Below are 57671 nucleotides of genomic sequence, written 5' to 3' on the forward strand. Positions count from 1 at the left end.
CGCCCGTCCGAACGGCACCTGCCGGTGGACCGCTGGGTCAAGCCCCAGGAGTTCGTGGACCTGCAGAACGAGGCCGACGAGCTCGGCTTCCTCGGCGTCATGAGCGGCCCGCTGGTCCGGTCCTCCTACCGTGCCGGCCGGCTTTGGGCCACCGCGATGCGTAAGAAGGGCTGGGAAATCCCCGCCGAACTCGCCCACATCGAGTCCTCCGGCAGCACCCGCCAGGAAGCCAGCTCGCTGCTGGCCGCCCACGCCAGCTGACCCGCGCCGATATCCAGAAAAGGACCAAAGATGTTCCCTACGAGAATCGAAATCATCCCGTCAACCGGGATTGCCGAGCAGGTCCAGGCCAATGTCCCTCTGACCACCACGCTGACCATGACATGCCTGCCCCACCACGGCATCGAACGGACCATGCACGCCTCAGTGGAACTGGCCACGCTGGGCTACAACGTCATCCCGCACCTGGCCGCCCGCAGCCTGCAGAGCCGGTCGGAGCTGACCGGCGTCCTGCGGGACTGCGACGTCGCCGGCATCCGCGAGGTGTTTGTGATCGGCGGTGACCGGAAGAATGCGGCCGGCCCGTACGAGTCAGCCCTGCCGCTGCTCGAAGATATCGCCCAGTACACCGGCGGCCTCATGCGCGCAGGCGTGGCAGGCTACCCGGAAGGCCACCCGTCGGTGGCCGCCCTTGACCTGGTGGACGCGCTCGTGGCCAAGCAGCACCTGGCCACCCATGTTGTCACCCAGATGTGTTTTTCCGCCCCGAAAATCCTGGACTTCGCGGCGATCCTGCGCCGCGAAGGCGTGGACCTGCCCGTCTGGGCTGGCGTGGCGGGGTCCGTCCCGCGGACCAAGCTGGTCAACCTGGCCACGCAGATCGGGGTCGGAAGTTCCCTGAAGTTCCTTAGCCGCAAAGGCCCGCTGGCGCGCAAGCTCCTCAGCGGTGACCGCTACTCACCCAACACCCTGGTGGCCGCGCTGGAGTCCCAGCCCGGCATCGCAGGGATCCATCGTTACAGTTTCAACAACCTGGACACGGTCCCCAACGAAGTGGCCGCGTCTTCCACCGAAGCACTCCAGCCAGCATTTATTCGAGGAGCAGCACGTGAGCATTAAAACCATCACCACCCCGGGCACCCCGCCCCACCTGGAGCGGCAGCTCAGCAACAGGCACATCCAGCTGATCGCCATTGGCGGCGCCATCGGCACCGGTCTGTTCATGGGCTCCGGCAAAACCATCTCGGCCGCCGGCCCGTCCGTCATCTTCGTCTACATGATCATCGGCTTCATGCTGTTCTTCGTCATGCGGGCCATGGGCGAACTCCTGCTGTCCAACCTGAACTACAAGTCCTTCAGCGATTTCGCCGCTGACCTGCTGGGCCCCTGGGCCGGCTTCTTCACCGGCTGGACCTACTGGTTCTGCTGGGTGATCACCGGCATCGCGGACGTGATCGCCATCGCCGCCTACTCGGAGGAACTCTGGCCGGGGGTGCCGCTGTGGATCCCGGGCATTGCCACCGTGATCATCCTGCTGGTCCTGAACCTCGCAACGGTGCGGGCATTCGGTGAGACCGAGTTCTGGTTCGCGCTGATCAAGATCATCGCCATTACGGCGCTGATCATTGTGGGCCTGTTCATGATCTTCAGCGGTTTCCAGTCCGACGCCGGCCCTGCCACCTTCACCAACCTGTGGAGCCACGGCGGCATGTTCCCGAACGAATTCATGGGCTTCGTGGCTGGCTTCCAGATCGCCGTCTTCGCGTTTGTGGGCATCGAACTCGTGGGCACCACCGCCGCCGAGGCCAAGGACCCGGAGAAGAACCTGCCCAAGGCCATCAACTCCATCCCCATCCGCGTCCTGCTCTTCTACGTAGGCGCCCTCATTATCCTCATGTCCGTGACGCCCTGGACCCAGTTCCAGGCCGGCCACAGCCCGTTCATCGCCATGTTCTCCCTGGCCGGCCTCGGCGCCGCGGCCACCATCGTGAACCTGGTGGTGCTCAGCTCGGCCATGTCCTCGGCCAACTCCGGCATCTACTCCACCTCCCGCATGGTTTACGGCCTGGCCCAGGAGGGCGACGCCCCCAACGTGTTCAGCAAGCTGTCCCGCCGCAAGGTCCCGCAGAACGCGCTGTTCCTCTCCTGCGTCCTGCTGCTCTCCGGCGTCATCCTGATGTACGCGGGCAAGGACATCGGCAAGGCCTTCGACATGGTCACCACCGTGTCCGCCGTCTGCTTCGTGTTCGTCTGGTCCATCATCCTGGCCAGCTACCTGAAGTTCCGGTCACGCCGCCCGCACCTGCACGATGCCTCCAAGTACAAGATGCCCGGCGGCGTCCCCATGGTCTGGGTGGTCTTCGCGTTCTTCGCCTTCGTCCTGTGGGCACTGACCACGCAGCCGGACACCCTCGTGGCACTGCTGGTCACGCCCCTCTGGTTCATCATCCTCGGCGTTGCGTGGTTCATCCTGCGCAAGCGCCCCACCCACCTTGCCCGCTACGCGGAGTTCCAGAAGGACTTGGCCGGCGAGAAGGTCGTGGCCGACAAGAAGGCGCAGGCGGCCGAGAAGGCTGCACGGGGGCGCTAAGTGGAAACCGAACATGTACTGACCGTCAACTGCGCCGAGTCCCCGGGCATCGTGCACGCGATCACCGGGTTCCTACTGCACCACGACTGCGACATCATCGACACCAAGCACTTCGGTGACCGCCAGGCGCAGCAGTTCTTCATGCGGGTGCACTTCGCGGCCGGGAAGAAGTCCTTCAGCACCGAGCAATTGCGCCGGGACTTCGAGCCGCTGGCCGGCGAGTGGGCCATGAACTGGCAGCTGGAACCGCACGGCCGCAAGCGCCGCGTCCTGGTGATGGTGTCCAGGTTCGGGCACTGCCTCAACGACCTGCTGTTCCGGGCCCGCACAGGTGACCTCCCGGTGGAAATCGTGGCCGTGGTCTCCAACCACACGGACCACGAGGAACTGGTCAAGTGGCACAACATCCCGTTCTTCCACCTGCCGGTCACCAGGGAGACCAAGCCGGCGCAGGAAGCGCGGCTGCTGGAGCTCGTGGATGAGTTCGACGTGGAACTGGTGGTCCTGGCCCGCTACATGCAGGTCCTCAGCGATGAGCTGTCGGCCAAGCTGACCGGAAAAACCATCAACATCCACCACTCGTTCCTGCCCAGTTTCAAGGGGGCCAAGCCCTACCACCAGGCCTACGACCGCGGCGTGAAGACCGTGGGTGCCACCGCGCATTACGTCAACGCCGAACTGGATGAGGGGCCCATCATCGCCCAGCAGGTCATCGAGGTGGACCACACCCACACCGCCGAGGATCTGGTGCGGGTGGGCCGCGACGCGGAGTGCAGGGCGCTCAGCAACGCGGTGCGGTGGCACTGTGAGGGCCGGGTCATGCTCGACGGCGGGCGGACAGTCATTCTGCGCTGACCGTCCTGCGCGTCCCCACCCAACTAGGTCGCAGTACATGCTGTTATGAACGCTAATAACGACATGTGCTGCGACCTACATTTTGGGGGAGTGGGGTGGGGTGCGCAGCTTCAGGCGCGGGGTTTGAAGTGGGTGGCCGGGATTCCGCCGGGCATGTCCAGCAGGAGGCTTTCGGCGACGTCGCGGATCCTGAGGTTTCGTTGCGTCGAAGCCTGCGTCAGCATCTGGAGCGCTTCCTCGTGGGAGCGCCGGTCCCGTCCCATGATGACCCCGCAGGCGATATCGACCGCCGTGCTGCTGGTCATCGCCGCCCGGTTCGCCGCGGACACGGCCAGGTCTGCCCGGTACTTCAGCGCCAGGCGGAGGCTCCTGGCCGCGACGTCGGCGAAGACCAGCACGTTGGCTGCGACGCCGGGAGTGAACACGTTCGCTGTGGCGGAATAGAGCGTCAGCGCGGCGCTGTAACCGCGCTCCAGCCGCAGCGGCATTGCTGCGGCGGAGTGGAAACCGGCCGCTGTGAGGCTGCCTGGGTATTCGGGCCAGCGCGTGTCCGGGCAGTGGCCGTTGAGGACGATGGACAATCGGCCCCGCAGTGCGCGCGCCGTGGGCCCCTGCCCGGTGCGTTGATCCCAGCGGGAAAGCTCGACGCCGGTGCCTTCCGTGTTTGCCACCGTGCACGGTGTGCCCTCCGGCCGCACCAGCGTCACGGTGCCCTCCACCGGCGTCCCGGCAAGATCGCTGACGGCCGCGGCCGCGATCCGGGCAAGGTCCGCCGCCAGGGCGGCTTCCGAGTGCCCGTGGATATCGAGCAGGGCTCCGGAGCCGGAGCCAGGCCAGGTCTTATGTTGTTCAATTAGCACGCGCCAAACCCCCAAAGTCGGTACTCGCCCATCGTAGGCAGGCGCCGCGGGGGAGCGCACGAGTAGCGTGTACTCGCTTTTTTCGCGGGCTCTTCCCAGCCCGCCTTTATACGTTTCGAATAGTTGGTAAGTTTCGTGCGAAACGTTAGATTCCGGCTGAGCTTCAGGCTGAATTCTGGGCGTGGCAAGCTATACGGTTGACTTCACCGGTGGAGCAGCCAAAGGGATCCGTGAGCAGTCCCGCTAAGCGGAAGCGCGCTTGGCGGGGATCTCCTGGATGACCCAGCGGTTGCCGTCCGGGTCGCTGAAGTAGGCGAAGGCGAACCCGCCCATGTCCTGGGCTTCGCTGACGGGCGCGCCGCGGCGGACCAGTTCAGTGCGGGCCTCGGCCATGTCCGGCACCACCAGCTGCAGGCCTTCGAGGCTGCCGGGAACCATGCCGGTCATGCCGGTGCCGATCACAATGGATGCGGCCGAGCCTGGCGGGGTGAGCTGGACAACCCGCATCCCGGGAATGTGTTCCACGTCGTGGTCGAGCGCAAAGCCGAGCTGGTCAGTGTAGAAGGCTTTGGCCCGGTCCACGTCGGAGACGGGCACCTGCACAACCTCGAGTCGGAGTTCCATGTCCGCCACCCTACGGCAAAGCTACTTTTCGAAGTAGGTGGCGGGTTCCTCGCCCGAGATTTTCCGGACGATCTCCTCGGCAACGTCCCGGAGCTTCTGGTTCCGGTGGCTGGAGACGTTGATCAGGATGTCCATGGCTTCGGTCTGGCTGCAGCGGTTTTGGCCCATGACGATGCCGCAGGCCAGATTGATGGCGGTGCGGCTCACCATCGCGGCCGCGAGGTCGTCGGCGGTACCTTCGGCGGTGGCCACCCTGATGGCGAGGCCGACGGCGGCGCGCGCCATCCGCGCGAACCTGGACGCTTCGGCGATGGCGGCTTCGGTGAAGACGCCCGTGGTGGGTGCGAAGAAGTTAAGGGCGGCGGTGGCACCTTCGCTGAGGTCCAGCGGTATGCCGAGGGCGCTCAGGCAGCCCTCTTCGATGAGGCGCGCCTGGTAAGTGGGCCACCGGGGATCCGTGTGGACATCGGCCAGGAGGACGGGTGCGTTGATCTTCAGCGCCTCGATGCAGGGGCCCTCGCCCACTTGCTGTTCGATCCGGTCCAGGTGGATGGCCCTTTCGGTGCTGCCGCCCACCGTGGAGGTCTTCTTGTTGTGTTTGAGGGTGACGCCGCATTCGAGCGCAGTGCCGGTCACACGGCTGATCGAGGACGCGGCGATGATGGAGAGCCCGCCCAGGAAATCGGCCACTGACCGCGTGCCGATGATCAGGTCCTGCAGCTCAAGGAGCATTTCGTGTTCGGGGGAAATGGTCATGCCCAAATCTAGGCCGATCAGGAAGTGCCCACAAGTTGCAAGGGACGTACGACGCCGGTAACCGGTTCGGGTGCCTCAACCCGCCTTTCAGGGGAGGGAACTGAATTTTTCGGCTTGGGTTTTGCTGCCCTGGACGATGATCTGGTCGTCGTCGTAGAGGACGGTCTGCGCCGTGGTGTGGCCCCAGGTGCCGCCCAGGCGTTTGTAGGCAACGATAGTGACCCCGTACCTGTCCCGGAGTCCCAGGACTCCGAGGGGCCGGTCCCTGGCCTCGCTGGGCGGGCTGGTGCGGACCATCACGAAGTCGTCTTCAAACTCGACGTAGTCCAGGATGCCGCCGCGGACCAGGTGCGCCACCCGTCTGCCCATGTCGTGCTCCGGGCGGATGACGTGCTCCACGCCGAGCTGGTCGAGGATTTCCGCGTGGGGTTCGGAAATGGCCTTGGCCCAAATCTGCGGATGGTTAAATTTCAGCAGCCGCGACGTGGTCAGGATGCTGGCCTCGATGTCCGTGCCAATGCCCACAACGGCCCGGTCAAACTCGTGCACGGACAACTGGCGCAGGACTTCCTCCCGGGTCGAGTCGGCGCGGACCACGTGTGTGAGGAGGCCATTGAACGACTGAACGATGTCCTCGTTCGCGTCGATGCCCAGCACTTCGGTGCCCTGGGCTTCCAGTTCCAGGGCGAGTGAGCCGCCGAAGCGGCCCAGCCCGATGACTGCCACGGACCCCGCCTCGGCGAGGCGTCCCGGGGCACGGGAGAACATTTTCCTAGCCAATGAGGGGCCTTTCTTTCGGGTATTCGTAAAGCACGGGTCGTGGGCGGACCGCCAGGGCAACGCCGAGCGTCACCGGGCCCAGCCGTCCAATGAACATCAGCAGGATGAGGACGACCTGCCCTGCCGGGGGCATCGCGGCGGTGATGCCGGTGGAGAGTCCTACGGTGGCGAAAGCCGAGATCACTTCAAACAGAATTTTCTCCTGCCCGAAGTCGGTGATCAGCATCAGGAACATGGTGGCGCCCACCACCAGGGCAAGGGCCAGCAGCACCACTGTGATGGCCTGGCGGTGGACTGCGCGGGAGAGCCGCTTTCCGAAGACGTTCACGGCGGTGTCGCCGCGCAGTTCCGTGGTGAGGATGAACAGCAGGACGGCAAAGGTGGTGATTTTCAGGCCACCGGCTGTGCCGGCGGGCCCGCCGCCGATAAGCATAAGGATGTCCATGCCGAGCCAGGACACGGGGTGCATCTGCCCGATGTCGATGCTGTTGAAACCGGCGGTGCGGGTAACGACGGATTGGAAGAACCCGGCCAGGACGCGTCCCCCGGGCTGAAAGGCGCCCAAGGTAGCCGGGTTGGCCCATTCCACGGCTGTCAGGAACACGGTGCCGGTGGTGAGCAGGACCACGGTGCCGGCCAGGACCAGTTTCGTGTTCATGCTCCAGTGGACCGGGGTGCGGTACCTGCGCCGCAGTTCGAAAAGCACGGGGAAGCCGAGGCCTCCGATGATGACGGCGAACGCGATGGGCAGGCACACCCAGGGGTCTGCGGCGAAGCCCATGAGGTTGTCCGAGTACAACGCGAAACCGGCATTGTTAAAGGAGGACACCGAGTGGAAGATGCCGTGCCACAGCGCCTCAGCCAGGGGATAGCCGTACCCGGCCATGAAGCGGACCGTGAGGATCCCGGCAAGCAGGAGTTCCGTAACCGCGGTAATAATCAGGACGCCCAGCAGCACGTGCCGCACATCGCCAAAGCCGGTGCTTTTGGTTTCCGCCGCTGTGGTCATGCGGGACCGCAGCCCCAGCCGGCGGGCCATCAGCACTCCCAGCAGCGTGCCGAAGGACATCACGCCGAAGCCGCCCACCTGGATGAGCCCGAGGATCACCGCGTGCCCGAAACCGGTCCAGAACACGGGCGTGTCCACGGTGATCAGACCGGTGACGCAGACCGAGGACGTCGCAGTGAACAGGGCTTCCAGGAAGCTGGCGCCGCCAGGGCCCTGTTTGGCAGCCGGCAGCATCAACAACCCCGTACCGACGGCGATCGCGGCCGCGAAGCCCAGGACAATCACCTGGGCCGGGTGTCTGGGGGCCAGCGCTTCAGTGGCTTTGGCTGTCCGGGACAAGGAGGCGCTCAGGGCCGTCCATGTGCGCCCGCTCAGCACAGAGGGACTATTCGCCGCAGAGCGGGCAGGGCATGCATAGCGGTCAGGCTATCAGGGGTGCAGCAAAATACCGGACCGGGCCCGGTCTGGGGCAGAATGCGTTTATGACCAATGACGCTATTCGGCCTGTCTATTTCCTTTCGGACAGCACCGGCATCACGGCGGAAACGCTCGGCAATACCTTGTTGACGCAGTTCCCCGAGAACAACTTTGACCGCATCACGGTGCCTTTCATCACCACCGTCGAACAGGCCATGACCGTGGTGGACAGCATCGACAAACTGGTGGGCACAGGCCTGCGGCCGATCGTGTTTTCCACCGCCGTCAGCAGCGACATCAGACAGGCCATTGCCACCTGCCAGGGGATCATTGTGGATCTCATCGGGACGCATGTGGGTCAGCTGGAGCTGGGCCTCGGTGCCGCGGCCAGTGCTGTGCCGGGCAGGGCCCACGGCCTGGGCAACGCGGAGCGGTACCAGTCCAGGATGGCCGCCGTCGAGTACGCCATGGAACACGACGACGGGCAGAGCCTGCGGGCGCTGGAAAAGGCGCAGGTGATCCTGGTGGCGCCGTCCCGCTGCGGCAAGACACCCACCACTATGTATCTGGCACTCCAGCACGGCATCTTCGCCGCGAACTTCCCGCTGGTGGACGAGGATTTCGAGCGTGAAGGGCTGCCCAAGCCGCTCCGGCCGTTTGTTGAGAAATGTTTTGGGCTGTCCTCCAACCCCCTGCGTCTGAGCCAGATCCGCACCGAACGACGCCGGGGCTCGCCCTATGCGTCGTTGCGGCAGTGTGGCTTCGAGCTGCGCAGCGCCGAGGAGTTGTACGTTTCCCACCGGATTCCGTATTTGAATTCGGCGTCGGTGTCCGTGGAGGAAATGGCAGCCACCATTCTCCAGCGCATGAACCTCAAGCATTAGAGAAATTTTTCACAAATCCACTGTGGCGCATATCATGTGGAATGAGCGCCCGCAAAATGTCACTGTAGACAGGATTCGCGCCCACCTGCCGGCCACAGCCGCGGGCGGGGCGGCGCCCCCGCATGCCACCCTCTGCAAAGGAGCAGTAATTATGACAACAGATATCCTGTGGTTCTCAGAACTTGGGCTCAAAGACCTGGACCGGGTGGGCGGCAAGAACGCCTCCCTCGGGGAAATGGTGCAGAACCTGACCTCCGCCGGCGTCCAGGTCCCGGACGGCTTCGCCACCACTGCCGATGCCTACCGCACCTTCCTGGCGGACTCCGGCCTGGACCAGAGGATCGCTGACCGGCTGGTTGGCCTGGACACCGACGACGTGACCGCCCTCGCCGCTGCCGGCCAGGAAATCCGCACCCTCATGCGCGAGACGCCCTTCCTGCCGGACTTCGAACAGCAGATCCGGGACGCCTACCAGCAGCTGGTGGAGAAGCACGGCGGCTCCGCGGACCTGTCCTGGGCCGTCCGTTCCAGCGCGACGGCGGAAGACCTCCCGGATGCCTCCTTCGCCGGCCAGCAGGAAACCTTCCTGAACGTCCGGGGCATCGAGAACATCCTGCTCGCCATCCGGGACGTGTTCGCGTCCCTGTACAACGACAGGGCCATCGCCTACCGCGTGCACCACAAGTTCGAGCACGCCGAGGTTGCCCTCTCCGCCGGCATCCAGCGCATGGTGCGCTCCGACGTCGGGGCTTCCGGCGTCATGTTCACCATGGACACGGAGTCCGGGTTCCAGGACGCCGTGTTTGTCACGTCCTCCTACGGCCTCGGCGAGGCCGTGGTCCAGGGTGCGGTGAACCCCGATGAGTTCTACGTGTACAAGCCTTCACTTGAGGCCGGCCGTCCCGCCATCCTCAAGCGCGGACTGGGCGAGAAGGCCCTCCAGATGACCTACACGAACAGCCAGGAGATCGGCCGCACCATCGACTTCGTGCCGGTGGAGGCCTCGCTGCGGAACCGCTTCAGCCTCAGCGACGCCGACGTCGAGCAGCTCGCCCGGCACGCGGTCGCCATTGAAAACCACTACGGCCGCCCCATGGACATTGAATGGGGCAAGGACGGGATCGACGGCGGCCTGTACATCCTGCAGGCCCGCCCGGAAACCGTGCAGTCGCGCAAGTCCGCTGGCAGCCTGAGCCGTTTCCGCCTCAACGGCGCCAGTCGGGTATTGGCCGAAGGCCGCGCCATCGGCCAGCGTATCGGTGCTGGCAGCGTCCGCATCCTGACTGCGATCGACCAGATGGCTGCCTTCAAGACCGGCGATGTCCTCGTGGCCGATATGACGGACCCGGACTGGGAACCGATCATGAAGCGTGCCTCCGCCATCGTCACCAACCGCGGCGGACGCACGTGCCACGCGGCCATCATCGCGCGCGAACTGGGGATTCCCGCCGTCGTCGGTACCGGGGATGCCACTTTTGTCCTCTCCGACGGCGTGGACGTGACCGTGTCCTGCGCCGACGGCGAGACCGGCACCATCTACGAAGGCCTCCTGGACTTCAGCGTTGATGAAACCGAGATCACCTCGCTGCCTGAGGCCCCGGTCAAGGTCATGATGAACGTGGGGACCCCGGAGCAGGCGTTCACGTTCGCGCAGCTGCCCAACCATGGCGTGGGCCTGGCGCGGCTGGAATTCATCATCAACCGCCAGATCGGCATCCACCCCAAGGCGCTCCTGGACCTGGACGCCCAGCCGGCGGATGTGGCCGCGGAAATCCGGGAACGGATTGCCGCGTACAGCAGCCCGCGCGACTTCTACATCAAGCGCCTGGCGGAGGGTGTGTCCACCATCGCGGCGGCGTTCGCGCCGAATCCGGTGATTGTGCGCATGTCCGACTTCAAGTCCAACGAGTACGCCAACCTCATCGGCGGACCGGCCTACGAGCCGCACGAGGAGAACCCGATGCTCGGTTTCCGCGGCGCCTCACGGTACCTGGATCCGTCCTTCCGCGACTGCTTCGACCTCGAGTGCGAGGCACTGTCCTTCGTCCGCAACGAGATGGGCCTGACCAACGTCAAGCTGATGATCCCGTTCGTGCGGACCCTGGACGAGGCCCGCGGCGTTATCGAGCTGCTGGCGGAGAACGGACTGGTCCGGGGCGAGAACGGCCTTGAGGTGATCATGATGTGCGAGATCCCGTCCAACGCGCTGCTGGCGGACGAGTTCCTGGACCACTTCGACGGCTTCTCCATCGGCTCGAACGACATGACCCAGCTGGCCCTGGGCCTGGACCGGGATTCCGCGACTGTCGCGGCCGGGTTCGATGAACGCGATCCTGCCGTCAAGAAGCTCCTGAGCATGGCCATCAAGGCCTGTAAGGCGCGCGGCAAGTACGTGGGCATCTGTGGACAGGGTCCCAGCGACCACGCCGACTTCGCCGAGTGGCTGGTGGGGGAAGGCATCGATTCCGTCTCCCTGAACCCGGACACCGTGGTGGACACCTGGCTCCGGCTCGCCGGCGCCCCGGTGGTTGCGCCTGCCTAAGTCCGGTGATGGAGCCATCCGGTGAGTGAGCTTGTCGAAATCCAGGGATTACGACAAGCTCACTCGTCCTCAGCCCGCCCGGTGGTTGAGCGTAGGCGTCCGGTGGTTGAGCCTGTCAAAAGCTCATAGCCCAACCACCGTTCGCTAGCTCATGCCTGGTTGATGCGGATCATGTTGCCGGAGGGGTCGCGGAAGGCGCAGTCGCGCGGACCCCAGGGCTGGTCGATCGGTTCCTGCAGGACCTCGGCGCCGGACGCGCGGAGCTTTTCGAAGGTGGCGTCGAGATCGTCCGTGGTGAACACGAGCATGGGCATGACGCCCTTCGTGAGCAGTTCCTGGATGGCGTCACCGTCCGCCTGGGAGCGGCCGGCATGCGGAGGGGAAAGGACCAGTTCGAGGTCGGGCTGGGCCGCACTGCCCAGGGTGACCCAGCGCTGTCCGTCGGAGCCGACGTCGTTCCGGACGTCGAAGCCGAGGGCGTCGCGGTAGAAGGCGAGGGACTCATTGAGATCGTTGACGGTGACCTGTGCGTATTTCAGTGAAATGTTCATGTCTTCCACGCTATTTCAGCGAGGCCGCGGGCGCTTCTTCAATCCTGCTCGGTTTGCGCGAGGGCCGGGTCTGCTGCCGGGCGATGCAGGACGGCATGGCCTTCACCGCGTGGTGTTCGCGGGCCCGGTAGGCGCTGGGGGTCATGCCGACGATCTCGGTGAACCGGGAGCTGAAGGAACCCAGCGACGTGGAGCCCACCTCCATGCAAGCATCGGTGACGCTGGCACCGGCGCGGAGCAGCGCCATGGCGCGTTCGATCCGCCGGGTCATCAGGTAGTTGTAGGGCGTCTCACCGTAGGCGGCCTTGAACTGGCGGGAGAAATGCGCCGCGGACATCAGCGCGCCGGCGGCCATGGTGGGCACGTCCAGCGGCTTGGCGTACTCGCGGTCGATCAGGTCACGGGCCCGGCGCAGATGTGCCAGGTTGGCCAGTTCCTGTGGGGTCATGACGCCATTCTAGTGGTGGCCCGGCCCCGGTGGTTGAGCAGGCCGCGCGGGGATTACACCAGAGGCTGGAAAAATAGGACACGTTTTACTTTCTTAATTGCTCACAGGCTGGTGTACTCTACCAAGGTTAGGCTTCCCTAAATCTCTCCGAAGGCATCTCAGGACCACATGTGATGAGCACCGACCTTGACCTCCAGCGCCTGCCGTTTGCTGCAAACCTCGCGGACAACGGTGACAGGGTTGCCGTAGCCCACAGCGGCGGGGTCCTGACGTACCAAGAACTGGCCGACCGTGTTGAGGAGGTGGGCCGCCGACTGGGTAGCGAACGTCGCCTGGTGGCCCTGACGGCCGGTAACGATGTTGAATCCTTGGTGGGTTACCTGGCCGCCATGGCTGCCGGTCATCCGCTGATCCTCCTGCCCGCGGACAAGCCCGCCGCCCTGGAATCCCTCGTCGCAGCCTATGACCCGGACGTTGTCCTTCATTCCGGAAATGGCCGCATGGTGCTGGAGGAACGACGGCCCGGCACCGGACACACGCTGCACCCGGACCTTGCCCTTCTGTTGAGCACTTCAGGTTCCACCGGTTCACCCAAGCTGGTTCGGCTGTCCTATGACAACCTCCAAGCGAACGCAGAGTCCATCGCGGAGTACCTCGGCATCACGGAGTATGACCGGGCCATGACCACACTGCCCATGTCCTACTGCTATGGACTGTCCGTGATCAACAGCCACCTGCTCCGCGGGGCCTGCCTGGTCCTGACGGACCTGTCCGTGGTTGACCCCTGCTTCTGGGAACTGTTCCGCGGACAGGGTGCCACGTCCTTCGCCGCCGTTCCCTATACGTTCGAGCTGCTCGAGCGGGTGGGCTTCGCCGCAATGGACCTGCCCACACTCAGATACATCACGCAGGCCGGCGGCAGGCTGGCCCCGGACCTGGTCAGGCAGTACGCCGGACTGGGCGCAAGGAGCGGGTGGGAGCTCTTTGTGATGTACGGCCAAACGGAGGCCACCGCACGCATGGCCTACCTTCCCCCGGGGCTCGCAGGTACGTCGCCGGGCGCTATTGGCATCCCCGTCCCCGGCGGCGCCTTCCGGATAGAGCCGGTCCCCGGACTGGAGCATGGCGAGCTGGTCTATTCCGGGCCCAACGTGATGCTGGGATACGCCCGGACCCCTGAGGACTTGGCCCTCGGCCGGACCGTGGAGGAACTCCGCACCGGAGACCTGGCACGCCGGAACGCAAACGGACTGTACGAGGTGGTGGGAAGGCGCAGCCGGTTCGTCAAGATAGTCGGCCTCCGCGTCGACCTCGGACAAGTGGAACGGATCCTGGCCGATCTTGGCATCCGGGCCACGAGCGCGGGCTCAGACCAGGGGCTCGTGGTGGCCATCGAGGGTGAACATGACCCGGCGCTGGTGGGCAAGCTTCTCGCCCAAGCCATCGGCCTGCCCCGGGCTGCGTTGGAAGTCCATGCGGTTCGGGAACTACCGCGCCTGGCAACCGGCAAGCCGGACTACCAGGGCGTGCTGGCGCTCGCCCGGAAGGGTGGTCCCACGGTGGGGGATCCGCCGTCGTCTGCTAAAACAGCCGGGGACAGCGTGGTGCGGATATTTGCAGACACGCTGGAGCTGGCAGTCATTTCCGACGGCGACACGTTCGTTTCGCTCGGCGGGGATTCGCTCTCGTATGTGGCGGCGTCGGTGCGGCTCGAGCAGGCGCTGGGGCACTTGCCCCCGGACTGGCACGTCACTCCGGTGGGCGTGCTGGGGGCGGCTCTCAAAAAGCAGGGAAAGCGGAAGCGCCGCCGGCTGTTTGCCCGGCTGGAAACCAGCATCGTGCTGCGGGCGGTCTCGATCTTCCTGATTGTCAGCACCCATATCGGATTCCTGCACTGGCAGGGCACTGCCCACGTGCTCATGGCGGTGGCGGGGTTCAACTTCGCCCGCTTCCAGCTGTCCGGGGAACGTGTGCCGCGGCTGCGAAGGCAAGTGGCCAGCGTGGCCAGGGTCATCATCCCCAGCATGGCCTTTATCGGCTTTGCCTACCTCATCACCGACAAGTACAGCCTCGCCAACATCTTCCTGCTCAACGCCGTCATCGGCCCTGAGGAGGTGACCACGCAGTGGCATTTCTGGTTCATTGAGGTGCTCGTCTACCTGCTGGCCTGCATGACGGCGTTGCTCGCATTTCCCTGGGTCAGTGGGGCCGAAAAGCGGTTCCCCTTCCTGTTTCCGCTGGTATTGCTCGGAGCCGGGCTACTCACCCGGTTCGAGCTCTTTGAGCCGGGCATTCCCCACACGACGCCCACGCTCTGGCTCTTCGCGCTGGGATGGGCCGTAGCCCGTGCCCGGCACATCCTCCAACGCTGCGTCCTGAGCCTCATGGCCGCTGTGACCGTCCCGGGGTTCTTCGACGACCCATCCCGTGAACTGACCGTCATTACAGGGATCCTGCTGCTTCTGTGGCTGCCCAGCCTCCCCGTTCCGGCCGGGCTCCGGCGGGTCACCCTTCTGCTGGCCGGCGCGTCGCTGCACATCTACCTGGTGCACTGGCTGGTCTACCCCCTGCTGGTCGGGTTCAGCCCGGCCCTCGCCGTGGCAGCTTCACTGGCTGCAGGCGCTGCCTACTGGGCACTGTGCAACTGCTCGGCAACGGTCCTCGGACGCGCAAAAGGCCGGCGAGCGGGCCCGTCCGGCGGCTGAGCCGGCTTATGGCGATGATCCGCAGAATCCCTATGCGCGGGGCCCCGCAACGCGGACGATCTCCAGCGCTTCCGGATCCAGCAGCTTCCGGACGCCGGTCTCCGCGTCCAGGATCCGGGTCAGTTCCAGTGAACGGACGACGTCGGTCACGCGCCCCTGGTGGAAGATCTTGCGGTTGTGCCACGCCTGGATGTAGTCGTCCACCTGAAGTTGCGCCGTCTCTGTCTGTTGCGTTGTCATGGTGTGCCTCCTGCTGGTTGTCCCCGTAGGCCCAAGCATGCCGCGGCGAGGTTGCCGGGGCGTTTCCGGCCGGTGATTTTCCTCTGTCGGTGGGGGAATGTCAGGCAATGGTCCGGCTCCAACCTGCGCCGACGTAACCTCACGCCCCAGGGAAATTAGTCGAGCAAAACCCGGATATATTCGATGAGCCCCGTGGTTGAACGCGGCGGCGGGGTCGGGTCGTCACTATGTGCACCACGATTCCATAAACATCGGGTTCTTATTAGGAGTGGGGGAGCCTCATGGCTGGCGAAGACGCAAGCTACGAGATCAAGTCCGTGCAGACGGTGCGCGGAATGGAAGCCAGGACGATGGCGAAGTGGGAGAAGGAAGGCTGGGAATTCGTCACCCAGAGCCAAGTGCCGCTGTTGCGGACGAAGTTGACATTCCGCCGCCTGAAGCCGAAGCGGCCCCGGTACCTCTTGCCAGCGGCGGCAGGGGCGCTCCTGCTTATCGGCATTATCGTGGCCGTCGGCGCTGCCCGGGAGGGGGCTGACACCCCGGAGGCGAACGCGTCCCCGACAAACGCCGCGGTGGTGCAAAGCGAACAGCCCTCAAATGGGCCGTCTGATACGCCAAGCCAGAAAGCGGAGCCCAGTGAACCGGCCAAGGCTACACCGGTGGTGTCAGCGGCTGAGCAGACGCTGACTGTGCAGAACAATTCGGAACTTGCAGCTCTTCTTGCCGGGTCAGATTCGGACTACGACAGTATCCAAGGCTTTGCAACTAAATATAGAGATAGAACCATTGAGTTCGATGGAAATATCTCCTACATGAACAATCATGGTGACTACAAGACGAGGTACGACATCTTGATTGGCGCGGGGAACTACAGCGCTACGTCAATGACTGGACCTAACTTCCAGTTCAAGGATGTGAACATCGTTAGCGATCTGCATCTGACGGGTTCGAACATTCCCGAGGGCATTGGCAAAGGAGATAACCTTCACATCATTGCTCGCGTTGAAGGTTTCAACCGCGTTCAAGGCCTGTTCTTTCTGAAGCCGGTTTCCACCTCAGTACGTTGAGTATGTCGGCCTGACTCTTGCCCGTTGCGGGTCCTCAGGAGGCGGGAACAGAAAACGAGCCGGTCCCCGCCTCCCCAAAAAAGGAGGCCGGGACCGGCTCGTTCCGCTACCTCAATGCACGCATCGGTGACGCTTACGCGTGTATCCCATGCCCTACACGGAACAAAGGACTCGGCGGAGCCGTTCCAGCGCAACGATGTCGCGGGCAAAGGAGAACACCAGCAGCGGAAGGGCCAGGGCGGTCGCGGCGACTCCAACAGCCGGCGGGATGTCCGGAGTCAAGGCAAGGAGCAGTGCGAACGGCTGGAAGGCCCCGATCGCTTTGCTGCCGGCGCGGGGCGGGAGCGGGCTGCGAAGGTGGGGCCAGACGCGGCCGGCGGCCACGAAAACGTAGTAGAGACCCCCGATGCAGAGGGTCCACCGCCCCACGGTGACCGCCGTTGCGCAGGAGAGAACCAGCACCAGGGCGGCGTCCGTAGCAGTATCAAACCGTGCCCCTGCCGCCGATGCGGTGCCAGTGCGCCGGGCGACAGGACCGTCCAAGGCGTCCAGGAGGAAGGCAACGGCACCAATAATGACCAGGAGCGGGCCGGGGCGGGCTCCCGTCAACAGGACCGGAACAGCCACCACGGCGCACAGTGCAACCAGGACGGCCCGGAGCAAAGTGACACGGTCTGCGGGCGTTGAGAAGCTCGGGGTGCGGCGAAGGACAGATGCGGCGGCATTCCCGATGACCACAGCGCCCGCGCCCAAACCCAAAGCCTGAAGTCCAAGGTCCGGCCAGGACACGGCCGAGAGCCAGGTGCCCGCGACGACGTAGACGGCAACTGCGGTCATCGCGTCGGACGAGGCACGCAAGGCCGTCCTGTTCTCGGTGGTTTTCAGGGAGCTGTCACCCGCCGTCCCCTGGGAGCGGAACGGATGAGGCCTATGACAGCGAGGATTGTTCCGGCTCCTTCCGCGACGGCGCTGAGTGACTTCTCGAAAAACCATACGGGATCATACATGGCCGGGAACGGTCCGATCGCGGGAATGTCGACGTACCGGTACAGCACCACGGCAACGAAGCCGCTGAAAGCCACTGCCAGGGCGAGGGCGTAGGCGGCTCTGCTGCCCCGGACCAGAACGTAGAGCGCGGACAGGACGGCTGCGGCGCCTTCGAGCAGGAACAGGGTGCCTTGCCCGATCCCGCCAGGTGTGGCGGCCTGGTAACCCGGGGCGAGATGGAGATGAACGCCGGCATCGATGAACAGCATGAGGGCTGTCAGGATCCGCAGGGCCAGGCTCATTTGACCGTCAGCGTCCCGTGCATGTCGGGGTGGTAGGTGCAGTGGTACGGGTAGGTGCCCGGGGCCGACGGGGCCGTGAAGGTGGCCGTCCCGCCGTGTCCCGCCACCTTCGCGTCAAAGGCTGAGCCCTTGTCCGCAGTCACGGTGTGGGCCGCGGCGTCCATGTTGGTGACCGTCACCGTGGCGCCCGGTGGCACCGTGATGGGCGCTCCGTATTTGAAGTCCTGGATGGTGATGGTGGCTGCCGCCGTCGCAGCGCTCGCCGTTCCCGTGTCAGGCGCCTTCCCCGGGACGGTGGTGACGCCGGAACCGCCGCCGCCGGAGGCGCAGCCGCCTAAGAGGAGCGCTGCGATCAGCAGTGCTGCGGACCGGACCTGAATCGCTTTCATGGTGCACCGTCCTCGACGCCGGAACTCAGGCCGTGTGGTCCTGCCTGTCCCTACATTGTGCTCTTCTGGGGCCGCGCGTACAGGGCCTTTTGAATCAATCCACGACGGCGGTCCTTCGGCTGGGGGTGCAAGAGATTGCGGATGTGCCTCGTCTGTCAGTCCACAGCGTTCAATTTTGCAGCGACGCCCACTGTGCCAGCGCATCGCCGCAGGTCAAGAGCGTCTTGAAGGAAAAAACAGCAGAACTTGACCGAATCTTGCAATGTGGTTGACCCAACCTTTAGGCGCGTTGGGAAGAGTGTTCAGGGCCGGGAAAACGCGGCCAGAGCAGCCAGAGTCCAAGGCTGCAGCGGAAAACTACACGGGAGCGCAATTGTCTGAGGTTCTGAACGACGAGGTCAGGAGCAGCGAAGAGGCAGGGTTCAGCCGCCGCAGGGTGGTCAAGGGTGTGGCCTGGTCAGTTCCGGTTATTGTGGCCGCCGTCGGGGCTCCGCCCGCGTCGGCGTCACCGGGGCCGGTAACGCAGCCGTCAGTCACCTTCTCAGTTCCTGATGCCGTCACGGTAACCGGTGCGACGTCAGCTTCCGGTCCGACGGGTTTCGATATACAGACCGGAAGTGCCTTTGTTGGTACAACGGTGTCCTACACAATCTCGATTGACGCTGTGGCATCAAAACAGAAGGCGCTCCTCTCTGTAACATCAGTCGATCCGGTCACCTCTACCCCGAAGAGCGGTGTTTCCGGTAGCGGCAGCAAGGAAGTCACAACATTTTCCGACATTTTGACTACGACTTCCGGAAATCACAAACTTCATGTCGCGTTCAAGCGGTTTGCCTTCAACATAAGTCCAGGAAAGGGAACCCACGCGTACCAGGTCACCCTTACGGCGACCCTGGACAAGTCCACAACAGTGACTGCTGTTCCAGCAAACCTCACGGTAGTCTTCCCGTGAGGCCAGTCGGGTATAGCGGAAGCGCCATGACTTGGCACCGCTCGCGTTGTGTTGCCGAAGTCCGCACGCATTCGGCTAACCGGGTCGCCCTCCTCCACCTCGACGCAACCCAACCAGTGGTCCTGGAAGGCACGGCTGCAACCATCTGGGACCTGATCGACGGTACTCGAAATGAGCAGGCCATCCTCGCCGAACTCGAGTTCAGCTTCGAGGACACGAGTGATCAGATGCATGCCCAGGTCGCGAGCTTTTTGGCAAACCTTCAGGACCAGCGGCTGATCGAATCTGCCGGGCCGAGCCAATAACAACAACAGCTTCAGATTCGGGGGGAATCATGAGCGATGGCAACGTACAGGTGGCGTGGGCGCCCCTGCAGAGTGAGGAAAATCTGGGCCGAAAAGACCCGCTGTGCCTGAACATATTGGGCGTGGAGTTCACTGTTCGCTGGGGCCGGGGCGTCACGGGGGAGCAGCGGAAGAGGATGCGCTCAGCGTGGGTGCGGTGTGCCAGGGAAAGCGCACCTCACCTTCCGTCACTGCCCAGGGAACCCAACGGCTCCCAGCCTTTCTCAGCGTCCGTCACCTATCAGTCACTGAGGAACGACGTCGGCACGTTCGCCTTGCAGGCCGTCTCCTTTGACGAGCTGGCTGAGAACCTCACTTCCCGGCTCACCGTCGCCGCCATCCTGGCCAACGCAGGGGAGCTCACCATGCTGCACGCCTGCGGGGTGGCTGACCAGGTCACGGGAGCGGTCGTTGCTCTGGTTGCCAAGTCGGGAACCGGCAAAACCACCGCGGCCTCCGTGCTGGCGGGAACATATGGGTACGTCACTGACGAGACGGTCGCTATCAGGCCCGACGGCTCCGTGGTTCCGTATCCTAAGCCGCTGTCCCTGAAGCAGGAGTACGTTGTTCCAAAGCGTCAGGTGGGCCCGGACGAGCTCGGACTTCAGTCGGCTCCCGCCAAGCCCTTCATCCAGTCCATCGTGCTGCTGGACCGGGTTGAGGGCGCTCAGCGGGTCCTCCCAACCCTGAGCAAGGTCCCGCTCGCCGACGCCCTTCTCGCCCTGATCCCCGATTCTTCCTCGCAGGGCGAAATCGACCTGCCGCTGCAGTCGCTGTGCCGCCTGATCGACAGCGTCGGGGGAGTGTGGCGGGTGACTTATTCGGAAGCCGCCGATCTGCCAGCAGCCTTGGCACCGCTGTTCCGGGAGCAGCGTCCCTCGAAGCCCGAGTGGGAAGCGCCCGGACTCGAAACCGGATTCACGCCCATCCCAGCCGGCCACGTCCGCCGGACGGCGGCAAAGGATGCCGTGGCCATCGCCGGCGACCTCCTGGTGATGCTGGACAAGGAGATTGCGCGCCTGAGCGGGATCGGGCCGGCCATCTGGGAAGCAACCGCGAACGCCGTAGCGGAAGACCAACTGGCCGACGAAGTCGGCAAAGTGCACGGCCACCCGGAAGGCTACCGGAAAGCCGTCTCCGAGGCCGTCCAGCAGCTCATCGCGATATCAGTCTTGGAAAAGGCCAGCAACTAGCCGCCAAACCGCGTGGGGACCACCAGAAGCCGTAACCCGGCAACGAAGACCGGCCAACGCACACGAACTTGAACGAGAAGGAACCACCATGAGCGTCACAACAGCCACCCCGGGGGAAGCGCCGGCAGGCCTGGACCTGGCTGACTACCTGCGTGTAGTCCGCACGTACTGGAAAGCGATCGTCGCGTTCACCCTGCTGGCCACGCTGGCGGCGTTCGGCTGGACGGTCCTGCAGCCCAAGATCTACTCCTCTGACTCCAGCGGCATTGTGGTGACTCCGGGGTCGGACAACGTCAGCCTCTCCCTCGCCGGCGACAGCTTGGCCAAGGCGAAGGTCAAGAACTACGAGTCCGTGGCGAAGTCGCGTCTCGTGGCGGACCGCGTCATCGCAGACCTGCAACTCAAGACCACTGCAGACGCCCTCCTCGGCTCCATCAGCGTAAAAGTCCCGCTGGACACTGCGGAGATCCGGGTGACGGCCCAGTCGCCGGACCCTGCCACCGCCCAGCGCGTGGCCGATGCCTGGGTCAACGGGCTCGCCGCCCAGGTGGAAGCGATCGAAACGGCACCTGCCACCGCTGAGACAGTTGAGGGCACGGCAGTAAGGCCCGACGCCGGAACATCCGCCGCTGCGCCCGCTTCAGCAGTGCGCGTGCTTCCGCTGGGCAAAGCGGTCCTGCCTTCCAGCCCGGTGTCGCCGAACGTGAAGCTCACCCTGGCGCTCGGTGCGCTGATCGGCCTGGCTCTGGGCGTGGCCTACGCGCTGGTCCGCCGGCACCTGGACCGGCGTATCCGCGGCGCCGTGGAGATCGAGCAGCTCTTCGGGGTTCCCGTCATCGGAACCCTCCCCGTTGACCACCGCCTCGACGAGAGAAGCACCATAGTGGATGCCAGCACGGCCACTCACGTCCACGACGCGGGCGGGGCGATGGCCGAGGCCCTCCGCGAACTGCGCACCAACCTCAGCTTCCTTGATGTGGACCAGCCGCCGCGCATCATTGTGGTGACGAGCTCCGTGCAGTCAGAGGGAAAGTCAACGGTCACGGCCAACCTGGCGGTCACCATGGCGGCCGCCGGCGAGAACGTCGTAGTGGTCGACGGCGATCTCCGCCGCCCCACCCTGGTGGACGTCTTCAATCTCGTTCCGGGAGCCGGGGTCACCGATGTTCTGACCGGCACCGCCACGCTGGATGATGTCCTGCAGCCGTGCGGCGCCCTGCCGAACCTTTCCGTCCTGGGCTCCGGCCGCATTCCGCCGAACCCCAGCGAGCTGCTGGGGTCGCGGGCCATGAAGACCATGCTGAACACCCTGGCCGAGAACGGTGTTGTCCTCATTGACGCTCCGCCGCTGCTTCCGGTGACGGACGCCGCAGTCCTTTCCCGCGCGGCCGACGGCGCCATCGTTGTGATCCGGACCGGCAGGACCACCCAGGAGCAGCTTGCGGGGTCGCTGGGTAACTTGGACAAGGTCAAGGGCCGGATACTGGGAGCGGTCCTCAATTACGTGCCCACCCGTGGAAACGGCTCGTACTCCTATTACGGGACGTACAAGTCCGCGCCCGCTCCCGCGTCGGCTCAGGCGCTCGCCTCGGCCGTTTCGGTGGACCAGAAACCGGCAGGCGCACAGCAGCACAGCGTGGAGGGAAGCCTGCAGGAGTCCGTGCCCGCCGGCCGCCGGGCACGAGTCTAGGTTTCACGAATGAAAGATGGCGCCGAGGAGGCGCAGCTCAAGATTTCCGAGGCCGTCCTGCTAGGCCATGCCATGGTGCAACGGGTTGCGGACGGATTGGGGATCCGGGCGTTCTTCATCAAGGGCCCGGCTAGTGTCATCCAGGGGCTCCGCCTGCCAAAGGTCTCGGGCGACGTGGACGTCTTTGTGTCGCTGGAAGATCTGGAGGAGATGCTTTCAGGCCTCCGGGATAGGGGCTGGCGGCAACGCCCGGTGGACCCTGACAGCCGGACGTTTCCAAAGCACTCGGTGACCGTCGACCACCCGGAATGGCCCTGCTGCATCGACGTTCACTTCCGCTTCCCGGGAATGGAGCGCGAACCCGCTGACTGCTTCGACGTCATGTGGGCGAACACCGAGGACTTTGAACTTGCAGGACAGGAGGTGCGGATCCCGTCAAAGGCGCTGGGGATTCTCATCCTTGCTTTGCACGCCCTGAGGTCGCCGCACCTGTCGCAGTGCCGCCAGGAACTCGAGTTCCTGTCCGATCTCGCAGTACGGCAATCGCTCGCCCCGGCCATACTGGCCATGTCTACGTCCACGAGCGCCCTAGCTGCCATGCGCCCTTTTCTCGAGGACCTGCTCACCCATACGTTGCTGGTGGACTGGCCCAATGCCTCCGCGGAATGGCGCAATCGACTGTTGGCCAAAGAGCCGGGCAGCGCCAGGCTGATCGCGATTGCCCAGGTCCCTCTGCGGGAGAAACCCAGGATGCTGTTCCGTGCAGTCTTCCCGACGCCGGAAGTGCATCTGTCCCGCGACATTTACGCCGACATGTCTTTCCGGGGCAGGCTCAAGTCTCACAGAGCCCGGTGGGTTCGGTTCTTGCGTGCGCTCCCGCGAATCGCGCGGGACCTGAAGTCTGTCGGTGATTGAGCCGGTCGAAATCAAGTCACTAATTGCGGGTTTCCTCCAACGATTTTGTAAGGTTCAGTCATGACAATGGGGAAAATTATTACCAAAGCCGTCATTCCTGCTGCCGGACTGGGGACTCGTTTCCTACCCGCCACCAAGGCCATGCCGAAGGAAATGCTGCCAGTGGTTGACCGGCCGGCCATCCAGTATGTCGTGGAGGAAGCCGTCAAAGCCGGGCTCGACGACATTCTGATGATCACCGGGCGCAGCAAACGCGCTCTCGAAGACCACTTCGACCGTGCGCCCGGGCTCGAACGGACGCTGGAGCTAAAAGGTGACAAACAGCGACTCGCCTCAGTGCAGGAGGCCTCGGATCTGGGTCCCATCCACTATGTCCGCCAAGGTGAGGCCAAAGGCCTTGGTCACGCTGTGCTTTGCGCACAGCAGCATGTGGGCGAGGAGCCGTTCGCCGTCCTACTGGGTGATGACCTTATCGATGAAGCTGAGGACCTGCTCACCGCCATGATGGAGGTGCAGCAGAAGACCGGTGGGTCCGTCATCGCACTGATTGAGGTGGACCCGACTCAGATCAGCGCCTATGGCTGTGCGGACATCACGGCCATCGACGGTGCAGACTATGTGCGGGTCAATAGCCTGGTGGAGAAGCCGGCGGCTAGCGAGGCGCCGTCCAACCTTGCCGTCATCGGCCGCTACGTGCTGCACCCCTCCGTGTTTGGTGTCCTGGAAAACACGCCGCCGGGCCGCGGCAATGAAATCCAGCTGACTGATGCGCTTCAGACACTGGCTGCCAGCGACGGAGAAGGGTCTGGCGTGTACGGCGTGGTCTTCAAGGGCCGCCGCTACGACACCGGCGACAAGCTCAGCTACCTCAAAGCCGTCATCACGCTGGCTTCAGAGCGTGTGGAATTTGGTGAGGACCTGAAGACTTGGTTGAAGGCCTTCGTGGGCTAAAGCTTCTTACCTCTGCATGGCGCCTACAGGCCCGTCGCTGACAAGCGGCGGGCCTGCAGGCATCTCAGGACCACCGTGGCCAAAAGGGCACCTATGAAGGCCCCTCCTGTGTTTGTGACAATGTCCGCAATACTCGCGAGTCGATTGTGAAGAAACAGCAGTTGGCCCAACTCGATGCAGCAGGAGACGAGCAACCCCAGGATTCCGATCCGCCACCATTTTCGTTTGGGATAGGCCAACCCTGCCACAGCACCCACGGGCACAAACAGCAGGACGTTGGCTGTAGCCTCGACAAATTGGTAATTGAACCACGCGGGAATTCCATGACTGTGGAGCAACTTCAGGACATCGGCGAGCTGGCCATGGACAGGAGCATCAACGGGACTGGGCCAGAAGGCAATTAGTCCTAGCGGAACCAGCATGGCGATCAGGATGAAACGCCAGAAACGGCGGCTGTCGACGTAGTTCAAAAAGCTCCCTTAAAGGCAGAGGGTGGGTACCCTCCGGAAGCCGGAGGATACCCACCCTCTTTGGTAAAAAATGTGTTGCGGTTACGGCGTGGTCTCTGCCTTGGCCCGGCGACGAACAACAACCACGGAGGCTGCACCGGCGGCCAGGGCGCCTGCGCCAACCAAGGTCCACAGGATCAGGCCGGAGTCAGCGCCGGTATTGGCGAGGCCCGCAGCGCTGCCAGTGTTGGCGAGCGGAGCGCCGCCGGTGTTGGCAAGTCCAGCGCCATTTGCGTAGGCCGCGTCAACAACCACCGTAACGGGGCCCACCGAGTTGCCGCTGGTGTTGCCCGTGGCGGTGAGGAGGTATGTTCCTGCTTCGTGGATGGCGATCGGCACAGAGAAGTTGCCCTGGGCGTCAGCCTGAGCACTAAGGGTCGTCTCCGCGAAAACGTTGATCCTGGTGGCCACGGAGCGGCCGCCGATGGTGGCGCCGTTTGCCGCGGGCGGGTTGCCCGGAGTCACCCGAATGGTTAGGGTCTCACCAGCGAAGGGGCCACGGCCGCGGAAGACGAAGGATTCGCCCGGGCCCACGGTGCCGTCTGAAACGGCGGCCTGCGGCGGAATGGCCGGGTAGTTGGCCGCGATGGCCGGCGCGGTGCCCACGAGTGCCAGTGAGCCTGCAAGTGCGAGTGCTGCGAGTGCTTTTTTCATGGTTGTCCCCCCGGAGACGTTTAAGTTTTGTGTATCCGATTTCTTGAGGAGGTTCCTCTCCGCACGAGACCTGTGCGGAAATCCCGGATATATATCCCAAAGAGACGTTACCACTTCTGTCGAAAGGGGGGCAACGTCAATCAAGACGGTTTACATAGTGTTAACGCGGTGTCTATGACTACTAGCCACATTGCGGAACTACTGTGGGCAGGATCACATCTTTGACATCCTGAACGGTAGGCGTGACAACAACGTTAGGCTCCGTGTGTTGAACGATTTTCCCGAACGTGATGTCAACCGTCCTACTCTCCCCGGGCGCTAGCTGAATTGCGATTACACCCACAGGCCGGTTGCTGTGTCGATAGGGAGCGAAGTCGGTTGGTTGTCCGTCGAGTTTTGCCGTCTCCACGTTGGCTTGGACGGGGCCGTACGCAACGATGTTGGTCTGCACCGATCCAGCTGGCACCCCGAACGCGCCACCACCGGTGACGTAGGCGGGCAGTGACGTTGCTGCGTCCGCGGGTGCCGTGTTGGTACTTGTTACGCGGACGGTCGTCTGCTCGTAGCCGTTTTGAGGGCATTCCTTCACTAACTGCACGGTGCGTTTGACGTGGTAATCCATTTTGGCGCCGGTGCCGTCGTTGAAGTAGGCACCGAATTGAGCCGGGGAGATGCTGGGTCCAGCGACCGACCCGCTCAAGGCGTATTGGCCAATTACGGACTGTTCCGCTGGATATCCAGACCAGACGAGGACACGGCCCTCGGAAGAGGCTCGCGTCAGTCCTTCGATCAAGCCTTTAGCATTTCCTTTACCGGCGGACAATGCCGAAAAAATCTCTCGTGCGACACCAGCGAAGTAGATGTCTTGGCTCGCAGGCTTGTTAATCTTGGCGTACACATCAGAGAGTAATGTCTGAACGATGTTGTTACCGGTCAGCTCCGTCGGAAGGCCCGCTGATGCCAGCGCCACGAGGGCAGGCTGCGTTATCTTGACAGGGCCGGTGGCTTCCAAAACATAACTAAGCGCCACGGGGTCGATAGAGATTACGCCATCAACCGTCTGACCGGTCTTCCGCTCCCACATGGTCTTAGCCGTAGCGGCAGCCGTTGGGAAGTCTGGCGTTAAATTGATGTCCTGCATGTACTTACCTAGACGACTGGAGTAGATCTGCGTCTGCTCCAGATCCGTTTCGACGGGCGGGCTCATAACGCCTAGTTGAGTCGCACTCGTTTGGTCGCTCAACGAAAGTTGTCCATTATGCACTTGCAGCGTGGCAAGCGCCCCAGGAATACCGCCGGATGCTCGGGCCTCAGCGTTGTTTTGAAAAATGAGAAGATAGGTCCGGGCGGATTCGGATCCCATCATGGGCGGGGCTAACTGAGAAACGGACGCTGCGGCTTCCAGCGCATTGTTAATAGACTCCAGTTCAGTCCTGGCCAATTCTAACGGCGTGGCAACTTGCGGAAGCAAGGTTGCAGTGTCGATTTCATCAAGCCGCCGCGCGGAATTCTTGACGGCATTCGCGGCGGTGGTGATGCTTGGTGAGGCGTCCTGCAGTGCTTTGAAGTCTGCGCCCATACGCGATGGGACCAAATCGTCCCACCGCAAGGATCCGAAGTCCTGCACCAATGGGGTGATTGCCAACGTCGTCACGTCATCAGCGGTCCTTGCAACTTCAGATACCGCAGCGAAGTTGTCACCAACACCCGGCAACGCCGCGGCTAATGTCCAGAGGGGATCTTGGCTTGCCTCCCTAGCGGAAGTCGCGTGGGCTCGCATCAGGTCCGCCGTGGCGGCCGCCTTAGCTGCCTCGTTAGCCTCTATATCTTTCCTGAGAACCGGAACCAACTGAGTCACGGCTTTTAGCTCGAACTCGACAGCCTGAGCCTTAGAAGCCAGCCAAGCGACGCCGCCAATTATCACAACTGCTAGTCCAGCGAGGACCACGACAGCGGTCACCAATCGCCCGCGCCAGCTTCGTTTGCCTTTGGATCTGTGCCCGGGCGAGTAAGGGGAATTGTAGTTGTTGACCGCTGGCGTTATTTTCTGACCTGCCATGCCTAAGGGTGCCCCAGTCTTCGTAGATTCCGCCGGCAGTCCGATGCTTTTCGGGTCCACTGCCCCTTACCATTCATGAGAACGAAAGGCTGAAATGTTCATATAAATAATTTGGATACTCGTTCCCACTAAAACGAGCTTGTCTCCGCAACTTCTTGAGCCTGACACTATCAAACCGGCAATGAGACGTTGGAGTCGATTGTAGGTATGCGTTTGGCTGACGGCCTTTGAATAATCCCGAATGTAAGCTAGTCCGAACAGCGCCGAATGATATTTCATGCCCGGCGGTGTTGTAAGCGCTACGGCGTTCACATCAATCGGCCTTACCGTGAGCCGAGCTAGCGTTCTCCTTCATTCAAACGGCACCCGTACTAGCAAAAACAGCCTTGAAAGTCTTCATGAGTATCACTACATCGCCCATAAGCGACCAATTTTCTACATAGTACAAGTCAAGTCTGATGCTCTCTTCCCATGAGAGATTCGATCTTCCGCTAACTTGCCACAGACCACTCATGCCTGGACTGACGTAGAGTCTGCGGTGCGCGGCGTCGTCGTACAGGGCAACTTCGCCTTCGCGTTGAGGCCGGGGACCGACTAGGCTCATTGTCCCCCCTAACACATTCAGCAATTGGGGTAGTTCGTCTAGAGAATACTTCCTGAGTATTCGACCTAGGGAAGTGATACGCGGGTCATTCTCTACCTTGAACAAAGGAGTCCCGGCTGAACCCTGGGCAGTGAGCAGTTGATGAAGTTGTGCGTCCGCGTCTACTTTCATTGACCGGAACTTCAACATCTCAAACGTCGTTCCGCGCAATCCAATTCGAGATTGCTTGTAAAACACTGGTCCTCCGTCCGTCACTTTAACGAGGAAAGCCAACAAGAGGAAAATTGGCGAGAGGCATGCCAAGAGGATGCCGGCTACCACCAAGTCAAAGGACCTTTTTGCGACCTTTTTTCCACCGGTGAGTTTCGGCGTGGAAACATGGATGAGCGGCAGACCTGCAACAGGCTGAGTATGGATTCGTGGCCCGGCGATGTCCGTAAGCGCCGGCGCCAAGATCATTCCGATATCGCGAGCGGCCAATTCCCAACCGAGCCTACGGAGTTCGCGGGGGTGCAAGTTGACCCCCGCGGAAACCGCAACTGCATCTACTTTCGTGGTAGCGATTACATTTAGAATTGATTCGAAATCGCTTTCGGTGCCCGTAACGGGAACCGATCGCTCGTCAAAAGGTTTTGTTGACGGTGCAGCAGGCAGGTGCGCGGCAACAGGCAAGTAACCAGCGGCCGGTGCACTCTGGAGCGATCGGACCAAATGGGCAGCTGAATGCGGGCCCCCAATGATGAGTACACGGGACGTACTTTTGCCTCGGTGCCTTTCAAGGCTTAGATGCTGGCGAACAAGCCAGCGACCTATAACCAACCCCAAAGCGCCAGCAGGGAACGCAAGTCCAACGAATCCTCTGGCCGTATCTATTCGCAGGGCATAGGACACAACGGCCACTGCGCCAAATAGCCAAGCCGAACTCGCTATCACACGTTTGTATTCTTCGGAGCCCGAACCCAGAACACGTGACTCTCGGGATCCCCAGATCTCCAGCATTAGCCACCATGCAATGACAAGCGCAACGGAGAGGACCGCATAGTCCACTTCGCGGACGTTAGTGTTCTCAATATCCGCGAATCCAAACCGAATGCCGTAGGCACCAGCCATTGCCCAAATGACAATGCCAGCATCTATGAGCCGAAGCCGGTAAGTATATCGGGCGCGCCATCCCCGCACGGATACGAATGACTTTGTACTAGCCATGCTTGGTGTATTCATCGACTCTTCCCCCTCACCAAGAGCCTCACGATCGGACGTGGTCGGAATTCGTCCGAAACCAGTTCAAGGTCCCGCGGATTCCCTCCTCGAGGGCTATCTTGGCGGTCCAGCCACTTTGCGCAAGCCGTGATACGTCGAGCAGTTTTTGGGGTGTGCCATCCGGCTTAGTTGTATCCCAAGTGATTTCGCCGTCATAGCCGACTGCGTCAGCCACGATGGCTGCCAGCTCCTTGATAGTGACGTCCGTGCCGGTGCCCACATTGACTTGGGAGGGTCCGTCGTAGTTCTCCATCAGATGGAGGCATGCCGATGCCATGTCATCGACATGAAGAAATTCTCGCCTCGGCGACCCTGTTCCCCAGTTGGCAACAGTCTTCGCCCCCGATCTAGCGGCTTCGTCGTAGCGGCGAATGAGTGCCGGTAGTACGTGGGAGCCCTCGGGAGAAAAGTTGTCTCCGGGGCCATACAGGTTCGTTGGCATAGCAGAAATCCAGGGCAGGCCGTACTGACGCCTTACGGCTTGGACTTGCATAATTCCAGCGATTTTCGCTATGGCGTAGGCATCGTTGGTGCCTTCCAGGTGCCCGGTAAGAAGAGACTCTTCCTTGATTGGCTGTTCCGCAAACTTCGGGTAGATACAGGAAGACCCGAGGAAAAGGAGCCTTTCAACCTCGTGTTCCCTTGCCGCGTCAAGGACATTTACTTGGATCCTCAAATTGTCGCTGAGGAAGTCGACCGGGTAGGTGCTGTTGGCGAGGATGCCGCCGACTTTTGCGGCAGCAAGTACGGCGTATCTCGGGCGAGTCTCAGCGAAGAAGTCAAAGACCGCCTCGCGATTCATCAGGTCTAGCTCGGCAGAGCCCCGGCCAACTAGGTCTGTGAAGCCTTCCATTTCAAGTTTGCGCCAAACTGCAGATCCGACCAGGCCTCTGTGTCCAGCCACGTAGAACTTAGCCGAACGATCGAGTGGCCTTGGCGAGAAATGTTCCCCAGTCGTCATTTCGTCCAGCTCACGAGATCAACAGTGTCAATCCAATGATTGCCGGCATTCTTCAAAACTTCGATATCTGCATCCACCATTATGCGCGCCAGCTCGGGCGTGTGCACCGAAGCCTTCCAACCCAACTTTTCTTGAGCCTTTGAGGAATCTCCAACTAATGCATCGACTTCCGTTGGCCTCAGGTATCGCTCGTCAAAACGCACATGGTTTTCCCAGTTGAGACCAGCGTGTTCAAAAGAGATCTGAAGAAAATCTCGAACGGTGTAGCTACCTCCCGTCGCAAGAACAAAATCGTCCGGTTCGTCCGCCTGCAGCATTCGCCACATTCCTTCAACATATTCGGCCGCATAGCCCCAGTCGCGGACAGCATCTAGGTTGCCCATATATAGGAGGTCCTGCTTGCCGGCCCTAATTGCGGCTACAGCACGAGTGATTTTTCTTGTTACGAATGTTTCGCCGCGTCGCGGCGATTCATGGTTGAAGAGAATCCCGTTCACTGCGTACATGCCGTACGCTTCGCGATAATTCTTCGTAATCCAGTAGCTGTAGACCTTCGCGGCGCCATAGGGAGACCGAGGGTAAAACGGAGTATCCTCGTTCTGAGGCGGCGGGGTCGCTCCAAACATTTCTGACGATGACGCCTGATAGAACCGAGTTTCGATGCCGGACATTCGAACCGCCTCCAGGAGACGTACCGTGCCTACTCCGGTGGTATCCGCCGTGTGTTCAGGTTCATCGAATGACACCCTCACATGCGACTGAGCTGCCAGGTTGTACACCTCGTCGGGCTTGATCTCGGCAAGTAGCGTCACGAGACGGGCCCCATCGCTCAGATCCCCGTAGTGGAGGAAGAGCCTAGCGGCGGAGTCATGCGGATCCACATACATATGGTCGATCCGCGTTGTATTGAATGTCGAAGCTCTTCGTATGAGTCCATGAACCTCATAGCCTTTTTTCAGGAGCAACTCGGCTAGATACGAGCCGTCCTGGCCCGTGATGCCTGTGATTAGTGCGCGCTTGGTCAAAATGCCCCCAGAAAGTTAAAAGTTTGTACGCGCAGCCCGGTGGCCGCGCAGCGATGCCAGACTATACACCGTTTGTATCATAAATCCGCAGTAGCAAGGACTGCCAAAGCGCTGCGTAATGTGGCACAAAGTCTCCCTTTGGGAAGCAGCGACAATGGATCATGATCCCTGCTGGACTATGCCGCAGATTGTCTTGCAATTCGCGAAACAGCAAGGCGCATGCTTGGCAGAACCTGTATCAACATCATACTTGCGGCCATGCACACGTATGGAGCTGCTGAACCGAGGTACGGCACGCTGGACACCGTCGCCATTATCGTCGCGACCGCCACAGCAACCACGAATGCGGCTTGGTACCAAAGAGCCCGTGGATCGGTAAGCAGCATGGCGCTGGGCTGGTGAATTGCGTAGACGAGCAGATAGGCGCCGGCTCCAAGAAGTAGAGTGATGGGAGGCGCAACGGAATTCCCCGTGAGCAGCCAAGCCGCCAAAGGCATGAGCGAAACGTATCCGACTACAAAGATTGCGCCAATTATCGCAAATATCAGGATATGAGTTTTGAACGCCGAAATCTCAAGTTCATTACGATGTATCTGCCCACGATAACGTGACCATAGGTTTTGACCAACAACACTTGTGATTGCGATAAGCGGACCAAGGAACTGCGCTGCTACAGAGTATTCGGCCACCTCTTGGGAGTTGCCGTACTGTGTGAGCAGCAATCTGTGGCTCTGAAATCCTGCCGCCATTCCTACGGAGATGAGCAGGAATGGCAATGCAGTCTGCCATGGACTGTCCCCGCCGTTGCCGCGCCGAAACAATGATACGAATGGCCATTCGGTGCGAAGTGGCGAAGTGCGCCTCGCTACTAGGTAGCCGACGAGTGCGTTAAGTATGTAGGCCGTTCCTGGCCCGAGGAAATATAGGTATGCCGGTGAATCTAGTACAAAGAGAATTACGTAAGTCAGAATTTGAACACCGGGTCCAATGAAGCCCAAACGAACAACGTCGATCATACGCCCACATCCCTGCAAGGCGCGGGCGCCTATACCCAAGGGAATTGACAGGGCAATGCAGAACAATGTGAAGGCGGCCCCCACGACAATGCCCGACTCGCCAGCTAGATTTCCAAGAGCGCTTGATAAATACCCCTCCGCATACGCCCAAATTATTACGGGCAGCAGAAGCACCATGACAATTAGCATGTAATCCCTCGCCCTGGAAACTTGCCGCTTAAAGGCCGCTTCTGTGATCGACCCTGATGTTCTGTCCGCAGTAGCATTGACGATGCTTGCACCAAGTCCTAAATCCGCGAATGGGAGTAGGTTGACCAAAGATGCAATTAGCGCAAATGCAGCGTACGTTTCAGGTCCGTGCTGACGTGCCAAGACTGCGATAACGAAGACATTTGCACCAAGTCCTGCAGCTAGGGTACATAACCTGGTGAGCGCTAAGCCGCCCAAGTCGAACTCGCGTGACTTTCTTAGAAGCGTTGACATCAAAATGCTCCTCAGTTCTTGATCAGCCGGAGCCGGAGCCGGTGGAAGGCTCTGCGGAGGAGAGAAAATGGATCCGCCACAAAACTCCTGAATATCCAAAAGGCAGTGGCGGCCCAAGCGCGATGGGCGGCTGACGATCGAGCAGCCCTTGTGAAAGCAGCAGAATTCAATTCAGTCGGCGTCATCAAATGAACAGCAATCCTTAGTTCAGCAGAATAGTGAGCTCTTATCGTCTCCTTATCTCGCATCTCTTGGAGCGGCGCTTTACTTGATTTACCCGCAAAAAGTCTGTATCGAGTCGTTGGTTGATCGTGACATAAGAATCTTCCTGTCTGACTCAGCCGAATGAACATTTCATAGTCTTCTGCGTATCGAAGTCCCAGAGACTCGATCGGTAATGCATCGGCTTCTCGTAGAGCATCACGCCGGATTACGGAGGCGGCGGGAGGCCAGGGGCCGTGGCCTTTGGTAAGAAGAGCTGCGACATCAACATGATCATAGGTGCGTCGGAGAAGACGCTCGCTGCCGTTAGGCATGACTCCCAACACACGTCCGGCAGCCACACTGGCTGTCGAATCTTCGCGAAGGACAGTTAGTGATTTGAGAACACCGACTGGTAGGAGCTCGTCGTCTGCGTCCAGAAAAACGATAAAGCGGGTTCGGGCGGCTGACAGTCCCCTATTTCTGGCAGCCCAAGCTCCGGCATTCTCTTGCTGTATTACGAGTGCACCTGCCGCCCGCGAAATATCTGCCGTTCGATCCGTTGATCCATCGTCGACAACAATGAGCGAGGACCCACTGAGGTCCAGACAACTCGTGATCGCCTTGGCTATTGTTTCCTGAGAATTGAAAGCAGGAATTATGACGGTGACGTCATCGGCTAAGGTCACGCGTTGTCCTCTGGAACAAATCTCGGATTGGCACGCCGTAATGGCCTACGCGCGATTCGGTCAACTAGAGTATAAAGCCAAAAAAAGACTGAGACCGCTGTGTCCAGTGCTTGGTATCGCGTGACTCGAATTCCGGCACTCGACCGAGCGCGCATCATATCCCTGTAATGTGCCCAGGCCGACCGGGTTGATCCTGCACCTGTAACGTCAAAGTCACAGAGTACTTCCGCCCAAACGGTCGGGTCCGATTTGAGCGACGCACGCATCATGAACTCTTGGTCGGCTGTGAGCCCCAGGTTGGTGCTATAGCCATTGAGACTCCAAAAGAAGTCACGCGCAAAGACCGACGCCTGATGAGGTATAACTTGTCCGCCGATGAGGAAGCGGGCCTTCTCAAAAGGTACCTTTCCAGCCATGCCTACGGATTCGTCACCCTTGACGATGCGACTCAGCCCGTAGCCCCAGCCGAATTTCCTTTTGATATACTCACGAGCCACAAAACTTACCGACACCTCACTATGGAACACGTCGGCGGAATTCATGAACCAAAGAAGGTCACCGGATGCCATGGTTGCACCTTTATTCATCGCATCATAACGTCCGCCATCTTTTTCGCTCACCCAGTTGACAGCATCGGGAAGGCCTGCAAGATAGTCAGCGGACCCGTCCGTTGAGCCGCCATCAACTATGATGTGCTCTATGTCGGGCCAGTCCTGTCGTCTGACACTATCGACAGTGCTTTCCAGCCCGGCTCTATCGTTATATGCAATGGTTATTACGCTGATTTTCACGATTTCTCTTCTCGCAACGTCGGCCTGAAACTGAGCAAACTGGACGTAATTTCGTAAGCCTCGGATAGCGCACCACACGCCAACGAAGGGCTAAGCCCATCGATCACCAGTGATGTCTGCCGGGAAACGGATTCTTGGAATGCTTTGTCGTGGAAAAACCTTCGGACTTCTGCAGCCATTCCCAATGTCGATTCTGGGACTGTGAGGTAGCCAAGCGAGTCCATCGTCGCTATCCGGCGGGCGATCACCGGCACGCCCGCCGCAGCCGCCTCCATTGCTGATATTGGAGCAGCTTCCCATGCGCCGGTATGAAGGTAAAGTGCGGACTGAGAAACGAGACGCCTGGCCTCGGCAGGAGTTACCCAACCCGTAACTGTGACTCCTGAGTTAATTAGTTCAGTCTTTAGATCAGTCTCTCCATCGCCAACCCAGCAGAATCGGAAGTCTGGCCCCAATTCACGAGAAACCGCAGCAAAGAGTGAGGGATCCTTCTGCGCTCCAATTCGACCGACCATGCAGACAGACTGAGCCGCAGGTTTTGAGTGGCCCATCGAGTCAGACGTTAGAACGTTAGGGACGTAGTGGACGGGCATCTTGGAGTTAAGCCTTCGTCCTAACCGGGCTTCATGAGGACTCACTGCAATTAGGGCCTGCTTGCGTCTGGCTAGTACCCACTCGATCAGCCAGAGAGTTGAGCGCCATACGGTGTTCTTGTCACGTCGCTCGAACGCATAGCAGTGCGGCGAGTAAGCAATTGCCACCGTCCGAGGTAGGAGTAAACGAGATAGACCCGCGAGGCTCGAATGCAAATGCACGATGTCAGGTCGTTCCAGCTGCACTAAAGTCCGAACGTGTCTTAGGTAAGGAAGCAATCCGCCTCTAAATTCGAGAACACGCGTTTCTTCACTAAACTCCCCGGATGCTTCTCCCTCTCGAGGACGCCCAACAACTGTGTGGTCAGATGACGTAAGAAGTTGCGTGTACTTCGAGATTGCGTTCTGAACTCCGCCACCCATGGCTTCAGTGATATGCATTATCTTCATGGCTTGATACTCACTACTCAGTCAGGCGCAGATTTGTAAGTGCGATGCTCTTTATGGTCTCTCGGAGTGAGTTGGTCCTACGCAGAATATTTCGCCGGTTCTCATCTATTGCTGCCCAATATTTTTCTGGGTTCTCTCTTATACGCTCAATCAGTTCGTCGATCTCGGGAAGAGTCGCATCTCGTGCATTTAGTACATAATCGCCCAGTCCGAGATCTTCAAAGGCACCCCAACCTTTCCGTTCGTAGCTGAGGTGAATCGCGGGAAATCCGGCGATCAACGAAGATAAAGCACCGTGCAAGCGGGTGCTAACAACAATCCTCGGTTGTGACTCGTCGAGTGCCTCCTTCATCGTTCGAGGAAATCTTCCGTTAAGTCGAAGCGTCAAAGGAAAATCGTCATTACCGCCACCTGTTGACTGCAGGGCCCATTCAAAGTTTCCTGAAACCGCGGCTGCCTCCAGCAAGTCGTAGTAGCTGCGAGGCTCGGTTAGCTCTCGCGCAACAAAAATGGGCCTTTCAGCAAGATTTGCAGCCTTTTTGTCTTGTTTAGGATCCCTAGCGAGCTCCAAAACGGCCATATCGGGCATACGCTCCATAGAGGCGACCGATTTGAACTCCGCAATTGTCCTGTCATCCCGGGCGTAAACGGTATGGAGTTGTGCAAGATTCCTCTCGATGGCGCGCTTGTAAATGCCTTTGAAAGGACCGATGCTCTGCGGCAAGTAGACACTTTTGTGCCCTTCGCTGGCAGCAAGACGAAGTTGACCGAAATGAGCGCCCCAACTCTTAATGGCAGGGCCTAGACTTCCGCCCCGTAAGTAGCCTCCTCCGACGGCCACGACTAAGTCAGCCTCGCGAACGAGGTGCCGTATTTCCTTGGTCGGCCCAAGCAGGGCAGTGGCCAGCATAGAAATACGTCGGGACCGGCGCGAAAGACAGTCCGGCAGATGTGCCTGCCATTGGTAGAACTCCTGGCCATGGAAAGCTTCGGCGTCGGAAGCGACAACCTTGATGTCGGACGGCCCCAGCGCTTGCTCTATGGCTTCGCGAGCGAGGGTTACGAGCAGTCCGTCACCGGAATTTCTAGGGCTATAGGCGTGCAGGAGGAGGACCCTAGGAAGTTCAGACGTCCAGGTATTCGACAATGGAGCTCCTTGTGCTTAGCTGCTTAAAAGACTCTAGGGCTAAGTTGAAAGCCCTTGTTCGTTCGGTAGGATCAGTTGCTAGTTTCTCGAGGACCGAAGCAAATGCTGACTCGTTGTGAAAGGTCCAGATAGGACCAGAGCCAGACAAGTCTCGGAAGACGTCTATATCGGAGGCTATTGTCCCCCGGCCGCGCGCGCGGGCTTCCCAGACAACGAGAGGATTCAGTTCCCATCGGCTGGGCATTACAACGGCATCCGACCAATCCAGATAGGGCTCAATGTCAGTCACATACGGAAGAACTTCAACTTTGTGGAGGGAACCCACATGTTTGGACATGAGTTCTAGTTCCTCTCGCTTCTCACCATCTCCGAGGCATACTAGGTGAACGGGTGTTGTTGCTGCTTTGAGGAGTTTGGGAATTCTATCGAGGCCCTTTTGCCGCGTAATTCTACCTGCGAATACTAGGCGTAGCTCGCGGATTCTGCCTTCTCGAGGCGGGACAGCTGGCGAGGAGGATACATGTATCAAGTTGTGCTCGAGGCGCGTATTATTGATGGTGCCAAAGCCCCCCTTGATAAGTTCGTCGATCGCCCGACTTGAGGGCGTTGTGATTAGGCCGGCGAAACGAACTCCTCTTTTGACTAGCACATCTTCTAGTTTTCCCAAGATCGTTGACGAGTCTTGGGACGGAAGCTGATGAAAAGTGGCGGCAAGCCTCTTGTTGACGACTAGCTGTCGGGGAACTAATCCCAAGACTAGGTGGCTGGCACGCATCAATGAATAGATTGCGCCTGAGCTTCCTAAGAAGGGCTGAATTCTTCGACTAGCCTGGAGGACACCCAGAGGATTCCTTCTGCATTCGAGCTCGGTCACGAACTCCGCCAGTTCCATTGTTGATTCATGGTTTCTACTTCCCCGGAAGAGGACAACTAGACGAACATTTTCCTTCCCTAATTGGCGAAGGATTCCTTCCAATGCGCCTTGTGCGCCCCCGCCTTCAAGCCATGGCACAACGATTAGTTTGGGGCCTTTTGAGGTTTTCATTTCATTGGTCACGGAGGTCTTTCGCGTCTAAAAAGTTTTCATCTGAATTCTAAATGCTGCATTCTTTAATGCCATTCTAGCGAGGGGCGTTACCGGCGGATGTTGTTCCGGGGGAAAGTGCTCGCGACTCTCTGTCCCCGACTGGTAGCGCTGATTTGGCTGGCCGATTCCTGCGAGAATCGACTAATTGAAGGTGCGTCATTTTCGAGAAAACTACTTGGATCTTGATTGGGATCAACTGTGTAATAGGAGTATGCGTAGGCATCTCGGGACTTGACCTGCATGCGATTGAACACGACTCCGAGTACATTGGCTTCGACCAGGTTTAGAGTGTCCATAGCTTTTTGCACGTCCTGAACTCGCGTTTTATGGGCTCCCACTACCACAACGACTCCGCCGGCATGCTGTGAAAGGACCGCGGCGTCTGTAACCGGAAGAAGGGGGGGCGCATCAACGATGATGACGTCGAAGGAAGCCTCGAGACGTGACAAGAGATGTTTCATTTCGGCGGAACCCAATAGCTCACTCGGGTTGGGCGGTATCTGGCCCGAAGTAAGGACATAGAGGCCACCCTGTCCCCACCCTTGCAGGAGGTCGTTCACGTCGGCGGCCCCGACCAGCGCCGTCGTCAAGCCGGCGTTTCGTTCCAAGCCGAGATATTCGCCGACCATTGGTCGTCTGAGGTCAGCGTCAACCAGACAGACGGATTGTCCGGCCTGAGCCAAAGCAATGGCGAGATTTGTTGCCGTCGTGCTTTTTCCCTCACCTGGCAACGACGAGGTGACGACCAAGGTTTTGGCGTGTCCAGCGACATTAGCAAACTGAAGGTTAGTACGAAGTTGTCTGAACGATTCCGCCCGAGGGCTTTGCGGAGGAGATTGAGTCAGGAGTGGCTTTTTTTGGGCGTCGGCGTCGAACGCAATCCGGCCGAGTAGGGGAGCATTGCTGACTCGACCGAGGTCCGATTCAGTCTTAATCCGTGTATCCAGGACAGTTCGTAAAACAGCCAACACCAGTCCTGACGCCAGTCCCGCAAGTAGGCCCAGAATCGTGTTGAGTTTTGTGTTGGGAGCCGAGGGGGTTGCTGGTGCTGCCGCAGGAGTGATCACGGACAGGCTTATAGGTGATGTCCCGCCCATCTTGGGCCGTTCTAACATGTCCACGGCCTTGATGAGACTATTTGCGACAGCTTGTGCTGTGGCTGCGGCTTGAACCGACGAACCGTCTGACACCTCAATGTTGATTAGGACAGTATTCAGGTCTGAAGAGGCCTTGACCCGAGCGCTAAGCTCGCTGGACGTAGTCCGCAGTCCCAAGCTATCGATTGCCGGCTGCAACACCACTGGGGTTGCGACCGTTTGTACGTATGACTGAACACGCGCTTGGCTGAATGTGTTTCCTTGCTGAAGCTCTTGGACGGAACCGGAGCTTTGAATGGAAACGAAGAGTTGTGTATGTGCCGTATAAGTGGGCTGAATCAGGACCGATGTAGCGGCTCCGACTAAGATACCTGACAACGCTAAGGCCGCGATCAGGATCCAATTGACGCGTATGATCTGTAGATAGTCACGCAGGTCCAACCGTGGCCCCCTGGTCTCACGCCTCGGGAACCGCCCGCGAGGCGCGTCCCCAGAACGGCTTTATTCTTGCGGTCCCTGAAATTGTACAGTCTCAGGTTTCGCACTGCCGCCAATGAGTCGTTAGAACGATCTGATCGATGCTCCAGAAGTCCAGTATCAACCTCACATTGGTTAAATAATTGGTTCTGCTTCGATTAGACAAGTCGAGACGCTGTCGGCTAGTCGACACAGACAGGGCAAGAAATCTTGTTGAATGTATTGTCCTAATGGCGCACTGACTGAATTGTGATCTTTGTGAGGCGAGGATTGTCGGGGGGCGCTAGGGACTGCCCCAAGTATTGTGGGCGCGAAGTGAGCAGGTACTCGTGGGGGATGCACGAACACTGACGGCCCATGAGGCGGACTACAGCCAAGATTTCATTGACATGACCCGCAAGGGCGAGCTGCGGTTTGAACAGATCGCGAGGCGGTCACGCTTTGAGCGTTGGATGGCCTTGCTAAACCCAAGGTTGCTGGCTCTGCCGGTGAAGGTGCGGGAGGTTAGGGAGTCGAGCAGCCTCTTGAGGCGGAGAACGAGGTTCGGCACGTGCTGCTGGCGACCTAGGGAGGGGCATCGTGGTGCTTGCCTCCGACAGCGTTTCCCTCTCGGTGACCTGAAAGGATTTATGCCCCGTTTGGCAAGGCCCGTTGGTGGAGCGCGTATCCGGTGTCGAGGCGGGACCGAATTGACTTGTCAATGCCGCATTAAACGTCCAGGCCGACGATCCGGCCTTCGCGTACCGGTCTATTGTCGAAGAACTCCCGGGAAACACCGGATGAAATCCTCGCGGCTGATGTGTAAGATCGGGCGCGCCCGCGTGTTAGTAGCCACTAAGACTGCCTAGGTTGCCGCGGAATTGCACGCCAGCGTCCGATGCCGGTCCATCGGCGCGACTATTTACTAATTACATGCCAGGGCAACGCTGTCATGTCATCGTCAGCCTCGCCGCTGAGACGCCGTGGCTTCCGATAGCCACGAGGCGGGGCTCGAAAAATGCCCGCGATCTTGCAGGAAGAATGCAAATCCGTCGCCAAACGAAACTTAAAGACTCCCGAGCATGACCGGATGATTGCATTGCTCGGATTGATTATGTCTGTCGCTTTGGCATCAAATCTTTGTGTGATGTCGTGGCCATCCGGTAGGTGCACGGGCACAACTTGCTGTAACGGACTTAGAGTGGATCGGCGTACTTGAGATTTACCGTCGTAGCAGTTCACCAAACCTTGCCTTGTGGTTCGGCAATCAGGCCGGTCCCAGCAATGCCGCCTCCCGCTGGAAAAGCACCTCGCGCAATACCGGCGCCAGGCGTGCACTATAGGCGTCAGTCATGTGCACAGTGTCCCTTCGAGTTGGAATGGTTCCAATGACTGCTGGACACCGACCATCCGGAAGGCAGAACCAGGGTCGGACGTCAACCAGCCGAGCCTTTCCTGCTGCACTCTCCGTTGCTTCGGTGGTGGCGAGCCACAAGGCTGTTATGGACGACTCGCACATCTTCGGATTGCTGAAGCGGTTGGCGCACGACAGCAGAGAGGGCCCTTCAGGCGGGGCGGTGAGGATTATAGGCGATTCGTATTCGATTTGCGACAGAGTCCGAGTTACACCTTCGGCCCAAAGTCTTGGAAGCTCCTCCGCTGACGCGCCAGGAAGAGACTTCTTAAGCGCAGACGCCAACACAATGGCTTCTGGGTGCTCGCCATCGATTTCGCTAACCGCCCAGTCGCGAAACTCGTCGCAGTTTTCGTACATAGATCCGTCAGTGTCGAGAACCGGCACGTCAGCGTAGGGACATCCGACCTTTGCGTAGACGGAGAGGTTCCACTCGGGGTTGTCTTTTAGCGCGGCCCAAAGCCCCGGCACCCAGTTCATAGCCATGGAATCTCCAAAGACGACGAGGGAGTTGGGGGCGGAGGAAGGGCCAATGATGCAGTGGTTTCGGACAGATTCTCGGTCATTCCAGCAATCGTCTGTTAGCACCCCGTCTACTATTTCGTGGGCGGTCTCAATCGACGGTGTTAGGCCGTTCCATGTGTTTCGTTCAGACGCCGTTAGCATCTCCACTTGGAGCGATTCAACGGCGGAATTAATCGCGGCTGGAGTTTTTGTGCCCAACAGTTCGCCAACGGTTGGATGGCTGCGTTGCGTGTAAACAGTGGCGCCAGCTAGCGCGGCTGTTGCGAGTAAAAGGCTTGCTGTCATCAGCCCGATGACGGCGACGGGCCGTACTTCGGATGAGCGCTTTGCTGCCTTGGATTCAGGGCGGAGCCAATTGGATTTCAGGACGCTCTGTTCAACCCACCTATAGGAGGCAGCTGATAGACCGGCAGTCACTGCAAGGACCAGGACCAGCGAAACCATCGAGTTGGGCGGAATCAAAACGCCAAACAGTACGATTACGGGCCAATGCCAAAGGTAGAGCGAGTATGAGATATCTCCGACATAACCAATGGGTCTGGTGTTCAACGGCCAGACGGCAACACGTTCGGCTGTACCTGTGCCAGCGGCAATGAAGATGGCAGCGAGACCCGCAGGCAGAATGGCGAGTGGACCTGGAAATCCTCCATCCGGAGTAATTAAGAATACGGAGGCAGCGATTCCAAGCACCGCGCCGAGGCTAAGTACTGACCGGAGGGGTTGTGGAACCGATCGAAGTTTGTCTGCGGCGACGGCTACCAATCCGCCGACAACAAACTCGAATCCACGCGTGAGTGTCGAGAAATATGCCGAGGATGGACTTACAGCGGTGTGGACGCAGGCCCACCCGAAGGACAGAAGGCCAACGACGGCCATCATGCCAACGACGAAGGGGGCGCTTCGTCGTCTCAGACGAATGGATAACAATACGGTTAGCGTTATGAGGACAGGCCAAGCGACATAAAACTGCTCCTCGACGGAAAGTGACCAATAGTGCTGAAAGATTGATGGTGTGCTCTGCGCAAAATAGTCAGTATTCTTTAGGGCAAATTGCACGTTGGAGACGAATAGCATGGACCAGAGGCCCTCTAGGAGCGAAGACCAGGCACGGCCGGGCCAGAAGACTATAAACGACGCGATGACCGACGACATCGCAACTAGGGCCGCCATCGGAAGGATTCGGCGGGCCCGCCTGGCGTAAAACGCCCGGTACGAGATGCGTCCTCTTGCCGTGGCCTCACGAACGAGCGTGCTTGTGATCAGAAATCCGGAGATGACGAAAAATATGTCAACGCCTATGAAACCCCCTTCCGGGTGGCCAGGTAAGCGCTGCAATAGTCCCATGTGATCAAGGATCACGAGTAGAACGGCTAGCGCCCTGAGCGCCTGGATGTCAGCTCTTCGTGTGTTCTTGCTTGGTCGAGTGGGCTGACTCAAAATTTCCCCCGGCAGGTCGTACCCTTGATTGTCAGATATGACGATACCTTGGCGATACCTGATGTCGGGTCGCGCCTACTTGTATTACCCACGGAGGCTGGTGACTCGGCTGGCGGGTGGCCGACCCTCGAGTGAGGCGTCCCCGGGTGCCGCTGTACGTGGTATGGCCAGGCCGGGAAAGCTGTGACGCGCTCGGCATTCTGAGGCGTAGGGCCGGACTTAAGGCCCTTCTGAGCATGTGCGATTAAACCGTTCGATGCTCCTGTATCGCCACGGCCCCGGCTGGGGAAGGTGCGAGTAAACCTCTCTGGAGGTGTAGGGCTTGAGGTAGCCCATGATCGTGCGTTTGAGACCCTCGGCGGCGAGTCGTCCGCTTAGTTGCGGGTGGGCTCGTGGCGGTGCATTCGGACGATGGCGATGATGCAGAGCGCACTTTTGGCGGCGCGATCGCCGCTGCGGAAGGGCCGGTGCGGCCCGGGCCTTCGTCCGCTGCTCGCAGGTTGTGGGGCGACTCCGCAAAGCTTTGCGAGCGGTCTCGTCGCAGATGCGGCGGTGTTATCGCCGAATTCGACCAGGAACTGTCCGGCGATCTCGTGGCGACGCCGCGGAGTTGGAGCTGCTTACGGGCTGTGTCGGTCACCAGCGTTTCAATCTGAGACCTGAGCTGCTTGATTTCATAGTCCAAAATTTCCCAGCGGCGTGTGAGGTCACCAGTTGAAGCATGGTCCACGCCAGGTCACCTTGGCGGGTCAGATCACGAACGAGGGCGGCGCCGAATGATCATGTGCTCTCCCTTCCATTCGAGGCACGGTTCTCATATTCGTATCCGGGTTTGGCGGCCGGAACCACGGAGCGCCAAGAGGCGGCCTCCCCCGCCAAAGAGGACGCCATCCTCGGCATGCGAGAACCTGTCCTGGATCCAGCCGAAGCAGCAAAGCTGGCAGGGGCGACGGATCTCCTTGGCCACGTATCCCTGCTGCTGGTGTCCGTGCCCGGTCCGCAGTCGGGGTACGGCAACCGGCGCCGCGGCGAACTCCAGCAAAGGTACCCGAACCCCAAGGGCGAAGCTCTGGTCTGCCAGGCAGTGATCGCCGTATTTGCCGACGATGTTGCCTGGTCGGCGGCGCCGGAGGCTCCAGCCAGGAGGAGACCGCGCGCGGATGCTGGACATGCTGGCGGCCGTGCCGGAAGTTCACGGCAACATCACCCGATTTCGATCCCGCCACGGGCGTCATCAATTCAGGCTAACCCGACGCTTGCTTCCGCCCGAAACCATTCCGGCAGTGGCGGCAATGGAAACGTCTGGCCACCCATGCTGTGTGTGCGGTCGCTCAACAACTCGATGTGCCCGGTTCGGACAAAGAAGTTGCAGCGCGGGAAGTGGTTATGTTCTCCGGGGCGAGAAGCGCATCCTGTTCCAGATCGTTATTGATCAGCCGCTGTCGCTGATGCACGAGCACTGACGGTGAGATGTGCAGCGGATCCCCGCTGTCCGTTACGCGCCACAGATCGGATATGTCGAGGTCATCGCATTCGGAACACCAGAATTTTCGTCATCGTGATGGTGCCCCTTCTTTGGTATGAAAGACCGGCCCGTAGCAGTGAGTGTTACGGGCCGGTTATAAGTTCGTGCTTAACCGGATTTATTCGACCTCTACAATGGGGGAGTCTCATTCAGGGTGTTGGGGGAATATTTTATGCTGGAAGCGCTGGGCTATGTCGTCGCCCTGACCGCCGCCATCGTCGTGATCCTGCTTCTGCCCTTCTGTCTATGGAAGATTCCGAAGCTCAAGGCATCCGTGAGCGCCCGACTGGGCGTGAGTAACGACCCGCGCAGACGATGGTTGCGGTGCGTTACGGGAGTGGCGGCAGTTGCCGGACTTCCGCTATACGGCTATGCCTTTTCATACGCCGCCATTCCAGCACTGGCGATCATGTTTGCTAAACCTCTTGCCGGATGGCCTGCACGGACAAAATCGCTTGCTATATGGTCCGCCGCTGGTGTGGTCGCCCTGCTGCTAAGTGCGATGTACCAACAGCAGCCCGTGAGCGGAAATATCCTTTACTACACAGCTACCGCCTTGTTCATAGTGGCAGGTGTGAAATTGACCAGCGGAGAGGCATCGGCGGCGCAACTCCTTGGCTGGGGAGCTATGGGTAGCGCCATGTTCTTCGTGCTATTCAAGCCCAAGAATACGGACACGTTCGAGCATCTCTGGAAATATGGCATTGGTCCTTACGTCGCCATAGTCTGCGTCTGGATGCTGTGCGCATTGACTCATCGTCGGTTGATACCAGCCGTGGCACTGCTGGTCGTCGGATCTGCCAGCCTATTCCTCGGCTTCAGGTCTCACGGGCTTGTTTGCTTCTTCACTGCCGTCATCCTCATCACGAAGGGGAGGAGCAGTAAGGGGGGATTCCCATTTTTCCGCTTGATCGTTGGAGCAGGTGCGCTCTACTCGCTCTACCGAATACTTCCCGCCGCGGTTGAATCCGGGGTGTTTGGCGAGGCCGTGCGGCTGCGCACCGCCTCGCAACTTGGGGAAGACGGGCCAGCCTTCCTGGCGGGCCGAGTTGAGCCGCCTTTGTCAATTGCCGCCATCTCGGAGAAGTGGCTTTTCGGCTGGGGCAATCTGGACGCAATCGATTTCCATACGATTAGCGAAGGCGCTGACATCGCATACAGCATGGGCCTGCTCCCGAAAGACTTCATGCACCTGTGGGTGGGACTTGACGGCAAGGTTTCTGTGCATTCCCTGTTGGGCGAGGGGTGGGCGGAGGGCGGCGTAGTGGGCGCCGCCCTCCCTATGCTCTTGCTGCTGCTTTTCCTGGCTGCGATTTGGCGCTGCGCAGGAAGCTGGGCGCCCTTGGTTATTCTGGTATCCGCCCTGGGGATCTGGGATGTCCTGTTTTCCACCTGGGCGTACGGGCGACCGTTGACGCTGGCGTTTTCTGCCGTCGTCGCCGCGTGGGCGATTTCCACCAGTAAGGCCAGCATCAACGTTGCCGACCCATCTGATGACCACGGACCAACTGACTCCGCCCAGTCGAATCCGTCCCGCACAAAGGTGACAGCATCACGGCACCAGCGGCTGGTGGACGCTTCTGGCGACGCTTCTCTAGCAAATTTGAACGTTGATGCCCAAGCGTAAGTCCGTCCGCCCGTAGCATCCTGACTCCATATGACATTGAGCCGCTGGCCGGTTGTTTCGTTGATGATCGTGGAGCTGGATGCGTGGGCTACTCGGACCTCGCGGATAACAAAGAAGCTCGCATCCACGTCCCGTCCCGCTGCTGGCTGGAGATCCCCCAGAAGGCAAATGCCTGGTCAAGGCCGCCGCCAGCAGAACGCGTGTGGGAACGGCGCGGGATGCCGTTGGTGTCATCGAGCACGGTTCCCTGCACGGTGAAGTTCCTGAACGTGAGAGTTCCGCTCTCAACGCTGGAGCCGCCCAGTGTGAAGCGCCAGCCAAACGGAATGTTGATGTCGGCAAGGGTGCCATGATCTTGATGATGGTCCGCTCATGACCGAGGCCCTCAACTGTGACGTCGTAGATCCAGGCCATATTGATCTGTTTGCGCGTCGTATACGCTCTGGGAGTCAGGTTGACGACGGGGATGACGTTTGCGGCGGCGCAGGCGATTGCCTTCTGGATGCAAAACGTCATCCGAAGCGTCGGTTCCCGTTAGGTTTTCGGAAGTCCTCAACATCCATGAAACGGCGCTTCCCATACGTGGCAGATGGTTCAACTTACTGGGCGCGAGGCATGGCATTTGTAGCGGGTTTCAGCCTGTTCGCCAGCTGGCTGGCCGGCATCGGCGCCGATCGACTGCACGCCCCGGCAGGTCGGGATCTAGGCGGCAGCCTCAGCGTGCTCCGTGCAGTTGACGGTGGCGGTCAGCCGCCGCCGTCGGTCTTCTGATACCGGGTTACGTGGTTGGTGCTCTTCCCGCACGTCGGGCAGAAAGTGGTGTGCTGTTTTGTCCCCATACTGAGATTGTGTGGGGATCAAGGGCAGGGTAAGTGACCATTGCGTTTCGGGCGCATGGCCAACGCCGGATGCGTGATTCCAACGGCCGTGGCGCGCGCTCTTGTAGGGTTCTGCCAGCCCCCACTTGGCGTGGTTATAGAAACGTTATATATGCTTGCTTAGTGGTTCTTAACCGAAACGGGGCAACCCCGACCTTGGAGAAACGTCCGTTCGCGCCCGAAAACGGGCTGATTTCAGGGCGGAAGCACGCCCTAGACGGGCTGCGCACCATTGCCGTGATTGGCGTCTTCCTCTTCCATACCGTGACGGAGCTCGTCCCCGGCGGCTCGATCGGCGTGGACGTGTTCTTCACGCTCAGCGGCTTCGTGATCACCCTCCTGATCATGAAGGAGTATCAGGCCACGGGCCGGCTCCGCCTGGGCGTCTTCTACGCCAAGCGGCTGGCCCGGCTCTGGCCGGCGTTGCTGGCTGTCTGCGCCGTGGTGGTTCTGGGCGGACTGATCTTTCCCCTGTCCGGATGGGGCGGCCAGGAAGCCAACGCCATCCCGGCGGCCGGCTACGTCATGAACCTCTCCAACTTCGGCATGTTCGGTTCCTCCACCGGCGGCAACGCGCTGAGCCCCACCTGGACGCTCGCCGTCGAGGAACAGTTCTACCTGGTCTGGCCGCTGCTCCTTCTGGTGATGCTGAGGTTCTGGAAGGTCCGCACCGTCGCCTGGCTGACCGCCGTCCTGGCCGCAGGGTTCCTGGTTTCTCGATTCCATCTGGTCATGGACGGGGCGCCGCTGGCCCGGCTCTACAACGGACCCGACACCAGGGCCGACCAGCTGCTGCTCGGGTGCACCCTCGCCTTGCTGTTCACCTCCGTCAAGCCCGAATCCAGGGTCCACGCCTCGCTGCAGTCCGGTGCCCGCTGGGCCGGGCCGCTCGCCGGGCTCGCCTTGGTGGCCGCCGTGTTCGCGCTCAAGGAGCCGAACGAGACCGGCCCCTGGTTCAGTGTCTTCTGGACCGCCGGCCCCACCGCACTGGCACTGCTCGCCGGCGTGATCATCGGATCGCTGGTCCTCCGGCCGGCTGGCCTCGCCTCACGGATCCTGAGCCACCCCTGGCTCGCCAACCCCGGCCGTGACCTCTCCTACGCCGCCTACCTCTGGCACCTGCCCGTCTACCTCCTGCTGATACCGCTGGTCCCGTCACTCTGGCTCCGCGTCCCGGCGGCCGCCGCGCTGACCGTACTGCTGGCTTACCTGTCGTTCCGCTTTGTGGAGCGCCCCATCCGCCGCTGGGCCAACAAAAAGTTGGAGCCCGACCTCGTCCGTTCCCTTCCGGAGCGCGTCCGGGAGCTAGAGCCGGCCGGGACGCGATAGGGCAGGGGCGGGCGTCTTGATCGAATCTTAAAGCCACCGTCAGGAATTCTTTGGTTCTCTGGGCGCAAGTGACGCCGACGGCACTGCTTCAGCAGGCCTTCGGCGGCCCTCCGGGAGTGGTTGCCTCCGCTATGCGCCAGATGGTTCCGTCCCACTTCATCCGGTAGCGGAGACCCCAGTCCGAACAGGTTTGGCCTCCCGGTCCGTGAGCCGCTGACTGCTCAGTGCGGAGGACCGTGTCCACGGTCAATTCTGTGCCTGAACCCCGGATGCTGTTGACGGTCAGGGCTCGCCAGAATGACGTTCCGAGGCCGGAACTCCATTTGGCGAATCCGCCCTCGCTTGCCTGAAGCTCCGGCGTCAGAACCGCAAAGGCTGTGTCGTAGGCTGCCCGGTTGATCGCCTGGCCATGAGTCAGCAGGCTCTGGATGACTTTGGGCGCCTGTTCGTGGTCCGAGTTGTTGGTGGTGATGATGTTGCTGCTGGAAGTTTGCGCCTGACTGTCGCAGCTGGCCTGCGGCAGCGGCGTGGTCCGCCGGCCCCAGTCGGCCATGGCTGCGGCTGCCGCCGCCGCTGGTGCGGCATATCCCGTGCCCTCGGCGCCGTAGTCATTCTGGTCATGGGTGCCCAGAACCCACGCCCGTTTTGAACTGACCACGCCCACCACGCTGCCGTTCATCAGGAGCAACGGGCCGCCACTGTTGCCCGGGTTGATGGCCGTGTCGGTTTGGATGAGGCCCCGGACGGTCCCTGCCGGGAGGCGGACCTCCTGGTTCAGTGCGCTGACCCGTCCCGATGTAAAAGCGAGGCCCCTGTCGAGGGGAAACCCGAGTGCGGCGACTTCAACACCCTGAGCGGGAAGGTCCGGAGCAAAGCCGAACTTGTGCCCTGTGAGCGGTGTTGGTGTCCTCAGCAGTGCCAAGTCCAGATTGTCGTTTATTCCCAGGACCTGCGCCGACGTGTACTGGCCGCCGACCGAGACATTGATGGCCGCCTCATTCTTGGCCACGTGGGCGGCAGTAATGATGAGATCGTTTCCCACCAGGAATCCCGTGCCCACACCGCCGCCGTCGCACAAAGTGACGGCAAGGCGTGCCACGCCGGAATTGACCAGTTGAACCGTTTCTGCCCAGTCTTTTGGCGCCGCGCTCCCGGTGGGCCCGGCGTTACCGCTGGTGGTTTGCGTGCCGGTGGGCGTGGGGGGAGCCGCTGAGGAAGGGGTCACCGCGAGGGGTGGGGGAGCAGTGGCCGGCCCGGTATTAGTGGGTGCTGGCTGAGGTGGCATGCAGGCTGTGGCCAGAAACAGGACTGCAAGTGATGGTGCAAAGCGGGCGATTCGCAGCCGGGCTGTGAACATTGGGCTTCCTTCCCCGTAAGTGGTCGCTGCCCCAGCACTCCAGTTACCGATCCATGGGGTTCACGGTAACCAAGGTGCTGGCAGGCCACAAGGGCGATCTGCCACCCACTATAAACAGGACCCTCCGGCCTTCAACCTCACCCCGGCATCAGGGCCAGGGTGGGGTTGAGTGCCAGGCGGGTAGGGCCTACCGAGTGCCTGAGAGCAGCGGCGCCGTATCCCAATCGACGTTGCGGGCCGGTGCAGGTATTTCCGCCGGCAGCTCCGGGGCCGGGGCGGGCGTTTGGACTGGCACTTCAGGGGCCTCGTCAGTAGCTGCGGGACCAGCCTGCTGGGCGCTGTGGTGGGCAATGACCGCGGTCCGGCCGCAGTGGGGACACGTCGTTTCGCCCAGACCGGTGGGATCGGAGCAGTGCAGTCCGCTACGGAAGAAGTAGTCCCGTTCGTGCCCGTGACCGTCCTCAACATGCTGGACGTCATAGTCGGCACCCCAGGCGTGGTCGCAACCAGTGCAGGTGAACATGAACCGGTCGAACGAAATTTCCCTAAGAATCATGGCTTTCTCCTTTCAGTCTGCCCCATCAGTCCGGCTCTAATCCGAGCCCCACTGATGTGATACAGATCACGGACGCTTGTTCCAGATGCAAAGTTACGCCGATGAATTCATATAGTCGAGACTTTTAGAGAACAAATGTTTTCTCAAATCGGTTTACCGGTACCCGTGCAGCTTCGTCTCGCGGGATCGGATAAGCCGTGTTCTGCCGGCCGGGCCATGCGCGTTGGGCGTGGTCAGCGCGTATCCACGTCCTCGAACACCAGGAACGTCTGCGTGTCCAGGACGCCGGGCATGGACTGCAGCTGGTCGAAGATCACCCGGCGGAGGTCGGTGTTGTCGATGGCGCGCACCAGCAGGATGACGTCGAAGTCGCCGCCCACCAGGGCAATGTGGTGGACCTCCGGAATGGCGCGGAGCTGTTCGCGCAGTTCCCGCCAGGAGTGCTGGCTGACCTTGAGGGTGACGTAGGCGGAGGACTTGAGTCCCGCTTTGATGGGGTCCACCAGGGCGGTGAACTTGGTCAGCACCCCTTCGCTGGTGAGCCGCGCGATCCGGGTATAGGCGTGGGCGCGGGAGATATGGACGTTCTGCGCCACCTGCGTCACGGACATCCTGCCGTCCCGGGTCAGCTCGGCGATGATGTGGCGGTCCACGTCGTCCAGCGACGCCGCCTCAACCCGGTCTGGTGTATCTGCCAATATGTCCACAGCTCCCTGCCGTAGTGCTGCCCTTGATTGCGATTCGTCTCCCAGAATATCCATCTCCTGCCGACTTCTCCACGATTAACGGCAGCTCTGGATACGAAACAGCTGTTAGGTCAATACTGGGAAGGAATAGTGGCTACAGAAGGACTGACCAATGACGATCTCCGCGGACCACTCTGCGCCCCGCACCGCCCCCGGCTCTGCGCCGGACCCGGACCAACACCGGGCGGCTGAAAATGCTGTCACCGAAGCCGTCCGCAAGTTCGGCATCACGGTGGAGGACTACATGCTCCCGGCCCGGCACCAGATCCAGATGGTGGACCCGGAGGGGCAGCTCCTGGCCGAAGGTGAGCAGGGCACAGAACCCGGCCACGAGTATCCGTTGCCCGGCGACGAGGAGCTGCTGGCCGCGTACGAGCAGCTCGTCGTCGGACGCCGCGTCAACGACCAGAACTCGGCACTCGTCCGGCAGGGACGCATGGCCGTGTACCCGTCCAGCCACGGGCAGGAAGCCTGCCAGGTGGCGGCGGCGCTCTGCCTCGCCGAGGGCGACTGGCTGTTCCCCACCTACCGGGACGCCGTGGCGGTCATGACCCGCGGCGTTGATCCCGTGCAGACCATGACCATCTTCCGCGGCGACTGGCACAGCGGTTACGACCCCGCCCAGCACAAGGTGGGCATCCAGTGCACGCCCCTGACCACGCAGCTGCTGCACGCCGTCGGGGTGGCGCATGCGGCCAAGCTGCGCGGCGAGGACACGGTGGTCATGGCGATGTGCGGGGACGGCGCCACCAGTGAAGGCGACTTCCACGAGGCCCTGAACTTCGCCGCCGTCTTCCACCTGCCGGTCATTTTCTTCGTGCAGAACAACAAGTACGCCATCTCGGTTCCGCTGGCGCACCAGTCCGTGGCGCCTTCTTTGGCGCACAAGGCCGTGGGTTACGGCATGGCCGGCGAACGCGTGGACGGCAACGATGTGGTGGCCCTCCTCGCCGTGCTGGACCGCGCGGTTGCGCTCGCCCGGGGCGGCTCGGGCCCGCTGCTGGTGGAGGCGAACACCTACCGGATGCAGGCGCACACGAACGCCGACGACGCCACCCGCTACCGGCAGGACAGTGAAGTTGCCGAGTGGCTGGCCAAGGATCCGGTGAACCGGATGCGGACGTACCTCACCGGCCGGGGATTACTGGACGACGACGGCGCGTCCCGGATTGCCGCTCATGCTGAGGAGGTGGCCACGCAGCTTCGTGAAGGGCTGGGTGAGGATGTTCCGGTGGATCCGCAGGAGCTGTTCCGCCATGTGTTCTCCGAACCCACACCCCAACTGAAGGAGCAGGCCGCCATGCTGGCCGACGAACTTGCCCGCGACGCATCCACCGGGGAGGCCGCAAAATGAGCCCGACAGTCACCACGTCCTCCGAGGCGAACGGCAACGTCAGCGCAGCCACCGCCCGGGCCGCCGCTGCGGCCGCTTCTGCGGCTGAGGCTGCCGGCCCGCAGTCCATCACCATGGCCAAAGCCCTCAACACGGCCCTGGCCGACGCGATGCATGCCGATCCCTCCGTCCTGGTGTTCGGCGAGGACGTTGGCCAGCTGGGCGGGGTCTTCCGCATCACGGACGGCCTGACCCGCACGTTCGGCGAGCAGCGCTGCTTCGATACGCCCCTGGCCGAGTCAGGCATTGTGGGCATGGCCGTGGGGATGGCCATCAACGGGATGCGGCCGGTGGTGGAGATGCAGTTTGATGCCTTCGCCTACCCGGCCTTTGAGCAGATCGTCAGCCACGTGGCCAAGATGCACAACCGCACCAAGGGAGCGCTGAAGCTGCCCATGGTCATCCGGGTTCCGTATGGCGGCGGCATCGGGGGAGTGGAGCACCACTGCGACTCCTCCGAGGCCTACTACGCCCACACGGCCGGCCTGAAGGTGTTCACGCCCGCCACCGTGGCTGATTCCTACCGGATGCTGCGGGAGGCCATCGACTCGGACGATCCCGTCATGTTCATGGAGCCCAAGAAGCTGTACTGGTCCAAGGACATGGTGGACCTGGAGGACCTCCGGGCTGCTCACAGCGCGAATCGTGAGTCGGGTTCCTCGTCGGAAGGCCGGGCCGCCGTCGCGCGTTCCGGCACCGAAGCAACCCTCATCGCCTACGGACCGTCCGTGCCCACGGCGCTCGCCGCGGCTGCTGCCGCTGCAGAGGAGGGCCGCTCGCTGGAGGTCATCGACGTCCGCTCGATTGTTCCGTTCGACGACGAGACGGTGTGCGCGTCCGTCCGCAAGACCGGCCGGGCCGTGGTGATCGCCGAAGCGCACGGGTTCGCGTCCGTGTCCTCCGAGATCGTGGCGCGGGTCCAGGAGCGCTGCTTCCACTACCTCGCGGCGCCGATCCGCCGGGTCACCGGGTTCGACGTCCCGTACCCGGCGCCGAAGCTCGAGCACTACTACCTGCCCGGCGTGGACCGTATCCTCGACGCCGTTGACGACCTCCAGTGGGAAGACTGACCAATGACCTCTGCACTGCAAGTATTTATGCTGCCCGATCTTGGCGAAGGCCTGACCGAAGCCGAGCTCGTCAACTGGCTGGTTTCTGTGGGCGATGAGATCCGGGTGGACCAGCCCATCGCCGAGGTGGAGACGGCGAAGTCCGTGGTGGAAGTGCCGTCGCCCTATGCCGGCACTGTCACGGTGCTCCACGGCGAACCCGGGCAGACACTGGACGTGGGGAAGCCGCTGATCTCGGTGGCTCCGGCGGGCTCGGTGGTTTTTGGGGCCAGCGCGGATGATGCCGCCCCCGCCGAACCTCAGGAAGAACCGGTGGTCGAAACCGCGGCAGCCAACGCCTACCGCGAGGAGGAGAAGGCCGGGTCCGGCAATGTGCTGATCGGTTACGGGACCCCCGGCGGCGACGGCCAGTCGCGGCGGAGCAGGGCTCCGCGCAAGCCGGTTTCGGTGGCGGCGCCTTCCGAAGCTTCCGCCGACGATCTCTCGCTGCTCCGTACCAGGGTGCCTGGGAAACTGGGCGCCGTCATCTCGCCGCTTGTCCGGCGGATGGCCCGGGAACACGGCGTGGACCTCGGCGACCTTCACGGCTCCGGCGACAGCGGACTGATCATGCGCCGGGATGTTGAAGCGGTGATCCTCCCCACCCGCCCCCTAACCTCGCAGGCTCGGTCAGGGAAACCTGCGGTCGTGGCCCCCGGCTCAGCCACCGAGGCTCCATCATCGGAGCCGGCAATCACCGACGCCCGCACCGGCCTGGGCATTTCCTCCCGGACGCCCGTCAAGGGGGTCCGCAAAGCCGTTGCCGCGAACATGTCCCGCAGCCGGGCGGAGATTCCGGAGGCCACCGTCTGGGTTGACGTTGATGCGACTGCCCTGGTGGAGCTTAGGGCCGGGCTCAAGAAGTCTGATCCGGAGGCTTCAACGCCGGGCCTCCTGGCCTTCGTCGCCCGTTTTGTCACGGCTGGGTTAAAACGATTCCCCGAGTTGAACACGCGCATCGAGACCTCTGCGGAGGGATCCCAGGAGATTGTGGCCTTCGCAGGCGTCAACCTCGGTTTCGCGGCCCAAACGGACCGCGGCCTGATGGTCCCCTCCATCCGGAACGCCGACAAACTCAGCGCCCGCGAACTGGACACGGAGATCCGCCGGCTCACCGCCGTCGCACGCGACGGCAAGGCAGCCCCAGAGGAGCTGGGCAGCGGCACCTTCACGCTGAACAACTACGGTGTGTTCGGCGTGGACGGTTCCGCAGCCATCATCAACCACCCCGAGGTGGCGATCCTGGGCGTGGGACGGATCATGGACAAGCCATGGGTGGTGGACGGGGAACTCGCGGTCCGCAAGGTCACCGAACTCACGCTGACCTTCGATCACCGCGTATGCGACGGCGGCACAGCAGCCGGGTTCCTCCGGTTCGTTGCCGACTGCATGGAAAACCCGGCAGGGGTGCTAGCGGACTTGTAGTGCGTGGCCTACGGGTGGGATCTTCACCGGTCACCCTTGGCTGGACCAGGCCAAGTATTCGTCGCCGCAGAATGAGGTACCTCCTACGCTGTTGACGGGCCCGCGCCGGGACCTACCTTCAGCGAATGAAGCGCTTGGTTGAAGCTGTTCGCCGACTCGTCCGGGAGAACGTCGTCAGTGACGATCCGAACCCGGAACTGTCCCGCCTCGATGAAGAAGACATCCTGGCGCACGCAAGATATGCGCTAGACGGCTTTTCATAGCCCACGGTGCGGGGCCGTCGTACCCCGTACCCGTGGCTGGAAATTCGAGTACAGGCTACTCGTGCCTTGCGCCGGGTCATTCGGTTAAATGGTGCTGCCGGCGGGACTCAGGGTTGGTGCCCACCACGGTTACCGCCGGCGCCATCGAAGTGACCCGCCGATCGCGACGTGGACAAGGACGGGAGTGATCACATGCGGATCAGGGTGCCGAACGGGGAAACCGCGGATCCGCCGGATTGCTCGCACCAGTTCGTCGGGCGCTGTGAGGCGTGCTCCACCCTCGCGGGGCAGGGGGAATCAGCCGATACGCGGACCGCAGGCGTAGGGCAAGTGACCCCGCCCAGTTTTCCGGCGACGGCCTTGGATTCTGACGCGGAGCCGCCGGGGTAGTCTTTGCTACTTGTCCGCGTCCCCGTGGTGGCCTGACTGCGCCCGGATTTCCGCTTCCTCTTCGTATTCGCGCAGGTCGTTGGCCTGGTCCGCGGCGTCACCGTGCCACTCTTCGCCGCTGATCTGGTGTTTGAACTCCTGGGTGGGCTGCTCGTCCTCGAGTGCTTCGACTTCCTCGTTGATCTTTTTCTGTCCGGACTGTTCGCTCATGACGACGCCCTACCTTTCTTTGGATTTTTCTGCTGGGTCTATAAATTCTGGCATTCGTACCGTCGATTCAGCTACCAAGGGCTTACGCATCCTGTGAAAGGTAGGACAGTGCTGCGATGATCTGGGTCTGCACACCCAAGGAAAGCGTCGGGTCGATGACCGGCGCGAAGAAGGGGGAGTGGTTCCCCGGGATGTCCTGTGCCACGGTCCCGTTGGCGACGGCGGCCCGGTACGTTTCCGGGTCCGCGCCGCCCAGGAACCAGAACGTGTACGGAACGCCGAAGGCATCCGGGATGCGGCTGAAGTCCTCCGACGCGGTCTGCGGCGTGGCACGGAACACGGCGCCAGCATCGAAGTGACGGACGAACGCCGCCGTGACTTTGTCTGTCACTGCGGCGTCGTTACTGGTCAGCGGGGACTGGTCGTAGAACTCGAACTCGGGTTCCTGCGGCGAGCCGGCGGTGACGCACTCACCCCTGACGATCCGTTCGATCGCGGCGAGCAGCGCGGACCGGACCTGTTTGTCGTAGGTGCGGATGTTCAGCAGCAGCGTGGCGCGGTCCGGGATGATGTTCGATTTCGTACCCGCATTCAGCGCCCCGACGGTGACCACCGCGAAATCGCCCGGTTTGGTCTCGCGCGAAACGATGGTCTGCAGCCGGAGCACGATCGAGGCTGCCAGCACCACCGGGTCCACGGCCATGTGCGGCATGGACCCGTGCGCGCCCTTGCCGTAGACCGTGATCTTCAGCGAATCCCCGGCGGAAAGCACTGGACCGGCCGTGGTGGACAGCGTGCCGGCGGCGATGGGCATCACGTGCTGGGAGAGTGCGACGTCCGGCCGCGGCACCTTGGTGACAAGGCCGTCGTCGACCATTGCCTGCGACCCGGCACCGATCTCCTCCGCCGGCTGGAACAGTGCGATATAGGTCCCCGACCACGCCCCGCGCCGGTCCGCCATCAGCTTGGCGGCGCCGAGCAGCGTGCTGACGTGCACATCGTGCCCGCAGGCGTGCATCACCCCTGCCACCTCCGAGGCGTAGGCCAGCCCCGTGGCCTCGGTGACGGGGAGCGCGTCCATGTCCGCGCGCGCCAGGACCGTGGGCCCCGCACCGTTGGCAAGGACGCCCACGACGCCGGTGCCGCCCATGCGCGTGACCTCGTAGCCGAAGGAGGTGAGTTTCTCCGCAACGAGTTCCGAGGTCCGGTGCTCCTCGAGGCTGAGTTCGGGATGCCGGTGCAGGTCCGTATAGGTGTCCCGGATCCAGCCGAGTTCTGCCTCGAGGCCTGCCAAAACGGGGTGGTCGCTGCTCATGCACTTAGCCTAGACCCGGCCCCGGTGGTTGAGCTTGTCGATACCTGGGGGTTGAGCCGGTCGAAACCCCGGACACCGGTGCGCACGACGCCTGCCGGTAAGATGTGCCGGGTGACCAGAAACGGTGGGGGACTGCGCGTGACCAGGCAGGAATGGATCAAGTACGGAGCACTCTTCCTGCTGGCTGTTGTGGCCTTTGGCGTGGCGGGCATCGCCCTGATGGGCCCGCGGAGTCCAAACGAACCTTCGGCCGCGCTGAGGGTCAGCCCGCCGACTGCTACCGCGGCAGCTACGGCGACTCCGTCGTCTGCCCCTACGGCTACGGCTACGGCCACGGCAACGGCTTCGGCTACTGCCACAGCATCGGCTTCGCGGCTGGGGATCAAGCTTCCGGCCAAGCCCGTACTCCTGGTCCTTGGCGACTCCTACACCGCCGGCGTGGGCGCAAGTCCGGCCGACCAGGGGTGGGCGTACCTCGTGGCCGGGTCGCTGGGATACCCCACCAACATCGACGGTGTGCCCGGCACCGGTTTCGCCTGGGGCGGCGGTCCGCAGGGTGATCGCAACCTTGAATACGGTGTCCGGTTGCAGAAAATAGCCGGCAACAAGGCCTTCGTCCCCAACATCCTCATTCTGCAGGGCGGACAGAATGACGCCCTGATCACCAACCCCGACCAAATCACCACGGCCACAACGCAGACCATCGAATCGGCCCGCAGGTTCTGGCCGGGTGTCCAGGTGGTGGTCCTGGGGCCCTCGGCCCCGCAGCCGTTCGCCGGGCAACTGGGCGCCGCGAATAGCGCGGTCCGCGCCGGCGCCGAAGCTGCCGGCGCTCCGTTCATTGACGCCGTCGGGGCCGGCTGGTTCACGGGCACCAACAGCCCGCGCTTCAATTTTGACGGAGCACACCCGAACACCGCCGGCCACGCCTACCTTGCCGAAAAGTTCCTGGAGTCCTGGGCCACGCTGGTCCGGTAGCCACCCATGCGCAGCAGCACGACGAGCAGCGGGACTCTTCAGCGGCCAGGACGCCGGTGAT

Annotated in this window: 52 protein-coding genes and 1 pseudogene; 21 read left to right on the forward strand and 32 right to left on the reverse strand. The window is 61.5% G+C overall.

Annotation, left to right across the window (positions count from 1 at the left end):
• From ABIB45_RS19810 to purU, 4 genes and pseudogenes are all read left to right on the forward strand, one after another.
• Positions 1-261 (forward strand): annotated as a pseudogene (locus ABIB45_RS19810) (lipoyl synthase); the annotation flags it as partial.
• 30 nt (positions 262-291) lie between these two features.
• Positions 292-1119 (forward strand): methylenetetrahydrofolate reductase, encoded by an 828-nt coding sequence (locus ABIB45_RS19815; protein ID WP_354217556.1) that lies wholly within the window; start codon positions 292-294, stop codon positions 1117-1119.
• On the forward strand, positions 1109-2590 hold the full coding sequence (cycA, locus tag ABIB45_RS19820; protein ID WP_354217557.1) for a D-serine/D-alanine/glycine transporter: 1482 nt from the start codon (positions 1109-1111) through the stop codon (positions 2588-2590). The genes ABIB45_RS19815 and cycA overlap by 11 nt, the downstream gene beginning before the upstream one ends.
• Entirely contained in the window at positions 2591-3445 is an 855-nt protein-coding gene (gene purU / locus ABIB45_RS19825; RefSeq protein ID WP_354217558.1) for a formyltetrahydrofolate deformylase, read from the forward strand.
• Between the two features lie 110 nt (positions 3446-3555).
• Here purU and ABIB45_RS19830 read toward each other — a convergent pair whose 3' ends face one another.
• From ABIB45_RS19830 to ABIB45_RS19850, 5 genes are all read right to left on the reverse strand, one after another.
• Positions 3556-4305 (reverse strand): GAF and ANTAR domain-containing protein, encoded by a 750-nt coding sequence (locus tag ABIB45_RS19830; protein WP_354217559.1) that lies wholly within the window; start codon positions 4303-4305, stop codon positions 3556-3558.
• Between the two features lie 243 nt (positions 4306-4548).
• Positions 4549-4929: a VOC family protein gene (locus ABIB45_RS19835; RefSeq protein WP_354217560.1), complete on the reverse strand. Its 381-nt coding sequence runs from the start codon at positions 4927-4929 to the stop codon at positions 4549-4551.
• A 21-nt stretch (positions 4930-4950) separates the two neighbouring features.
• Complete coding sequence (locus ABIB45_RS19840; protein ID WP_354217561.1) at positions 4951-5685, reverse strand: GAF and ANTAR domain-containing protein; 735 nt, start codon at positions 5683-5685, stop codon at positions 4951-4953.
• 87 nt (positions 5686-5772) lie between these two features.
• Positions 5773-6453 carry a potassium channel family protein gene (locus ABIB45_RS19845; RefSeq protein ID WP_502909262.1) on the reverse strand — a complete coding sequence of 227 codons (681 nt, stop codon included), beginning with the start codon at positions 6451-6453 and terminating at the stop codon, positions 5773-5775.
• A gap of 4 nt (positions 6454-6457) precedes the next feature.
• A complete protein-coding gene (locus ABIB45_RS19850; protein WP_354217621.1) occupies positions 6458-7783 on the reverse strand; it encodes a TrkH family potassium uptake protein in 1326 nt (441 codons plus the stop codon).
• A gap of 173 nt (positions 7784-7956) precedes the next feature.
• On the opposite strand from ABIB45_RS19850, the gene ABIB45_RS19855 reads away from it, so the two are divergent.
• Complete coding sequence (locus ABIB45_RS19855) at positions 7957-8775, forward strand: pyruvate, water dikinase regulatory protein (RefSeq protein ID WP_354217563.1); 819 nt, start codon at positions 7957-7959, stop codon at positions 8773-8775.
• Positions 8776-8926: 151 nt separating this feature from the next.
• A complete protein-coding gene (gene ppsA, locus ABIB45_RS19860) occupies positions 8927-11317 on the forward strand; it encodes a phosphoenolpyruvate synthase (protein WP_354217565.1) in 2391 nt (796 codons plus the stop codon).
• A 149-nt stretch (positions 11318-11466) separates the two neighbouring features.
• Here ppsA and ABIB45_RS19865 read toward each other — a convergent pair whose 3' ends face one another.
• Complete coding sequence (locus tag ABIB45_RS19865) at positions 11467-11868, reverse strand: VOC family protein (protein ID WP_354217566.1); 402 nt, start codon at positions 11866-11868, stop codon at positions 11467-11469.
• Positions 11869-11878: 10 nt separating this feature from the next.
• The gene (locus ABIB45_RS19870; protein WP_354217567.1) at positions 11879-12316 is read right to left on the reverse strand and encodes a helix-turn-helix transcriptional regulator; all 438 of its coding nucleotides are present in this window, start codon (positions 12314-12316) and stop codon (positions 11879-11881) included.
• Positions 12317-12489: 173 nt separating this feature from the next.
• On the opposite strand from ABIB45_RS19870, the gene ABIB45_RS19875 reads away from it, so the two are divergent.
• On the forward strand, positions 12490-15021 hold the full coding sequence (locus ABIB45_RS19875; protein WP_354217568.1) for an AMP-binding protein: 2532 nt from the start codon (positions 12490-12492) through the stop codon (positions 15019-15021).
• A gap of 30 nt (positions 15022-15051) precedes the next feature.
• On the opposite strand, the gene ABIB45_RS19880 is transcribed toward ABIB45_RS19875, so the two are convergent.
• Positions 15052-15261, reverse strand: coding sequence for a hypothetical protein (locus ABIB45_RS19880; RefSeq protein ID WP_354217569.1), 210 nt, complete (start codon positions 15259-15261; stop codon positions 15052-15054).
• 281 nt (positions 15262-15542) lie between these two features.
• On the opposite strand from ABIB45_RS19880, the gene ABIB45_RS19885 reads away from it, so the two are divergent.
• Entirely contained in the window at positions 15543-16328 is a 786-nt protein-coding gene (locus ABIB45_RS19885; protein WP_354217570.1) for a DUF4839 domain-containing protein, read from the forward strand.
• Between the two features lie 153 nt (positions 16329-16481).
• Here the strand turns inward: ABIB45_RS19885 and ABIB45_RS19890 are convergent, their stop codons facing one another.
• The 3 genes from ABIB45_RS19890 to ABIB45_RS19900 are packed head-to-tail and all read right to left on the reverse strand — an operon-like array spanning position 16482 to position 18006.
• Complete coding sequence (locus ABIB45_RS19890; protein WP_354217571.1) at positions 16482-17186, reverse strand: CDP-alcohol phosphatidyltransferase family protein; 705 nt, start codon at positions 17184-17186, stop codon at positions 16482-16484.
• Positions 17187-17209: 23 nt separating this feature from the next.
• Complete coding sequence (locus ABIB45_RS19895; protein WP_354217572.1) at positions 17210-17617, reverse strand: hypothetical protein; 408 nt, start codon at positions 17615-17617, stop codon at positions 17210-17212.
• Positions 17614-18006 (reverse strand): cupredoxin domain-containing protein, encoded by a 393-nt coding sequence (locus tag ABIB45_RS19900; protein WP_354217573.1) that lies wholly within the window; start codon positions 18004-18006, stop codon positions 17614-17616. Before ABIB45_RS19900 ends, ABIB45_RS19895 begins: the two co-directional genes overlap by 4 nt.
• Positions 18007-18379: 373 nt before the next feature.
• Here ABIB45_RS19900 and ABIB45_RS19905 point away from each other — a divergent pair, with 373 nt between their 5' ends.
• From ABIB45_RS19905 to galU, 6 genes are all read left to right on the forward strand, one after another.
• Entirely contained in the window at positions 18380-18958 is a 579-nt protein-coding gene (locus ABIB45_RS19905) for a hypothetical protein (protein WP_354217574.1), read from the forward strand.
• Between the two features lie 26 nt (positions 18959-18984).
• Positions 18985-19263: a PqqD family protein gene (locus ABIB45_RS19910; protein WP_354217575.1), complete on the forward strand. Its 279-nt coding sequence runs from the start codon at positions 18985-18987 to the stop codon at positions 19261-19263.
• 29 nt (positions 19264-19292) lie between these two features.
• A complete protein-coding gene (locus ABIB45_RS19915) occupies positions 19293-20495 on the forward strand; it encodes a hypothetical protein (RefSeq protein WP_354217576.1) in 1203 nt (400 codons plus the stop codon).
• 88 nt (positions 20496-20583) lie between these two features.
• A complete protein-coding gene (locus ABIB45_RS19920; protein ID WP_354217577.1) occupies positions 20584-22185 on the forward strand; it encodes a tyrosine-protein kinase domain-containing protein in 1602 nt (533 codons plus the stop codon).
• A gap of 9 nt (positions 22186-22194) precedes the next feature.
• On the forward strand, positions 22195-23100 hold the full coding sequence (locus tag ABIB45_RS19925) for a nucleotidyltransferase family protein (RefSeq protein WP_354217578.1): 906 nt from the start codon (positions 22195-22197) through the stop codon (positions 23098-23100).
• Positions 23101-23160: 60 nt separating this feature from the next.
• Positions 23161-24051 (forward strand): UTP--glucose-1-phosphate uridylyltransferase GalU, encoded by an 891-nt coding sequence (galU, locus tag ABIB45_RS19930; RefSeq protein ID WP_354217579.1) that lies wholly within the window; start codon positions 23161-23163, stop codon positions 24049-24051.
• Positions 24052-24074: 23 nt separating this feature from the next.
• Here the strand turns inward: galU and ABIB45_RS19935 are convergent, their stop codons facing one another.
• From ABIB45_RS19935 to ABIB45_RS20010, 16 genes are all read right to left on the reverse strand, one after another.
• Complete coding sequence (locus ABIB45_RS19935) at positions 24075-24521, reverse strand: VanZ family protein (protein WP_354217580.1); 447 nt, start codon at positions 24519-24521, stop codon at positions 24075-24077.
• Positions 24522-24602: 81 nt separating this feature from the next.
• Entirely contained in the window at positions 24603-25214 is a 612-nt protein-coding gene (locus tag ABIB45_RS19940) for an LPXTG cell wall anchor domain-containing protein (protein WP_354217581.1), read from the reverse strand.
• A gap of 181 nt (positions 25215-25395) precedes the next feature.
• Positions 25396-27333, reverse strand: coding sequence for a DUF4012 domain-containing protein (locus tag ABIB45_RS19945; RefSeq protein ID WP_354217582.1), 1938 nt, complete (start codon positions 27331-27333; stop codon positions 25396-25398).
• 295 nt (positions 27334-27628) lie between these two features.
• Positions 27629-29098 carry a sugar transferase gene (locus ABIB45_RS19950; RefSeq protein WP_354217583.1) on the reverse strand — a complete coding sequence of 490 codons (1470 nt, stop codon included), beginning with the start codon at positions 29096-29098 and terminating at the stop codon, positions 27629-27631.
• A gap of 25 nt (positions 29099-29123) precedes the next feature.
• Entirely contained in the window at positions 29124-30098 is a 975-nt protein-coding gene (locus tag ABIB45_RS19955; protein WP_354217584.1) for a GDP-L-fucose synthase family protein, read from the reverse strand.
• A complete protein-coding gene (gene gmd / locus ABIB45_RS19960) occupies positions 30095-31123 on the reverse strand; it encodes a GDP-mannose 4,6-dehydratase (protein ID WP_354217585.1) in 1029 nt (342 codons plus the stop codon). Before gmd ends, ABIB45_RS19955 begins: the two co-directional genes overlap by 4 nt.
• A 176-nt stretch (positions 31124-31299) precedes the next feature.
• A complete protein-coding gene (locus ABIB45_RS19965) occupies positions 31300-32622 on the reverse strand; it encodes a lipopolysaccharide biosynthesis protein (protein WP_354217586.1) in 1323 nt (440 codons plus the stop codon).
• An 11-nt stretch (positions 32623-32633) separates the two neighbouring features.
• On the reverse strand, positions 32634-33512 hold the full coding sequence (locus ABIB45_RS19970; RefSeq protein WP_354217587.1) for a glycosyltransferase family 2 protein: 879 nt from the start codon (positions 33510-33512) through the stop codon (positions 32634-32636).
• Positions 33509-34303 carry a glycosyltransferase family 2 protein gene (locus ABIB45_RS19975; protein ID WP_354217588.1) on the reverse strand — a complete coding sequence of 265 codons (795 nt, stop codon included), beginning with the start codon at positions 34301-34303 and terminating at the stop codon, positions 33509-33511. Before ABIB45_RS19975 ends, ABIB45_RS19970 begins: the two co-directional genes overlap by 4 nt.
• Positions 34300-35346 carry a glycosyltransferase gene (locus ABIB45_RS19980; RefSeq protein WP_354217589.1) on the reverse strand — a complete coding sequence of 349 codons (1047 nt, stop codon included), beginning with the start codon at positions 35344-35346 and terminating at the stop codon, positions 34300-34302. The genes ABIB45_RS19975 and ABIB45_RS19980 overlap by 4 nt, the downstream gene beginning before the upstream one ends.
• A 13-nt stretch (positions 35347-35359) precedes the next feature.
• Positions 35360-36493: a polysaccharide pyruvyl transferase family protein gene (locus ABIB45_RS19985; RefSeq protein WP_354217590.1), complete on the reverse strand. Its 1134-nt coding sequence runs from the start codon at positions 36491-36493 to the stop codon at positions 35360-35362.
• Complete coding sequence (locus tag ABIB45_RS19990; RefSeq protein ID WP_354217622.1) at positions 36471-37538, reverse strand: glycosyltransferase family 4 protein; 1068 nt, start codon at positions 37536-37538, stop codon at positions 36471-36473. Before ABIB45_RS19990 ends, ABIB45_RS19985 begins: the two co-directional genes overlap by 23 nt.
• A gap of 89 nt (positions 37539-37627) precedes the next feature.
• Positions 37628-39118, reverse strand: a complete 1491-nt coding sequence (locus ABIB45_RS19995; protein ID WP_354217592.1) for a tyrosine-protein kinase domain-containing protein — start codon at positions 39116-39118, stop codon at positions 37628-37630.
• 1282 nt (positions 39119-40400) lie between these two features.
• Positions 40401-42509, reverse strand: a complete 2109-nt coding sequence (locus ABIB45_RS20000) for an acyltransferase family protein (protein ID WP_354217593.1) — start codon at positions 42507-42509, stop codon at positions 40401-40403.
• Between the two features lie 374 nt (positions 42510-42883).
• Positions 42884-43099: a transposase gene (locus tag ABIB45_RS20005; RefSeq protein WP_354217623.1), complete on the reverse strand. Its 216-nt coding sequence runs from the start codon at positions 43097-43099 to the stop codon at positions 42884-42886.
• Between the two features lie 224 nt (positions 43100-43323).
• Positions 43324-43680: a hypothetical protein gene (locus ABIB45_RS20010; protein ID WP_354217594.1), complete on the reverse strand. Its 357-nt coding sequence runs from the start codon at positions 43678-43680 to the stop codon at positions 43324-43326.
• Positions 43681-44206: 526 nt separating this feature from the next.
• Between ABIB45_RS20010 and ABIB45_RS20015 the strand changes: the two genes are divergently transcribed.
• From ABIB45_RS20015 to ABIB45_RS20025, 3 genes are all read left to right on the forward strand, one after another.
• Entirely contained in the window at positions 44207-45661 is a 1455-nt protein-coding gene (locus ABIB45_RS20015; RefSeq protein WP_354217596.1) for a hypothetical protein, read from the forward strand.
• A gap of 615 nt (positions 45662-46276) precedes the next feature.
• Positions 46277-46432, forward strand: a complete 156-nt coding sequence (locus tag ABIB45_RS20020) for a hypothetical protein (RefSeq protein ID WP_354217598.1) — start codon at positions 46277-46279, stop codon at positions 46430-46432.
• 230 nt (positions 46433-46662) lie between these two features.
• On the forward strand, positions 46663-47868 hold the full coding sequence (locus ABIB45_RS20025; protein WP_354217599.1) for an acyltransferase family protein: 1206 nt from the start codon (positions 46663-46665) through the stop codon (positions 47866-47868).
• Positions 47869-47956: 88 nt separating this feature from the next.
• Here the strand turns inward: ABIB45_RS20025 and ABIB45_RS20030 are convergent, their stop codons facing one another.
• The 3 genes from ABIB45_RS20030 to ABIB45_RS20040 all read right to left on the reverse strand — a co-directional run bounded on the left by ABIB45_RS20030 (position 47957) and on the right by ABIB45_RS20040 (position 50479).
• Positions 47957-49225 (reverse strand): S1C family serine protease, encoded by a 1269-nt coding sequence (locus ABIB45_RS20030; protein WP_354217600.1) that lies wholly within the window; start codon positions 49223-49225, stop codon positions 47957-47959.
• 187 nt (positions 49226-49412) lie between these two features.
• Positions 49413-49781, reverse strand: coding sequence for a hypothetical protein (locus ABIB45_RS20035; RefSeq protein ID WP_354217601.1), 369 nt, complete (start codon positions 49779-49781; stop codon positions 49413-49415).
• A gap of 233 nt (positions 49782-50014) precedes the next feature.
• A complete protein-coding gene (locus tag ABIB45_RS20040; protein ID WP_354217602.1) occupies positions 50015-50479 on the reverse strand; it encodes an Lrp/AsnC family transcriptional regulator in 465 nt (154 codons plus the stop codon).
• Positions 50480-50639: 160 nt separating this feature from the next.
• On the opposite strand from ABIB45_RS20040, the gene pdhA reads away from it, so the two are divergent.
• Genes pdhA through ABIB45_RS20055 form a run of 3 tightly spaced genes read left to right on the forward strand, consistent with a single transcriptional unit; the run spans position 50640 to position 54454 of the window.
• Positions 50640-51881 (forward strand): pyruvate dehydrogenase (acetyl-transferring) E1 component subunit alpha, encoded by a 1242-nt coding sequence (gene pdhA / locus ABIB45_RS20045; RefSeq protein WP_354217603.1) that lies wholly within the window; start codon positions 50640-50642, stop codon positions 51879-51881.
• On the forward strand, positions 51878-52990 hold the full coding sequence (locus ABIB45_RS20050) for an alpha-ketoacid dehydrogenase subunit beta (protein ID WP_354217604.1): 1113 nt from the start codon (positions 51878-51880) through the stop codon (positions 52988-52990). Before pdhA ends, ABIB45_RS20050 begins: the two co-directional genes overlap by 4 nt.
• A 3-nt stretch (positions 52991-52993) precedes the next feature.
• Positions 52994-54454: a dihydrolipoamide acetyltransferase family protein gene (locus ABIB45_RS20055; RefSeq protein WP_354217605.1), complete on the forward strand. Its 1461-nt coding sequence runs from the start codon at positions 52994-52996 to the stop codon at positions 54452-54454.
• 659 nt (positions 54455-55113) lie between these two features.
• Here ABIB45_RS20055 and ABIB45_RS20060 read toward each other — a convergent pair.
• Both ABIB45_RS20060 and ABIB45_RS20065 read right to left on the reverse strand, forming a co-directional pair.
• Positions 55114-55317 carry a hypothetical protein gene (locus ABIB45_RS20060; protein WP_354217606.1) on the reverse strand — a complete coding sequence of 68 codons (204 nt, stop codon included), beginning with the start codon at positions 55315-55317 and terminating at the stop codon, positions 55114-55116.
• Positions 55318-55399: 82 nt separating this feature from the next.
• Positions 55400-56632: an amidohydrolase gene (locus tag ABIB45_RS20065; protein ID WP_354217607.1), complete on the reverse strand. Its 1233-nt coding sequence runs from the start codon at positions 56630-56632 to the stop codon at positions 55400-55402.
• Between the two features lie 102 nt (positions 56633-56734).
• Between ABIB45_RS20065 and ABIB45_RS20070 the strand changes: the two genes are divergently transcribed.
• Positions 56735-57610, forward strand: coding sequence for an SGNH/GDSL hydrolase family protein (locus ABIB45_RS20070; RefSeq protein WP_502914554.1), 876 nt, complete (start codon positions 56735-56737; stop codon positions 57608-57610).
• The last annotated feature ends 61 nt before the right edge of the window (positions 57611-57671 follow it).

The organism is Arthrobacter sp. UYCo732, assembly GCF_040547265.1.
In the GTDB taxonomy this organism is placed as follows: Bacteria; Actinomycetota; Actinomycetes; order Actinomycetales; family Micrococcaceae; genus Arthrobacter.

Coding starts and splice junctions, on each gene's coding strand:
- ABIB45_RS19815 (WP_354217556.1), top strand. CDS start 292: ATGTTCCCTACGAGAATCGAAATCATCCCGTCAACCGGGATTGCCGAG.
- ABIB45_RS19835 (WP_354217560.1), bottom strand. CDS start 4,929: ATGGAACTCCGACTCGAGGTTGTGCAGGTGCCCGTCTCCGACGTGGAC.
- ABIB45_RS19840 (WP_354217561.1), bottom strand. CDS start 5,685: ATGACCATTTCCCCCGAACACGAAATGCTCCTTGAGCTGCAGGACCTG.
- ABIB45_RS19845 (WP_502909262.1), bottom strand. CDS start 6,453: ATGTTCTCCCGTGCCCCGGGACGCCTCGCCGAGGCGGGGTCCGTGGCA.
- ABIB45_RS19855 (WP_354217563.1), top strand. CDS start 7,957: ATGACCAATGACGCTATTCGGCCTGTCTATTTCCTTTCGGACAGCACC.
- ppsA (WP_354217565.1), top strand. CDS start 8,927: ATGACAACAGATATCCTGTGGTTCTCAGAACTTGGGCTCAAAGACCTG.
- ABIB45_RS19865 (WP_354217566.1), bottom strand. CDS start 11,868: ATGAACATTTCACTGAAATACGCACAGGTCACCGTCAACGATCTCAAT.
- ABIB45_RS19870 (WP_354217567.1), bottom strand. CDS start 12,316: ATGACCCCACAGGAACTGGCCAACCTGGCACATCTGCGCCGGGCCCGT.
- ABIB45_RS19875 (WP_354217568.1), top strand. CDS start 12,490: ATGAGCACCGACCTTGACCTCCAGCGCCTGCCGTTTGCTGCAAACCTC.
- ABIB45_RS19880 (WP_354217569.1), bottom strand. CDS start 15,261: ATGACAACGCAACAGACAGAGACGGCGCAACTTCAGGTGGACGACTAC.
- ABIB45_RS19885 (WP_354217570.1), top strand. CDS start 15,543: ATGGCTGGCGAAGACGCAAGCTACGAGATCAAGTCCGTGCAGACGGTG.
- ABIB45_RS19895 (WP_354217572.1), bottom strand. CDS start 17,617: ATGAGCCTGGCCCTGCGGATCCTGACAGCCCTCATGCTGTTCATCGAT.
- ABIB45_RS19900 (WP_354217573.1), bottom strand. CDS start 18,006: ATGAAAGCGATTCAGGTCCGGTCCGCAGCACTGCTGATCGCAGCGCTC.
- ABIB45_RS19910 (WP_354217575.1), top strand. CDS start 18,985: ATGACTTGGCACCGCTCGCGTTGTGTTGCCGAAGTCCGCACGCATTCG.
- ABIB45_RS19915 (WP_354217576.1), top strand. CDS start 19,293: ATGAGCGATGGCAACGTACAGGTGGCGTGGGCGCCCCTGCAGAGTGAG.
- ABIB45_RS19920 (WP_354217577.1), top strand. CDS start 20,584: ATGAGCGTCACAACAGCCACCCCGGGGGAAGCGCCGGCAGGCCTGGAC.
- ABIB45_RS19925 (WP_354217578.1), top strand. CDS start 22,195: ATGAAAGATGGCGCCGAGGAGGCGCAGCTCAAGATTTCCGAGGCCGTC.
- galU (WP_354217579.1), top strand. CDS start 23,161: ATGACAATGGGGAAAATTATTACCAAAGCCGTCATTCCTGCTGCCGGA.
- ABIB45_RS19940 (WP_354217581.1), bottom strand. CDS start 25,214: ATGAAAAAAGCACTCGCAGCACTCGCACTTGCAGGCTCACTGGCACTC.
- ABIB45_RS19950 (WP_354217583.1), bottom strand. CDS start 29,098: ATGAATACACCAAGCATGGCTAGTACAAAGTCATTCGTATCCGTGCGG.
- ABIB45_RS19955 (WP_354217584.1), bottom strand. CDS start 30,098: ATGACGACTGGGGAACATTTCTCGCCAAGGCCACTCGATCGTTCGGCT.
- ABIB45_RS19965 (WP_354217586.1), bottom strand. CDS start 32,622: ATGTCAACGCTTCTAAGAAAGTCACGCGAGTTCGACTTGGGCGGCTTA.
- ABIB45_RS19980 (WP_354217589.1), bottom strand. CDS start 35,346: ATGAAGATAATGCATATCACTGAAGCCATGGGTGGCGGAGTTCAGAAC.
- ABIB45_RS19990 (WP_354217622.1), bottom strand. CDS start 37,538: ATGAAAACCTCAAAAGGCCCCAAACTAATCGTTGTGCCATGGCTTGAA.
- ABIB45_RS20010 (WP_354217594.1), bottom strand. CDS start 43,680: ATGTCCAGCATCCGCGCGCGGTCTCCTCCTGGCTGGAGCCTCCGGCGC.
- ABIB45_RS20015 (WP_354217596.1), top strand. CDS start 44,207: ATGCTGGAAGCGCTGGGCTATGTCGTCGCCCTGACCGCCGCCATCGTC.
- ABIB45_RS20020 (WP_354217598.1), top strand. CDS start 46,277: ATGGCATTTGTAGCGGGTTTCAGCCTGTTCGCCAGCTGGCTGGCCGGC.
- ABIB45_RS20030 (WP_354217600.1), bottom strand. CDS start 49,225: ATGTTCACAGCCCGGCTGCGAATCGCCCGCTTTGCACCATCACTTGCA.
- ABIB45_RS20035 (WP_354217601.1), bottom strand. CDS start 49,781: ATGATTCTTAGGGAAATTTCGTTCGACCGGTTCATGTTCACCTGCACT.
- pdhA (WP_354217603.1), top strand. CDS start 50,640: ATGACGATCTCCGCGGACCACTCTGCGCCCCGCACCGCCCCCGGCTCT.
- ABIB45_RS20050 (WP_354217604.1), top strand. CDS start 51,878: ATGAGCCCGACAGTCACCACGTCCTCCGAGGCGAACGGCAACGTCAGC.
- ABIB45_RS20055 (WP_354217605.1), top strand. CDS start 52,994: ATGACCTCTGCACTGCAAGTATTTATGCTGCCCGATCTTGGCGAAGGC.
- ABIB45_RS20060 (WP_354217606.1), bottom strand. CDS start 55,317: ATGAGCGAACAGTCCGGACAGAAAAAGATCAACGAGGAAGTCGAAGCA.
- ABIB45_RS20065 (WP_354217607.1), bottom strand. CDS start 56,632: ATGAGCAGCGACCACCCCGTTTTGGCAGGCCTCGAGGCAGAACTCGGC.
- ABIB45_RS20070 (WP_502914554.1), top strand. CDS start 56,735: ATGTGCCGGGTGACCAGAAACGGTGGGGGACTGCGCGTGACCAGGCAG.